General features: G+C 72.4%; 52 protein-coding genes and 2 tRNA genes (2 of these 54 running past the window's edge). 21 read left to right on the top strand and 33 right to left on the bottom strand.

The annotated features are described in order from the left end of the window. A protein-coding gene (locus ACZ6N8_RS20425) for an ABC transporter substrate-binding protein (protein WP_466011922.1) crosses the window boundary here: on the top strand, positions 1 to 717 show its 3' portion. The gene continues 606 nt to the left of window position 1, outside the view; the window shows 717 of its 1323 coding nt (coding positions 607-1323); its start codon lies beyond the left edge, outside the window; the stop codon is at positions 715 to 717. A gap of 14 nt (positions 718 to 731) precedes the next feature. Here the strand turns inward: ACZ6N8_RS20425 and ACZ6N8_RS20420 are convergent, their stop codons facing one another. From ACZ6N8_RS20420 to ACZ6N8_RS20390, 7 genes are all read right to left on the bottom strand, one after another. After that, a complete protein-coding gene (locus tag ACZ6N8_RS20420; protein WP_357984266.1) occupies positions 732 to 983 on the bottom strand; it encodes a hypothetical protein in 252 nt (83 codons plus the stop codon). Positions 984 to 1170: 187 nt separating this feature from the next. After that, a tRNA-Met gene (locus ACZ6N8_RS20415) sits at positions 1171 to 1244 on the bottom strand. A 124-nt stretch (positions 1245 to 1368) separates the two neighbouring features. After that, positions 1369 to 1442, bottom strand: a tRNA-Met gene (locus tag ACZ6N8_RS20410). A 58-nt stretch (positions 1443 to 1500) separates the two neighbouring features. Next, on the bottom strand, positions 1501 to 2436 hold the full coding sequence (locus ACZ6N8_RS20405; RefSeq protein WP_466011920.1) for a hypothetical protein: 936 nt from the start codon (positions 2434 to 2436) through the stop codon (positions 1501 to 1503). Continuing rightward, entirely contained in the window at positions 2426 to 2935 is a 510-nt protein-coding gene (locus tag ACZ6N8_RS20400; protein WP_466011918.1) for an RNA polymerase sigma factor, read from the bottom strand. The genes ACZ6N8_RS20405 and ACZ6N8_RS20400 overlap by 11 nt, the downstream gene beginning before the upstream one ends. A 189-nt stretch (positions 2936 to 3124) precedes the next feature. Continuing rightward, positions 3125 to 6112, bottom strand: a complete 2988-nt coding sequence (locus ACZ6N8_RS20395) for a UPF0182 family membrane protein (protein WP_466011917.1) — start codon at positions 6110 to 6112, stop codon at positions 3125 to 3127. Positions 6113 to 6208: 96 nt separating this feature from the next. Further along, positions 6209 to 7222 (bottom strand): YlbL family protein, encoded by a 1014-nt coding sequence (locus ACZ6N8_RS20390; protein ID WP_364376938.1) that lies wholly within the window; start codon positions 7220 to 7222, stop codon positions 6209 to 6211. A 115-nt stretch (positions 7223 to 7337) separates the two neighbouring features. Between ACZ6N8_RS20390 and ACZ6N8_RS20385 the strand changes: the two genes are divergently transcribed. After that, positions 7338 to 8627 carry a zinc-dependent metalloprotease gene (locus ACZ6N8_RS20385; protein ID WP_364376941.1) on the top strand — a complete coding sequence of 430 codons (1290 nt, stop codon included), beginning with the start codon at positions 7338 to 7340 and terminating at the stop codon, positions 8625 to 8627. Between the two features lie 47 nt (positions 8628 to 8674). On the opposite strand, the gene ACZ6N8_RS20380 is transcribed toward ACZ6N8_RS20385, so the two are convergent. Together ACZ6N8_RS20380 and ACZ6N8_RS20375 are read right to left on the bottom strand one after the other, a co-directional pair. Then, positions 8675 to 9283, bottom strand: coding sequence for a hypothetical protein (locus ACZ6N8_RS20380; protein WP_466011915.1), 609 nt, complete (start codon positions 9281 to 9283; stop codon positions 8675 to 8677). 64 nt (positions 9284 to 9347) lie between these two features. Beyond that, entirely contained in the window at positions 9348 to 9878 is a 531-nt protein-coding gene (locus tag ACZ6N8_RS20375) for a M48 metallopeptidase family protein (protein ID WP_139582267.1), read from the bottom strand. Between the two features lie 506 nt (positions 9879 to 10384). Between ACZ6N8_RS20375 and ACZ6N8_RS20370 the strand changes: the two genes are divergently transcribed. The 3 genes from ACZ6N8_RS20370 (at position 10385) to ACZ6N8_RS20360 (ending at position 13213) form a co-directional block, all read left to right on the top strand. Further along, on the top strand, positions 10385 to 10552 hold the full coding sequence (locus tag ACZ6N8_RS20370) for a DUF5679 domain-containing protein (protein ID WP_167517324.1): 168 nt from the start codon (positions 10385 to 10387) through the stop codon (positions 10550 to 10552). 205 nt (positions 10553 to 10757) lie between these two features. Continuing rightward, positions 10758 to 11870 (top strand): TOMM precursor leader peptide-binding protein, encoded by a 1113-nt coding sequence (locus ACZ6N8_RS20365; RefSeq protein WP_466011913.1) that lies wholly within the window; start codon positions 10758 to 10760, stop codon positions 11868 to 11870. Beyond that, positions 11867 to 13213 (top strand): ABC1 kinase family protein, encoded by a 1347-nt coding sequence (locus ACZ6N8_RS20360; RefSeq protein WP_387115944.1) that lies wholly within the window; start codon positions 11867 to 11869, stop codon positions 13211 to 13213. Before ACZ6N8_RS20365 ends, ACZ6N8_RS20360 begins: the two co-directional genes overlap by 4 nt. 291 nt (positions 13214 to 13504) lie before the next feature. On the opposite strand, the gene ACZ6N8_RS20355 is transcribed toward ACZ6N8_RS20360, so the two are convergent. From ACZ6N8_RS20355 to ACZ6N8_RS20345, 3 genes are all read right to left on the bottom strand, one after another. Then, positions 13505 to 13870 carry a WhiB family transcriptional regulator gene (locus tag ACZ6N8_RS20355; RefSeq protein WP_139582271.1) on the bottom strand — a complete coding sequence of 122 codons (366 nt, stop codon included), beginning with the start codon at positions 13868 to 13870 and terminating at the stop codon, positions 13505 to 13507. Positions 13871 to 14000: 130 nt separating this feature from the next. Then, positions 14001 to 14249 carry a hypothetical protein gene (locus ACZ6N8_RS20350; protein ID WP_466011910.1) on the bottom strand — a complete coding sequence of 83 codons (249 nt, stop codon included), beginning with the start codon at positions 14247 to 14249 and terminating at the stop codon, positions 14001 to 14003. A gap of 122 nt (positions 14250 to 14371) precedes the next feature. Continuing rightward, a complete protein-coding gene (locus ACZ6N8_RS20345; RefSeq protein WP_466011909.1) occupies positions 14372 to 16537 on the bottom strand; it encodes an ATP-dependent DNA helicase UvrD2 in 2166 nt (721 codons plus the stop codon). A 93-nt stretch (positions 16538 to 16630) separates the two neighbouring features. On the opposite strand from ACZ6N8_RS20345, the gene ACZ6N8_RS20340 reads away from it, so the two are divergent. Beyond that, positions 16631 to 16873: a mycoredoxin gene (locus tag ACZ6N8_RS20340; protein WP_466011908.1), complete on the top strand. Its 243-nt coding sequence runs from the start codon at positions 16631 to 16633 to the stop codon at positions 16871 to 16873. Positions 16874 to 16941: 68 nt separating this feature from the next. On the opposite strand, the gene ACZ6N8_RS20335 is transcribed toward ACZ6N8_RS20340, so the two are convergent. Beyond that, positions 16942 to 18321, bottom strand: coding sequence for an MFS transporter (locus tag ACZ6N8_RS20335; protein ID WP_466011906.1), 1380 nt, complete (start codon positions 18319 to 18321; stop codon positions 16942 to 16944). A 123-nt stretch (positions 18322 to 18444) separates the two neighbouring features. Here ACZ6N8_RS20335 and ACZ6N8_RS20330 point away from each other — a divergent pair, with 123 nt between their 5' ends. The 3 genes from ACZ6N8_RS20330 (at position 18445) to ACZ6N8_RS20320 (ending at position 20223) form a co-directional block, all read left to right on the top strand. After that, entirely contained in the window at positions 18445 to 19425 is a 981-nt protein-coding gene (locus ACZ6N8_RS20330; RefSeq protein ID WP_466011905.1) for a helix-turn-helix domain-containing protein, read from the top strand. A gap of 73 nt (positions 19426 to 19498) precedes the next feature. Beyond that, the gene (locus ACZ6N8_RS20325; protein WP_377597583.1) at positions 19499 to 19738 is read left to right on the top strand and encodes a DUF397 domain-containing protein; all 240 of its coding nucleotides are present in this window, start codon (positions 19499 to 19501) and stop codon (positions 19736 to 19738) included. Positions 19739 to 19947: 209 nt separating this feature from the next. Next, positions 19948 to 20223, top strand: a complete 276-nt coding sequence (locus ACZ6N8_RS20320; protein WP_466012174.1) for a hypothetical protein — start codon at positions 19948 to 19950, stop codon at positions 20221 to 20223. A gap of 123 nt (positions 20224 to 20346) precedes the next feature. Here the strand turns inward: ACZ6N8_RS20320 and nudC are convergent, their stop codons facing one another. The 3 genes from nudC to ACZ6N8_RS20305 are packed head-to-tail and all read right to left on the bottom strand — an operon-like array spanning position 20347 to position 23950. Then, positions 20347 to 21306 (bottom strand): NAD(+) diphosphatase, encoded by a 960-nt coding sequence (gene nudC / locus ACZ6N8_RS20315; protein WP_466011903.1) that lies wholly within the window; start codon positions 21304 to 21306, stop codon positions 20347 to 20349. Then, the gene (locus tag ACZ6N8_RS20310; RefSeq protein WP_466011901.1) at positions 21303 to 22643 is read right to left on the bottom strand and encodes a M16 family metallopeptidase; all 1341 of its coding nucleotides are present in this window, start codon (positions 22641 to 22643) and stop codon (positions 21303 to 21305) included. The genes nudC and ACZ6N8_RS20310 overlap by 4 nt, the downstream gene beginning before the upstream one ends. Then, complete coding sequence (locus ACZ6N8_RS20305) at positions 22640 to 23950, bottom strand: M16 family metallopeptidase (RefSeq protein ID WP_466011899.1); 1311 nt, start codon at positions 23948 to 23950, stop codon at positions 22640 to 22642. Before ACZ6N8_RS20305 ends, ACZ6N8_RS20310 begins: the two co-directional genes overlap by 4 nt. A gap of 119 nt (positions 23951 to 24069) precedes the next feature. Here ACZ6N8_RS20305 and ACZ6N8_RS20300 point away from each other — a divergent pair, with 119 nt between their 5' ends. Further along, positions 24070 to 24369 (top strand): hypothetical protein, encoded by a 300-nt coding sequence (locus ACZ6N8_RS20300; protein WP_466011897.1) that lies wholly within the window; start codon positions 24070 to 24072, stop codon positions 24367 to 24369. 28 nt (positions 24370 to 24397) lie between these two features. Here the strand turns inward: ACZ6N8_RS20300 and ACZ6N8_RS20295 are convergent, their stop codons facing one another. Next, entirely contained in the window at positions 24398 to 25519 is a 1122-nt protein-coding gene (locus ACZ6N8_RS20295; protein WP_466011895.1) for an LLM class flavin-dependent oxidoreductase, read from the bottom strand. A 141-nt stretch (positions 25520 to 25660) separates the two neighbouring features. Here ACZ6N8_RS20295 and ACZ6N8_RS20290 point away from each other — a divergent pair, with 141 nt between their 5' ends. Genes ACZ6N8_RS20290 through ACZ6N8_RS20275 form a run of 4 tightly spaced genes read left to right on the top strand, consistent with a single transcriptional unit; the run spans position 25661 to position 28867 of the window. After that, positions 25661 to 26725, top strand: a complete 1065-nt coding sequence (locus tag ACZ6N8_RS20290) for an ABC transporter substrate-binding protein (protein ID WP_466011893.1) — start codon at positions 25661 to 25663, stop codon at positions 26723 to 26725. After that, positions 26722 to 27501, top strand: a complete 780-nt coding sequence (locus ACZ6N8_RS20285) for an ABC transporter ATP-binding protein (RefSeq protein WP_466011891.1) — start codon at positions 26722 to 26724, stop codon at positions 27499 to 27501. Before ACZ6N8_RS20290 ends, ACZ6N8_RS20285 begins: the two co-directional genes overlap by 4 nt. Continuing rightward, positions 27491 to 28375 (top strand): ABC transporter permease, encoded by an 885-nt coding sequence (locus ACZ6N8_RS20280; RefSeq protein ID WP_466011889.1) that lies wholly within the window; start codon positions 27491 to 27493, stop codon positions 28373 to 28375. The genes ACZ6N8_RS20285 and ACZ6N8_RS20280 overlap by 11 nt, the downstream gene beginning before the upstream one ends. Positions 28376 to 28378: 3 nt before the next feature. After that, positions 28379 to 28867, top strand: coding sequence for an RrF2 family transcriptional regulator (locus ACZ6N8_RS20275; protein ID WP_466011887.1), 489 nt, complete (start codon positions 28379 to 28381; stop codon positions 28865 to 28867). Positions 28868 to 28982: 115 nt separating this feature from the next. Here the strand turns inward: ACZ6N8_RS20275 and ACZ6N8_RS20270 are convergent, their stop codons facing one another. The 7 genes from ACZ6N8_RS20270 to ACZ6N8_RS20240 all read right to left on the bottom strand — a co-directional run bounded on the left by ACZ6N8_RS20270 (position 28983) and on the right by ACZ6N8_RS20240 (position 39982). Further along, positions 28983 to 29183 carry a hypothetical protein gene (locus ACZ6N8_RS20270; protein WP_466011885.1) on the bottom strand — a complete coding sequence of 67 codons (201 nt, stop codon included), beginning with the start codon at positions 29181 to 29183 and terminating at the stop codon, positions 28983 to 28985. Positions 29184 to 29619: 436 nt separating this feature from the next. After that, positions 29620 to 30933: a DEAD/DEAH box helicase gene (locus ACZ6N8_RS20265; RefSeq protein ID WP_466011883.1), complete on the bottom strand. Its 1314-nt coding sequence runs from the start codon at positions 30931 to 30933 to the stop codon at positions 29620 to 29622. 222 nt (positions 30934 to 31155) lie between these two features. Then, positions 31156 to 31359, bottom strand: coding sequence for a transcription antiterminator/RNA stability regulator CspE (gene cspE, locus ACZ6N8_RS20260; protein WP_007464836.1), 204 nt, complete (start codon positions 31357 to 31359; stop codon positions 31156 to 31158). A gap of 226 nt (positions 31360 to 31585) precedes the next feature. After that, complete coding sequence (locus ACZ6N8_RS20255) at positions 31586 to 34981, bottom strand: ATP-dependent helicase (protein WP_466011881.1); 3396 nt, start codon at positions 34979 to 34981, stop codon at positions 31586 to 31588. A 27-nt stretch (positions 34982 to 35008) separates the two neighbouring features. Next, positions 35009 to 38431 carry an ATP-dependent helicase gene (locus ACZ6N8_RS20250; protein ID WP_466011879.1) on the bottom strand — a complete coding sequence of 1141 codons (3423 nt, stop codon included), beginning with the start codon at positions 38429 to 38431 and terminating at the stop codon, positions 35009 to 35011. A 142-nt stretch (positions 38432 to 38573) separates the two neighbouring features. Then, positions 38574 to 39119: an LOG family protein gene (locus ACZ6N8_RS20245; protein WP_357988040.1), complete on the bottom strand. Its 546-nt coding sequence runs from the start codon at positions 39117 to 39119 to the stop codon at positions 38574 to 38576. Then, positions 39119 to 39982 (bottom strand): LOG family protein, encoded by an 864-nt coding sequence (locus ACZ6N8_RS20240; RefSeq protein ID WP_466011877.1) that lies wholly within the window; start codon positions 39980 to 39982, stop codon positions 39119 to 39121. The genes ACZ6N8_RS20245 and ACZ6N8_RS20240 overlap by 1 nt, the downstream gene beginning before the upstream one ends. A gap of 155 nt (positions 39983 to 40137) precedes the next feature. Between ACZ6N8_RS20240 and ACZ6N8_RS20235 the strand changes: the two genes are divergently transcribed. After that, positions 40138 to 40308 carry a hypothetical protein gene (locus ACZ6N8_RS20235; RefSeq protein ID WP_466011875.1) on the top strand — a complete coding sequence of 57 codons (171 nt, stop codon included), beginning with the start codon at positions 40138 to 40140 and terminating at the stop codon, positions 40306 to 40308. Positions 40309 to 40366: 58 nt separating this feature from the next. Here the strand turns inward: ACZ6N8_RS20235 and dapE are convergent, their stop codons facing one another. Then, complete coding sequence (gene dapE, locus ACZ6N8_RS20230; protein WP_466011873.1) at positions 40367 to 41440, bottom strand: succinyl-diaminopimelate desuccinylase; 1074 nt, start codon at positions 41438 to 41440, stop codon at positions 40367 to 40369. A gap of 78 nt (positions 41441 to 41518) precedes the next feature. On the opposite strand from dapE, the gene dapD reads away from it, so the two are divergent. Beyond that, on the top strand, positions 41519 to 42478 hold the full coding sequence (dapD, locus tag ACZ6N8_RS20225; RefSeq protein WP_466011872.1) for a 2,3,4,5-tetrahydropyridine-2,6-dicarboxylate N-succinyltransferase: 960 nt from the start codon (positions 41519 to 41521) through the stop codon (positions 42476 to 42478). 51 nt (positions 42479 to 42529) lie between these two features. Here the strand turns inward: dapD and ACZ6N8_RS20220 are convergent, their stop codons facing one another. Further along, positions 42530 to 45823, bottom strand: a complete 3294-nt coding sequence (locus ACZ6N8_RS20220) for a S8 family serine peptidase (RefSeq protein WP_466012173.1) — start codon at positions 45821 to 45823, stop codon at positions 42530 to 42532. 158 nt (positions 45824 to 45981) lie between these two features. On the opposite strand from ACZ6N8_RS20220, the gene ACZ6N8_RS20215 reads away from it, so the two are divergent. Both ACZ6N8_RS20215 and ACZ6N8_RS20210 read left to right on the top strand, forming a co-directional pair. Further along, positions 45982 to 46539: a sugar O-acetyltransferase gene (locus tag ACZ6N8_RS20215; RefSeq protein ID WP_466011871.1), complete on the top strand. Its 558-nt coding sequence runs from the start codon at positions 45982 to 45984 to the stop codon at positions 46537 to 46539. Between the two features lie 57 nt (positions 46540 to 46596). Continuing rightward, complete coding sequence (locus ACZ6N8_RS20210; protein ID WP_466011869.1) at positions 46597 to 47109, top strand: DinB family protein; 513 nt, start codon at positions 46597 to 46599, stop codon at positions 47107 to 47109. A gap of 14 nt (positions 47110 to 47123) precedes the next feature. Here ACZ6N8_RS20210 and ACZ6N8_RS20205 read toward each other — a convergent pair. Then, a protein-coding gene (locus ACZ6N8_RS20205) for an IS5 family transposase (protein WP_466012171.1) occupies positions 47124 to 47989 on the bottom strand; the annotation gives its coding sequence in 2 pieces (ribosomal slippage) (positions 47124 to 47621 and positions 47624 to 47989; 864 coding nt in all). Between the two features lie 63 nt (positions 47990 to 48052). Here ACZ6N8_RS20205 and ACZ6N8_RS20200 point away from each other — a divergent pair. After that, a complete protein-coding gene (locus ACZ6N8_RS20200) occupies positions 48053 to 48691 on the top strand; it encodes a dihydrofolate reductase family protein (RefSeq protein WP_466011867.1) in 639 nt (212 codons plus the stop codon). 19 nt (positions 48692 to 48710) lie between these two features. Here the strand turns inward: ACZ6N8_RS20200 and ACZ6N8_RS20195 are convergent, their stop codons facing one another. The 4 genes from ACZ6N8_RS20195 to ACZ6N8_RS20180 form a co-directional block, all read right to left on the bottom strand. Beyond that, positions 48711 to 49358: a nucleoside/nucleotide kinase family protein gene (locus tag ACZ6N8_RS20195; RefSeq protein ID WP_466011865.1), complete on the bottom strand. Its 648-nt coding sequence runs from the start codon at positions 49356 to 49358 to the stop codon at positions 48711 to 48713. Continuing rightward, a complete protein-coding gene (locus ACZ6N8_RS20190; RefSeq protein ID WP_466011864.1) occupies positions 49358 to 49996 on the bottom strand; it encodes an SIMPL domain-containing protein in 639 nt (212 codons plus the stop codon). The genes ACZ6N8_RS20195 and ACZ6N8_RS20190 overlap by 1 nt, the downstream gene beginning before the upstream one ends. A gap of 9 nt (positions 49997 to 50005) precedes the next feature. Then, complete coding sequence (locus tag ACZ6N8_RS20185; protein WP_466011862.1) at positions 50006 to 51025, bottom strand: prephenate dehydrogenase; 1020 nt, start codon at positions 51023 to 51025, stop codon at positions 50006 to 50008. 94 nt (positions 51026 to 51119) lie between these two features. Next, complete coding sequence (locus ACZ6N8_RS20180; protein ID WP_466011860.1) at positions 51120 to 52061, bottom strand: DUF4034 domain-containing protein; 942 nt, start codon at positions 52059 to 52061, stop codon at positions 51120 to 51122. Positions 52062 to 52242: 181 nt separating this feature from the next. Between ACZ6N8_RS20180 and ACZ6N8_RS20175 the strand changes: the two genes are divergently transcribed. Next, positions 52243 to 54084 carry a M48 family metallopeptidase gene (locus ACZ6N8_RS20175; RefSeq protein WP_466011858.1) on the top strand — a complete coding sequence of 614 codons (1842 nt, stop codon included), beginning with the start codon at positions 52243 to 52245 and terminating at the stop codon, positions 54082 to 54084. 48 nt (positions 54085 to 54132) lie between these two features. Here ACZ6N8_RS20175 and dapC read toward each other — a convergent pair whose 3' ends face one another. Beyond that, entirely contained in the window at positions 54133 to 55242 is a 1110-nt protein-coding gene (dapC, locus tag ACZ6N8_RS20170) for a succinyldiaminopimelate transaminase (protein ID WP_466012170.1), read from the bottom strand. Beyond that, positions 55239 to 55565, bottom strand: a complete 327-nt coding sequence (gene fdxA / locus ACZ6N8_RS20165; protein WP_007464872.1) for a ferredoxin — start codon at positions 55563 to 55565, stop codon at positions 55239 to 55241. Before fdxA ends, dapC begins: the two co-directional genes overlap by 4 nt. Positions 55566 to 55643: 78 nt before the next feature. Here fdxA and ACZ6N8_RS20160 point away from each other — a divergent pair, with 78 nt between their 5' ends. Then, positions 55644 to 55936, top strand: partial view of a GNAT family N-acetyltransferase gene (locus ACZ6N8_RS20160; RefSeq protein WP_466011857.1) — the start only. Its footprint extends 652 nt past the window's final position; the window shows 293 of its 945 coding nt (coding positions 1-293); it begins with the start codon at positions 55644 to 55646; the stop codon falls past the right edge of the window.

The raw sequence follows: 55936 nt of genomic DNA, 5'->3' as shown, positions 1-55936 counted from the left end.
GGCCGGGTGGCCGGCACCATGGACGGGTCCGGCGACTACCGCGCGCTCTGGCTGTGGCTGCGTTCGCAGGGCGGCGAGTTCTACCGGGGGCAGCAGTTGGGCTTCGGCGCGGACGAGCTGATCAGCTGGTTCGAGCTCTGGCAGCGAGCCCGCGCCGACCGGGCGACGCCCGGCGCGGCGCTGATCGAGCAGGCCGACAGTGGCGAGCCGGCCCGGCAGCTGGTCGTGACCGGCCTGACCGCCGCGTCCTTCGCCTGGTCGCACCAGCTACCGGAGATGCAACGACTCACCGGGGCCGAGTTGGGTGTGGTCGGCTTCCCCGGCCCGTCCGGGGCGCAGTGGGCGCGGGCGTCGATGTACTGGGCGGCGTTCCGGGGCACCCGCCACCCGGACACGGTCGCCGACGTCATCAACTTCCTGACCACGAACGGCGAGGCCGGCACGGTCCTCGGCCACGAGCGTGGCCTGAACCCCAGCCTCGCCGTCCGCCGCTACGCCGAGGGCAGCGTCACCGACCCCGTCCAGCGACGGGCCGCCGCGTTCGGCGCCAGCATCGCCGACCAGCTCGGCCCGGCGCCGGCGCCACCGCCCAAGGGGCACGCCAGGGTACGGACCCTGCTGGTCACCGCCGCCGAGCGCATCCGCGTCAAGCGGGACGGCACCCGTGAGGCCACCGCGCGCTTCCTGTCCCAGGCCATCGCGGCGCTCGCGGGCTGAGCACCGGCGGCCGGTCAGCGCGGCGGGCCGCCCCGACGGTTACGGGTCAGGCGAAGCACCAGGAACACGATGACCGCCACCACCACCAGGCAGCAGAGCAGCCCGAGGAAGCCGAAGCCGCCGCCGCGGGACCGCCGCCGCGCCGCCTCCACCACCAGCTCGCCGGTGCCCGTCGACGCCCAGGCCGCCACCGGCACGAAGACCGCCAGCACGACCGTACCGAGGACCGCGCCGAGCCGGCCCCACCACCTACCGAATGAAGACATGTGCCCATCCTCGCCGAAGGGCGCAACCTCGGCACGTCGGTTCCATGCCGAATTCACGGGACCGGGGCTGGCCGGGCGCAACGATCCCGGACATCCGCGAGGGGTCGGTGCCGGCCGGGCACGCGGGATGGCGGCGGAAAAGCGGAAAGCCCGCCTCCGGCGAACCGGAGACGGGCTTTCCTTCTTGTAGCGGGGACAGGATTTGAACCTGCGACCTCTGGGTTATGAGCCCAGCGAGCTACCGAGCTGCTCCACCCCGCGTCGACTGGTTAACCCTAACCCATCCCTTTTGACGATGATCGGCGGGGTCGACCCGGCCGGACGCCGCACCTCCGCAATGTCGAAAGCCCGCCTCCGGCGAACCGGAAACGGGCTTTCTCTCTCGTAGCGGGGACAGGATTTGAACCTGCGACCTCTGGGTTATGAGCCCAGCGAGCTACCGAGCTGCTCCACCCCGCGTCGGTTCGCTAACCGTAGCGCACCGACCCGGGACACCGCAAAGCGACTCCGATTCCTGTCAGTCGAGCCAGTTCTGGATCGCCGCCACCGCCCGCCGGCTGTCGGCGTCGACCTGCGCGCGCTCGGCGGAGGTGGACTCCCAACCCTGCTCCCAGAGCACCGTCACCACGTCACCGACCCGGACCGCCCGGACCAGCCGCACCTCGTCCGCCCCCGGCTCGCCCATCCCGTCCGGGTACGGAGACCGCATCTCGAACAGCACCGACTCGTCGCCGTACTCCCCCGAGGTCAACAGCCGCTGCCGCCACGTCCTGGCGTCGTCGGGCTGCTTCTGGGTGGGGCAGTCGCGAACGGCCTGCCGCAGCTCCCGCAGCGCGTCGTCGGCGCGGCCGGAGCGGTAGATGGTGATGGTGTGCCGGTAGCTGCCATCCGGCACGCTCTCTGCCGGCTGCTCCGGCTTCTTGTAGGCCAGGAACCGGCCGCGACGCTGGACCACAGCCGAGTCGCTGGGGTAGCCGGCCCCGCAGAGCGGAGGCAGCATCGCCGACGTCGCCCACGACTCCAGGCCTCTCTCGTTGGCCGCCGCCAGCCTGAAGAAGGCCCGATCGGGGATCGAGGTGGGCTGCCGGGACACTGCCGAGCCGGTTGCCGAAGCCCGCGGTCTGCCGACCGACGTGCTGGTCGCCGGTGTGGACGACTGTGACGTCGACAGCGTCGGCGAGACCGACGGCGACGGGCGGGGCGTCGAGGAGGTCGGCGGCGGCCCGGGGGTGTCCGCGGGTGGGGGCAACGGCGCCGAGCCGTCCGCCGACAACGCGAGCCGTCCACCGACTGCCACCCCGCCGAGCAGCACCGCCACCGCGACCGCGGTGCCGGCGACCCGGATCCGGGCCCGCCGGTCGGCACGCCGCCGGACCAGCTCAGGGTGGGCCACCTCCATGCCGTCGGCGACGACGGTGAGCGACCGGTACAGGTCGGAGATTTCAGCTGACATCGTTCGCCTCCAGCTTCTCGACGGCGAGGTCGGGTAGCAGCGCGGCCAGTCGGGACCGCCCCCGGGACAGCCACGACTTGACGGTGCCGACCGGGACACCGGTCTCCCGGGCGATCTCCTCCACCGACATGTCGAAGAGGTAGTGCAGGGCCAACGCCTGCCGGTGGGTGGGCGGCAGTTGGCGCAGCGCGCGAACCAGGAGCACCCCGTCCTCGCTCGGCGGTGGCGCGTCCGGCGGCGGCCCGGTACGACTGAGCACCGACCGCCAGCGGTGCAGGCGCCGCCAGCGGTCGGTCGCCAGCCGGGCCACCACGAGACGCAGCCACGCCTCCGGCGCCGGATGCTCCGACAGCCGCCCCCACTGCCGCCAGGCCCGGGTGAAAGCTTCCTGCACCAGGTCCTGCGCCTCGGTGTGGTCACCGGCCACCGCGTAGGCGTACCGCATGGTCCGCCGGGCGGTGCAGCGATAGAACTCGTCGAAGCTCTGCGCATCCCTCACGACTGACCCCCTCCTCCGCGCCCCGTTGCATGGAGGACGGCGGGCCGCCACCGTGGGTTGCGGGTCAGCGGGACAGACGGTGTCGGACAGGCGACAGGCCTGCGTGGCGTCCACACACGGCGGAGCCCCCGCCGTCCGGACCTGTGTGGTCGGACGACGGGGGCTCCGAGGGATGCTCGGCGTTGCGGGTCAGCCGCCGGCGCTCGGCGTCGGCCCGCCGCTCGGCGCGCCCGCCGGGTTGGCGGTCTGCGCCTGCTGGAACGCGGTGAGCGCCTCGTCGAGCGCCTTGAGCGCGCGACCGTACCGCTCGAAGTCGCCGGAGGCCTGCGCGGCGCGGACCTCGGTGATGGCGGCCTGCACCCGGTCCGCGGCGGCGGCCAGCTCGCCGGTCGGCGCCGGGGTGGCGGTGCCACTCGGCGTCGGCGTGGGCGTCGGCGTGGCCGTAGGCGTCGGGGTGGTCGGGTTACCCCCGGTAGTCGGGGGCGGCGACGTGCCCTGTCCGGCCCGCTTACCCTGCTCGACAAGTTGCTTGATGCCGTCGTTGATGTTGTCGGCGAGCGCCACGAACGAACCGCCGTCGCCGTACGAGAGCAGCACCTTCTGCAACAGCGGGTACGCGTCCTGCTGGTTGCTCTTCACGTAGACCGGCTCGACGTAGAGCATGCCGTCGGCGAAGGGCAGCGAGAGCAGGTTGCCGTACTGCACCTGCGCCTGGTTGCTGGAGAGCAGGTTGAGCTGCTGGCGGATGTTCGCGTTGTTCGTCATCTGCTGGTGCACCTGCACCGGCCCGGAGATCCGGGTCTGATCCGGCAGCTCCAGTACCTCCAACCGGGGCTTTCCGTCGACGTACGACCCGGAGATCAGCGCGGCGAGGTTCTGCCTGCCGTTCGGGGTGACCGCGGAGGTGAGCTGGAAGCGCGGGCTCTCCTGCCCAGGGAACTGGGTGAACAGGTAGTACGGAGGCTGCTTCTGGCCGCTGTCCGGAGCGTCCGGCACGTTCGGCACCTGCCAGAAGTCCTGCGCGGAGTAGAAGTCGCCCGGGTTGGTCACGTGGAACTTGGTGAGCAGGTTGCGCTGCACCTTGAACATGTCCGCCGGGTAGCGGAAGTGCTCGTTCAACTCGACCGGGATCTCCGCCTTCGGCAGCACCAGGTCACCACCGAACGCCTTGTTCCACGCCTTGAGCACCGGGTCGGTGTCGTCGTACTCGTAGAGCTTCACCGTGCCGTCGTACGCGTCGACGGTGGCCTTCACCGAGTTGCGCATGTAGTTGACGTTCTCCCGGGCCAGCTGGAAGGTGCCCCGGTTGGTCAGCTCGTCGGTGGTCTCGGTCTGCAGGTTGACCCGCTCGGCGTACGGGTAGGTGGCCGCCGTGGTGTAGCCGTCGACGATCCACTGCACGCGGCCGTCGACCACCGCCGGGTACGGGTCGCCGTCCAGGGTGAGGAACGGCGCGACCTTCTCCACCCGGTCCCGCGGGTTACGCACGTACAGCAGCTTGGAGTCCTTGTTGACCGCCTCGGAGAGCAGGAAGTTCGACTCCTGCTCCTTGATGGCGTACAGCAGCCGCCGGGGGAACGAGCCGATCTCCACGCCGCCCTCACCGGTGTAGGTGTAGGACTCGCCGCCACCCTCACCGACCGGCCTGTCGAACTCGGCCTTCTTGTTCGGGTCGGACTGCCCGACGATCGCGTAGTCGTCGGCAGCCATCCGCTCGCCGTAGTAGATGCGCGGCTGCTTGGCCGGGATCTGCTCGGTCTGCGAGGAGCACGCCTCCTGGGTCTTCTCGCCGAGGAAGCCGGAGACGAAGAACGGCTGCCCGCCGCAGACCACCTGGTTGGCGGGGGCGGCCACCAGCCCGTACCCGTGGGTGTAGACGGTGTGCCTGTTGATCCAGGTGTTCTGCTGGTCGGTCAGCTCGCCGTAGTTGATCTCCCGGACGCCGACCACGTAGTCGGAGGTCTTGCCGTTCACCCCGTACCTGTCGATGTCCAGCTTGGGGCCGAAGTCGTAGAAGCCCCGCACCTGCTGGAGCTGGGTGTACGTCTCGCTCACCAACTGCGGGTCGAGCAGCCGCACGTTCGACACCACCGACGTGTCGGTGGCCAGGTTCGCCGGTGGGGTGAGGTTGTTCGCCGCGTACGGCGTGGTCTCGGTGACCGCCAACCCGAACGCCGCCCGCGTCGCGTCGATGCTGCGCTGGATGTACGGCGCCTCCTTGTCCTTGGCGCTCGGCTTGACCTCGAAGGTCTGCACCGCCCACGGGTAGATGCCGCCGATCGCCACCGCCGAGACACCGAGCAGGGCCAGCGAGATGCCCGGCCAGACGAGGTTCCGCATCCAGGCGTTGGAGAACACGATGATCGCGATGGCCACCACGATCGAGATGTACGCCAGGATCTCCTTCGCCGGCAGCAGCGCGTTGACGTCTGCGTAGCCCGCGCCGTACAGCTTGGCGCCCTCGTTGTACTCCAGCAGCATCGCCCGCCGGTCCAGCACGTACGCGATGGCCTTGAGCAGCACGAAGACCGCGACCAGGCTGCTCAGGTGGGCGCGGGCCGCGTTGCTCATCCGGTCCCCGACACCCTGCAGGCGGACCCCGCCGTACAGGTAGTGCACCGCCAGCGCGCCGATCACGGCCAGCACCACGGCGGTGAAGGCGACCCCGAGCAGGTAGCGCCAGAACGGCAGCTGGAAGACGTAGAAGCCGAGGTCGACACCGAACTCCGGGTCCTTGATCCCGAAGTCGCCGCCGTTACGGAAGAGCAGCCACTGGTTCCACCGGTTCTGCGCGGAGAGGCCGGCGAACAGCCCGATCACGGCGGCGGCCAGCGAGATCCAGGTGCCCAGGCGCGGGGTGAGCGCCATCCGGTAGCGCTCCAGGGTCGCCTGCTCGACCGAGTGCGGCCGCAACCGCGGACGCAGCCGGTACGCCAGCCACAGGTTGCCGCCGACGACCACCGCCATGCCGAGGCCGATGACCAGGAAGAGCAGCAGCCGGGTGAGCAGCACACCTGTGAAGACCTCGGTGTAGCGGACCTCCTCGAACCAGAGCCAGTCGGTCCAGGCCTGAACACCCCAGCCCAGCAGGGTGAAGAGCACGAACACCCCGACCAGGACAGCGATGGTGACGCGGCCGCGCCGACTCATCCTCGGTAGGGGGCTGCTGCTACGCATGACCACTGTTGGCTCCGCACGCTCGATGTGATCGGCTCCGACCAGGCACCCAGAGTACGGGGTCTTCCTGAACGTGTCGGGGCACGGTCACACCGGTCAGCAGCGGGTCGGCTGACCCCCCGAACGGAGGGTGTCAAGAGCCGTCAATGCCTCGTCCAACGAGCCCACCCGCAGCAGCGGCAGATCGGGCTGCGGATTGCGGACCGCCTCGGCGCAGTTGTCCGCCGGCACGAGGAAGACCTTCGCCCCGGCGCGCTTCGCGCCGACGAGCTTCTGGGCGATCCCGCCGATCGGGCCGACCGAGCCCTCGTCGTCGATCGTGCCGGTGCCCGCGATGACCTTGCCGCCGGTGAGGTCGGCAGGGGTCAGCTTGTCCACGATGCCCAGGGCGAACATCAGGCCGGCGCTCGGACCGCCGATGTCCTCCAACTCGATGTCGAGCGTGAACGGGTGCGGCTGCTGCTGGTCGATCTCGACGCCGATCCGCGGCCGGCCGTCCTGCTCGCGGCTGGTCACCGTCGCGGTGGCCGGCACGCCGTCACGGGTGTAGCCGATGGTCAACGCCGTACCGGCCGGCTTGGCCCGGATCAGCTCGGTGACCTTCGCGGCCACCGGCACCGGTTGACCGTCGACCGAGGTGACCACGTCGCCGGCCTTGAGCGCACCTGCCGAGGGCCCGTCCGCGGCGACGGTCTTGACCACCACCTGCACCGGAAAACCGAGCTCGCGGAGCGCGGCGGTCTCGGCGCTGGTCTGGGACACCTTGAAGTCCTCGGCGTTGCGCTGCTCGACCTGCTCCGTCGACTCACCGGGCGGGTAGACCAGCTCGCGCGGCACCACCGCCTCGTCGTCGGAGAACCACCCGGCGATCGCCGACCGCAGTCGCACCGTGGGCTGCACGCCCACCGTGGTCAACCGGAGCTGCCCCGCCGACGTGGACGTGTCCCGTCCGGAGACCTTGATGACCTCCTTGCCGTCGGCCGTGCCGAGCGTGTTCACCGTCGGGCCCGGCCCGAGCACCACGTACGGGATCGGCACCCGGAGCACCCCGATGCTCAGCAGGGCGGTGAACAGGGCACCGAGCAGGACCGTCAGGCCACGACGTCTCATGCGCCAGAGCGTACCGACCGGTCGACGCCCCACTGTCGGATGCGCCACGCGACTTCGCCCTCAGCGCAACGCCAGCGGCGACGACCTGGGGCGTGGCGCGCGTACCGTAGACGTCGTGCCTGATATTCCGTTCGGTTTCGCGCTCCCGGGTGGGCAACCACCAGACCCCAACGATCCCGCGCAGATGCAGCAGTTCATGTCGCAGCTGCAGCACCTGCTGTCCGCACCGGGCAGCGGGCCGGTGAACTGGGACCTGGCCCGTCAGGTGGCGGCCAGCCAGCTCGCGGCCGCCGGCGACCCGGCGGTGTCACCGTACGAGCGCCACGCGGTCGAGGAGGCGCTGCGCCTGGCCGACCTGTGGCTGGAGCCGGCCTCCGCGTGGCCGTCGGGCATCCAGACCCCTGTCGCCTGGAACCGCAACGAGTGGATCTACAAGACGCTCGACGTGTGGCGCAAGCTCTGCGACCCGGTGGCCAGCCGGATGGTCGGCGCGATGGGTGACCTGGTGCCACCGGAGGCGCGCGCCCAGCTCGGCCCGATGCAGTCGATGGTCGCCACCCTCGGCGGGGCTCTCTTCGGCGGCCAGCTCGGTCAGGCCCTCGGCTCGCTCGCCGCGGAGGTGCTCTCCGCCGGCGACATCGGCCTGCCGCTCGGCCCGGCCGGCACGGCCGCGCTGATCCCTGCCAACATCCGGGCGTACGGCGAGGGCCTGGAGCTGCCCGAGGACGAGGTACGCCTCTACGTCGCCCTGCGTGAGGCCGCCCACCAGCGGCTGTTCCAGCACGTCCCGTGGCTGCGTGGGCACGTGCTCAACGCGGTGGAGACGTACGCCTCGGGCATCCGGGTCAACCGGGAGGCGATCGAGGAGGCCATGGGCCGGGTCGACCCGACCGACCCGGAGTCGATGCAGGCCATCGCCCTGGAGGGCATCTTCACCCCGGAGGACACCCCGGCGCAGAAGGCCTCCCTGGCCCGTCTGGAGACCGCGTTGGCCCTGGTCGAGGGCTGGGTGTGCCACGTGGTGGACAGCGCCGCCAGCGACCGGTTGCCGAACGTGGTGCGGCTGGGTGAGGCGTTCCGCCGCCGCCGGGCCGCCGGCGGTCCCGCCGAGCAGACCTTCGCCGCGCTTGTCGGCCTCGAACTGCGCCCACGCCGGCTGCGCGAGGCCGCGGCGCTCTGGGCCGCGCTCACCACGCACCGGGGCATCGAGGGCCGCGACGCGGTCTGGGGTCACCCCGACCTGCTCCCGTCGGACGACGACTTCGCCGACCCGGTCGCCTTCGCGATGAACGACATGGACCTGAGCGAGCTGGACAACTTCGACTTCACCGCCCCCGGCGGGGTCGAGGAGAAGGCTCCCGGCCAGCCCGACGAGACCGACGACGAGGGCGACGCCAAGTCCTGACGCCTCTCCGGGTGCCCGCGCCGTCCGGCGCCGGGCACCCGGACCGGTCAGGCGGGACGGCCCGAGCCGGAGAGCAGGGCGCGGGTGGCCTCCCAGCCCTCGAAGGCCGGGTCGAGGGTCGTGAGGTCGGCGGGGCCGCGCATCCGTCGCCAGCCGGCCGTGACGGCGACGTCCCCCGGTCGGGGCGCACCCGAGCGCGCGTCGGCGGGCGTCGCCGTGTCCAGGTCCAGCGGGGGCAGCCACTCCGGCACGGGCAGCCGTACGGCCACCCCGAGCAGACCCGGGCCGCCGCCCTCGACCGGCGCCACCGCCACCGGCCTGGTGGTGAGCGGGCGCAGCAGCTTGCCGATGGTCAGCGCGGGCAGGTCCGGCACGTCGGCGGCGAGCACGGCCGCCTGGTCGTAGCCGTCCAACGCGGCGAACACCGCGTTCGGCGTCGGCTCGGCCACCTCGTAGACGGCGGTTCCCGGCCAGACCAGCGCGTCCGCGAGTGCGCGGTCGGCCGGGGTCACGGCGACCGCGACGTCCACCTCGTTGAGGGTGGCGATCAGGTCGACGACGTCCTCGGCGAGCGCGGCCCGCCAGTTCGCCCGGTCGACGCCGGGCGGCGACCACTGGACCGGCCCGAGCAACGCCACCACCACTCGCCGTGCCATGCCCCGACCCTAGCGCCCCACCGGACGCGAGGCACCGCGCCCATCCGGCCTCGTGGCGCGGGGGTCAGGTGGGTACGGGGGCGCAGGAGGCGGCGGCGACGCCTTCGAGGTAGCCGCGGGCGCGTTCCGCCTTGGGGTAGCGACCCACCAACGCCCAGAACCGTGCGTTGTGGCTCGGCACGATGAGGTGCGCCAGCTCGTGCAGCAGCACGTAGTCGATCACCCACTCGGGCATGTCCTGGACCCGGTGGGAGATCCGGATGCTGCGGTCGGCGGGTGTACAGGAGCCCCACCTGCCGTTCTGGTTGGTGACCCACCGCACGCTTGCGGGCACCGCACGCGCGCCGTACCCGCCGAGGTAGAGGTCGATGAGCCGGGTTGCCCGGGCCAGCAACTCGTCGTCGGAGCGGGCCAGCCGGCCCTCCCGGGCGGCGAGCCGGGCGAGCATCCGGTCGACCCACTCGCTCTCCTCGGCCCGGGAGAACTGGTCCGGAATGAGGACGACGACCCGCTCACCGTCGCGGTACGCGGACACCGTGCGTCGTCGGCGCTGACTGCGCCGTACCTCGACGACCGGCTTGCGCGTCCCCGCCATCACTGGCCCGCGCAGCCTCGGCTACGTGTCACGACAGAAAGCTAATGCGTACTGACCAGGGGTCCGCAAGAGTCAACCGCACGACACGCGCCCAGAAAATGGTGATTGGTCGCCCAGCGTCCTGAAAATTTCTTGACCAGGCATCGCCACGCGCTCTCGTCACCCTTCGTGAACACCGGGGCCGGAGCGCTTCGTCTCCAACTTAGGTGATCACCGCTGCGGACGCGCGTGGGGGCACCCGCAGGGGTGGCTGAGAGGGTTTGGTCGGCGTGTCCCCGCCAAACTGACTTATCCGACCTATTTCGCCATGCACACTCTCGACGTCGACTTGCTCACAGTGTCGATGCACAGCTGACATGGAACTGCCCAGACCTGGGTAGGGTCCGCGGACCAGCGGTCACGAAGGTGGCCGCGGAGTGAAACCCAGCGCCGGCGCCCCGTGTGGCCCGCCGCCGGGCAACCCGCCGGGACCGTATTGACCGGCGGACGAGACGAGGAGGGGCACCGTGGCCGACCAGGCCCAGAGCTACAACGGTTACTGCGTGAAGTGCAAGGAGAAGCGGGACTTCGAGGGGCACGTCGAGGTCTCGAAGACCGGAATGAACATGGCCAAGGGCAAGTGTCCGGTGTGCGGGACAACAGTGAACCGCATCCTGGGCAAGGCCAAGGTCTGACCCGTTCGGGTGCACGGGGGCGGGGTGGCCGGCGGCCACCCCGCCCCCGTCGCCGTTCGGGCCCGGACCAACTGTCAGCTCCCGGACATCACTACCGGCGGGTTGTGGATAACCCGCGAAATCCTGTGGACAACGCTGGATAGCAGCCTGGCCACCTGTGGACAACGATCCACCGAGAGCAGGGAAGCGGTCACGATTCGTCAACATGAGTCGTACCGCGTTGCCCCGGCCCACCCTGCTGCCCGGCCTGCACCGCCTCTGGCGTGACAGGCACACCCTGCAACTCGGCGTCGGTCCCGGGCCCGCCGTGCTGCTGGAGCTGGCCAATCCCCGGGCCGCAGGTCTGCTCGACCTGCTCGACGGCAGCCGTAGCGAGCGGCAGGTGCTTGCCCACGCGGCCAGCGCCCGGGTCACCGCCGACGATGCCCGTACCCTGCTGGCCACCCTGCGCGCCGCGGGCCTGCTGGTGCCCGCGCACAGCCTGCTCCCCCGCGACCTGGCCGGCCCGCTCAGAGCGCGGCTCGCCGCCGAGGCGGGAGCGCTGGCCCTGGCCGCGGCCCGACTGCCCGGCACGCCCGCCCAGGTGCTGCGACGCCGACGAACCGCCCGGGTGCTGCTCACCGGCCCCGGTGCGTTCGGCGCGGCACTGGCCGTGGCGCTTGCCCAGTCCGGTGTCGGGCAGGTGATCCCGCACCTCAGCGGCCCGGTACGCCCCGTCGACCTGGTCGGCACGGGCATCACGGCCGACGAACTGGGCGACCCGCTGGCCCCGGCGGTACGGGCCGCGATCGGCAGGGCGGCACCGGGCACCGGCACCCACCCGGGCCGGGCTGCCCGCGTCGACCTGGTGATCCAGCTCGGCACCGACCGTCCTCCGGCCCTGCTCGCCGCCGGTCTCGCCCAGCGTCGCCAGCCGCACCTGCTGGTCACCCTGCGCGAGGGCGTACCGGTCGTCGGGCCACTCGTCCGCCCACCCGCTGGTCCCTGCCTGCACTGCGTCGAGTTGCACAGGGCCGACCGCGACCCGGCGTGGCCCAGGCTCGCCGCCCAGCTCGCCGCCGCCGCGCCGGCCCCCGCCGGTGCGACAGGCACGCTGCTCGCGGCGACCGGGTACGCGCTCGCCGAGGCGCTCACGCAGCTCGACGGCGGCAGTCCGGAGACCCTCGGCGGCGCGATGGAGATCGTCGGTGCCGGCAGGTTCCGCCGTCGGGGGTGGCCACCACATCCGGCGTGCGGGTGCTCGGAACGCCGGGTGAGTGCACCAGCCCGGCCGCACGGCAGCAGCGGAGCCCTCCGGTCGGTAACAATGACCGGGTGACCGACATCCCGCGCCGGGCCGTGTCCCGGACCGCCAAGCTCGCCGCTCTGCCGCTCGGCTTCGCCGGCCGGACCGTCCTCGGCATGGGAAAGCGTGTCACCGGGCTCGCCTCCGACGTGATCTCCGCGGAGATCCAGCAACGCACCGCCGAGCAGTTGTTCAGCGTCCTGGGCCAGCTCAAGGGCGGTGCGATGAAGTTCGGCCAGGCGCTGTCGGTGTTCGAGGCTGCCCTTCCCGAGGAGATCGCGGCACCGTACCGCCAGGCGTTGACCAAACTCCAGGAGGCGGCGCCGCCGCTTCCGGCGGCCAGCGTGCACAAGGTGCTGGCCGAGCAGCTCGGCCCCGACTGGCGGGACCGGTTCGTCGAGTTCGACGACACCCCGGCCGCCGCAGCCAGCATCGGCCAGGTGCACCGGGCGCGGTGGCGGGAACCGGGCTACGACGCATCGGGTGCGCCGCACGGCCGCGACGTGGCCGTCAAGATCCAGTATCCGGGTGCCGGCGACGCGCTCCTCGCCGACCTCAAGCAGCTCTCCCGGCTGGGCGGGATGTTCCGGGCCATCCAGCCCGGCCTGGACGTGAAGCCGCTCCTGGTCGAGCTCCGCGAACGGATCACCGAGGAGTTGGACTACGAGCTGGAGGCCGAGTCGCAGCGCGCCTTCGCCGCCGCGTACGCCGACGACCCGGAGATCTACATCCCGGCAGTGGTCCACGCGGCGCCCCGGGTGCTGGTCACCGAATGGGTGACGGGCACCCCGCTTGCCGACATCATCCGGGAGGGCACCGAGGAGCAGCGGGACGAGGCGGGCCGGCTGATGGCCACCCTGCACCTCTCCGCGCCGCAGCGGGCCGGGCTCCTGCACGCCGACCCGCACCCGGGCAACTTCCGGCTGCTGCCCGACGGCCGGCTCGGGGTGATCGACTTCGGCGCGGTGGCCCGGATGCCGGAGGGCACGCCGGAGCCGATCGGCCGCATCGCAGCGCTGGCCCTGCGCAACGACGCCGCAGGGGTGGTGCAGGGGCTGCGGTCCGAGGGCTTCATCGGCGCCACCGACGACATCGACGCCGAGGGGGTTCTCGAGTTCATCCGGCCGATGCTGGAGCCCATCGCCACCGACGGGTTCCGCTTCACCCGGGCGTGGCTGCGCGGCGAGGCTGCCCGTCTGGCCAGCCCCCGCTCCCCCACGTACCAGCTGAGCCGGCAGCTCAACCTGCCTCCGTCGTACCTGCTCATCCACCGGGTGACCCTCGGGTCCATCGGGGTGCTCTGCCAGTTGGAGGCGAAGGCCCCGTACCGGGGCATCCTGGAACGCTGGCTGCCCGGCTTCGCCCCGGTGGCCTGAACGTCACGAAGGGCGGGTGCCGGTCGGCACCCGCCCTTCCTCGTGGAGTGGTACTAGAGAACGCCCAGGTCGCGCGCCGACTGGTTACGGCTGTTCATGGCGACGGTACGGGCGGATCGGGTTGCCTCAGTGCTCGTGGTGGTACGACCGGCCTGAGGCCGGCGCATTCGAGCCCGGGACAACGCTTCGTGGAGTAGTTGCATCTCGAAGGCTCCAGTCGGGACGTTCAACATCGTCTTCTCACTAACTGCCGGTGTGCCACCGGCGTCGTTGGTACGGAACGGGAACATGTCAGGCTGCCAGCCGGACCGCGCCACGCACCTCGGACAGCCCACTGGCTGCCAGGCGCGCCTCGGCCTCGACCCGGAGCGCGGCGTCACGGGCGACGTCCTCCTTGCGCGGGCGGCCACGGGGCCGCTTGCGCGGGACGACCGCGCCACGCTCGAAGATCTCGCCGCCCCAGACGCCCCACGGCTCCGCTCGCTCCACCGCCCCGGCCAGGCACTCGACGCGCAGCGGGCAGTCCCCGCAGAGCGACTTGGCCAGCTCGAGCTCGGCAGGCGAGTCGGAGAACCACAGGTCGGGGTCGAACTTCCGGCAGGGCAGGTTCGCCTCCAGCTCGACGCTCACATCGAGGGGGGCCAACGCCAGACTCATCTCCCGGTCACCTCTCTCTCACTTCGATCTCGTGGATCGCATTCCGACGTACTTCGGCGGGGCAAAAAACTGAGGCCGCGGATCCCGGTAAGCGGGTTCCGCGGCCTCGAGGTGAGCCGGTGTCTGATGATCAGACCGGTTTACCTCGAGGTGGAACGCCGCGGACATCCGTGCGCTTCTTGACGCCATTGATGTCCATGCCCGTGATGCCACTGGTCCCGTTGACTCCGGTGGGCGCGACGGCCAGGGTCAGCTCGGCCTGAACCTGGTGCGCCTGCGGAACCGACGGTCGTGCGGCCGCGAGGGCCACCCGGACAGCCGACAGCGGAGCGTGGACAGACGGCATCGCCGTCAGACGCTCATAGGTGAAGATCTCCACGGTGGCCACCTCCCTCACGTTCCTCGAATCGACTGGACCGACCCCCGTGAGCAGCCGGAATGGCGCCGCTCGCGTGGTGTGTTCTGAGGCTATTCCTCGCCTGGGGGCGAGGGCAAACGAATTTACGACTGGATTTCGAAAGTTTTCTCCGGGCAGACGTCGTCCACCCCGGCGCCTCCCACGAGCGCCAGCACCGACTCCCCGTACAGCCCCAACTTGCGTGGGCCGATACCAGCGATGGCGATCAACTCCTCCGGCCGGCCGGGACGCCGCTCGGCCAGCGCGGTGAGCGTGGCGTCGGTGAAGACCACGTACGCCGGGACCTTCTGCGCCCCGGCCACCCGCTGCCGCCACTCGCGAAGCCGTTCGTGCAGCTCATCGTCGATGTCGGAGGGACAGGTGGGGCATCGGCCCAGTTTGCGGTCGGGGCCGGCGAGCAGGGTGGCGCCGCAGATCCGGCAGGACACGATCTGCGTCCGGCGCCGTTCGGGGCGGCGGGCCGGACCGGTGCCGGCGGCCGCCCGCTCGGTGCCGCCGGAGCGGTCCAACTGGGGCAGGAACCGCGACGGCCGCCGGGCCCGCCCACCCGGCGTGCGCGCGGCGGCGTACGACAGCCACAGCCACTGCCGGGCCCGGGTGATCCCCACGTAGAGCAGCCGGCGTTCCTCCTCGACCTGCTCGACGGTCTTGGCGTACGTGGTGGGGAGGGTGCCCTCGGCGAGACCGACCAGGAAGACCGCGTCCCACTCCAGCCCCTTGGCCGAGTGCAGCGACGCAAGCGTCACCCCGTCCAGGGTCGGCACGTGTTGCTGGGCGGCGCGGTTGGCCAGTTCCTCGGTGAAGTCGGTGAGGGTGACCTGGCGCTCCACGGAGGCGGCCTCGCCGATCGGCACCACCTCGGGGGTGGCCGCGTACTCCTCGGCGAGCTGGACCAGCGCGGCCAGCGCCTCCCAGCGTTCGCGGGCCGCACCGCCGGCCGGGGGTGCGTCCGGGGACCATCCGACTGCGGTGAGCGCCTCGACGACGGCGGTCGTCAGCGGCGTCTCCCCAGGGATCGAGCGGGTGGCGGAGCGCAGCGCGACCATCGCCTGGCGCACCTCGGCCCGCTCGAAGAAGCGCTCCGCGCCCTGCACCACGTACGGCACCTCGGCCTCGGTGAGCGCCTTCTCGTACGCCTCGGACTGCGCGTTGACCCGGAACAGCACGGCGATCTCCTTCGCCGGCGTGCCCGCGTCGATCAGGGACCGGCAGCGCGCGGCCACGGCGTTCGCCTCGGCCGGCTCGTCGGTGAAGATCCGCAGGTCCGGTTCCGGTCCCGGCGGGCGCTGGCCGCTCAACTCCAGGCGCAGCCGCGCCTCGGTGCCCCGGGCCTGGGAGATCACCGCGTTGGCCAGCCCCACCACCTGGGGCGTGGAGCGGTAGTCGCGGACCAGCCGGACCACTGTGGCGTTGCGGTGCCGGCGCGGGAAGTCGACCAGGTACGACGAGGTCGCCCCGGTGAACGAGTAGATGGTCTGGCTGGCGTCGCCGACCACTGTGAGGTCGTTGCGGCCGCCCAGCCAGGCGTCGAGCAACCGCTGCTGGAGCGGGTTGACGTCCTGGTACTCGTCGACCACGAAGTGCCGGTACTGGCCCCGGACCTGCTCGGCGACGTCCGGGTGCTCCTCGACGCCCCACACGGCGGCGCGCAGCATGTCCTCGAAGTCGATCACGCCGTTGGAGCGTTTGAGCTGCTCGTACGCGGTGAAGACGTCGGCCACCTTGGCCGGCTCGTGCGGCGTGTCGCGCAGTGCCCGGGCCGCCGCCACGACGTACTCCCCCGGTTCGACGAGCGACGACTTGGCCCACTCGATCTCACCGGCGAGGTCCCGGGCGGCGGCCCGGTCGGTACGCAGACCGACCCGGGCGGCGGCGAGGGTGACCAGCCGCACCTTGCTGTCCAGCAGCTCGGGCATGGCGCGGCCGGCCAGCAGCCGGGGGGCGAAGTACCGCACCTGGCGCAGCGCGGCGGCGTGGAACGTGCGCGCCTGCACGCCCCGGACCCCGAGCAGCGAGATCCGGTGTCGCATCTCGGCGGCGGCCCGGGCGGTGAAGGTGACCGCGAGCACGTGCCGGGGGGAGATCTCGCCGGAGAGCGCCCGGTGGGCGATCCGGGAGGTGATCGCGCGGGTCTTGCCGGTGCCGGCGCCGGCAAGGATGCAGACCGGGCCGGCGGGTGCGGTCACCGCGGCGCGCTGCTCCGGGTCCAGCCCGGCGAGCACCTGTTCCGACGCTGAGTGAACCACCACAACCAGGAATCATCTCAGCTCCTCCGGACGTTGCAGCGAACAGCCTCGGCTTGATCCGCAAGCCGGCGGTCAGAGGAGTTGGAGGATCCGACCATGCTGACGATGTATTCCACCCCCTGGTGCGGCTACTGCCACCGGTTGAAGTCGCAGCTCGACCGGGAGGGCATCGGGTACGAGGTGGTCGACATCGAGCAGGACCCGAAGGCCGCGGAGTTCGTGATGAGCGTCAACGGGGGCAACCAGACGGTGCCGACGCTGCGCTTCGCCGACGGCAGCGCCCTGACCAACCCCTCGATCATCCAGGTCAAGCAGCACCTGGAGACCCTCACCGCCTGACCGGCCGGTTAATCCTCGACGAGCGGCCGCCCCCACCCGGGGCGGCCGCTCGTCGTGTCCGGCGCCGGTCAGGGCGGGGGCGTCCGGCGAAGGCCGGTGGCCACCGGCGTGTCGGCGTCCTCGGCGGGGCGTCGGGGCGCGGGCAGGGTCGGCGGTGTGGGCGGGCGGGCACCCGTCGGGGTGCTCAGGTGCCGGCCCCGCCACAGGTAGCCGCCTGCGGCGAGGGTGGCCACCCCGATCAGCGCGAACAGCATCCGGTAGTCCAGGAGGCCGACGAGCAGGGCGCCCGCTCCGATGGAGAACGCCTGCGGCCCGCTGATCACCGCCTCGGTGGCGGCGGCGACCCGACCGACCAGCCCGGGTGGGGTACGCCGCTGGATCAGCGTGTGCAGACCCACCATGGTCAGCGGTAGCGACACGCCTGCCAGCAGCACCGCCACGAACCCGAGGCGGAGGTCGGGGTACGCGAGCGCGAGCGCGGCCGGCCCGAAGATCGCGACCCCTGTGGCGAGCGTGCCGACCTCACCGAGTCGACGGACCACCGCCGGTGAGCAGAGCCCGCCCAGCAGGCCACCCACTCCCTGCACGGTGACCAGCACGCCTACGAACGCGGCGTCACGGCCCAGCCCCTGGTCGACGTAGGCGAAGATGAGCGACTCGCTGAAACCCATCGCCAGCGATCCCAGCCCGTACCCGAACAGGGCCCGGCGCAGGGCCGGCTCACCGGCCAGGTGCCGCAGCCCGGCGCCCAGCTCGGCCGGCCAGCGCAGGCGCACCGTCGGCGGCGGGGGCTGCGGGGTGGGCAGCGCGCTCACCACCGCGGCAGCGGTCAGGAAGCCGACCATGCCGATCGCGGCCAGCGCCCAGCCGCCGATCGCCGCGTAGAGCGCCGCCCCGGCCAGCGGACCGATCAGCCGCAGACCCTGGCGTACGGTCTGGAGCACCCCGTTCGCCTCGGCCAGCAGTTCCACCGGGACCAGTTGCCGGATCAGCCCGCTGAGCGCCGCGCTGAGCGTGATGTACGACAGGCCGTACAGCGCGGCCACCAGGTAGACGACCCAGACGTCACCGGCGTCCCGGACGGTGAACAGCGGGGTGAGCAGCACCGCGGTGACCAGGTTCGCGGCCACGAAGAACTGTCGGCGCGGGTAGCGGTCGACGAACCAGCCGACCAGGGGCGCCAGCGTCATGGGCGCGATGACGGCGAAGATCGTGGCGCCGGCGAGCCCGTCGGAGCCGGTGAGGTCCTTGACCCAGATGGCGAGCGCGAGCAGCAGGATCGACTCGGCGGTCATGCTGGCCAGCAGGCCGACGAAGAGCAGGCGGAAGTCGGGTCGGCGCAGGACGGTGCGCATGGAGTCCCTCCGGCGGGATGGCGCGCCCGGGGTGGGCGGGGTCGACGGACTGCGACCGGGGGTCCGTCGTGCTCCGGCGTACCCGTGGTCCATTTTTCGCGAGACACGCCCCCGCCGGAACCTCCGACGCCGGTCGCGCCGTCCATACTGACCGTGGGGGGCGAATTTCATACAGTTACCGTCGCGTCTGCGTCGGTCGACGGGAAAGAGGACACCGTGCCTCCTGCCGCACCCAGCCCGATCCTGCGTCGTCGCCGGTTGGGCGTCGAGTTACGCCGCCTGCGCGAGACCGCGGGCCTCACCGGTGACCAGGTCATCGAGCGGATCGGTTGGGCCTCCGCGTCCAAACTGTCCCGACTGGAGAACGGTCGCAGTCGTCCGGACCCGCAGGATGTGGGCGTCCTTCTCGACCTCTACGGTGCCGACGCGGCGCTGCGCGAGGAGCTGCTCGGGATCACCGGCGAGGCCGGCGACATGCGGGGCTGGTTGAAGAACTTCCCGGTGATGACCCTGCAACAGCGCAGCTGGGCGGAGCTGGAGGCGGGCTGCGCGGAGATCTCCGAGTACAACCCCGTGCTGGTGCCCGGGCTGTTGCAGACGCCGGGGTACGCCCAGGTGCGGATCGTCTCGGCCCGCCGGGTCGGCGCCGGGGCGGGCGAACCGGAGCCCGGCGACGAGCCCGAGACCGAGGTGCAGGCGAGGTTGGCCCGCCAGTCGCTGCTGACCCGGGAGCCCGACGCTCCGCGCTACACCGCGGTGCTGGAGGAGGCGGCCCTCGGTCGCCGCGCGGGGCCGCCCGAGGTGCTGCACGAGCAGCTGCTCCAGCTCTGCGATCTGGCCCTCCTGCCCAACGTGACGCTGCACGTGCTGCTGCGGGACACCCAGATCGGCGATTGGTACCTTCCGCCGACCGCGTTCTCCCTCTATCGGTTCGCCGATCCGCTCGATCCGGAGACGCTGGCCATCGAAGGGGGCTTCACCGACGTCATGTCGTCCGACGCAATCGCTCTAAATCGCTATAAAGTGGTGTTCGAGTGGTTATGCACGGCGGCACTTAACGAATCGGACACCCTCTCCTGGCTGATCGAGGCGACGGGACGGCTGACCGAGGCGGCGCCCCCATCCACAGTGGCGTTCGGCCCGGCAACGGCGCCGGCCCAACGCCGCCGGGCTGCGGGGCGGCTGACGGATCGGTGATCCACGGGGGACCTCCGTCGGGGCGTGCGGCACCACTCGTCCCATCGGATCGGTTCACACCAGGAGCAGAACCATGAACGACATCCGCAACACGCCGTCCGTCTCCGCGCACTCGTTGGCGGACGCCCCGTGGCGTACCAGCACACGTAGCCAGACCTCCAACTGCGTCGAGGTCGCCCCGCTGGGCACCGGCCCGTCGGCGGTCGCGCTGCGCGACAGCAAGGACCGGGGTGGTCCGGTGCTGCTGTTCAACCGGGCAGGCTGGCTCGGCTTCATCACCGGAGCCAAGAAGGGCCAGTTCGATTTGAGCTGATCCGGTGACCGCAGCGGGGCCGTCGGCGAATCGCCGGCGGCCCCGCTGTCGTACGCGAGGCCAACCCCGCTGAGCAGCCATCGGTTGATCGGACGAGGCTCGAAACCAATAGGCGCGTTTCAGTTGCTGAGATGAATACGCGGCGTAACATGGCCCTCGGGTACGTGGAACTTCCACACTGGCTCATCGCGGTTCATCCGGAGACCCTCATGCGGTTCCTGATCGTTCGCACCGACATCCGCGCCGTCGCCGACGGGGACATCGCCGCCGCCTGGGCGGACGGCCACCGCCTCCGCGACGAGACGACCCAGCCTGAGCCGCGCCGGCAGATCGTGCACGCCGAGGACCGGGACGCGGCGTTACTGCTGGCCCGCGCGCTCGCCACCGTCGGTGCGGTCCGCGCCGGCCGGCAACGCGTCAAGGTCCTGCCGCTCAGCGAGCCCCGCACCGCCTTCCGACACAGACCGGGCCGCACCGGCCCCTGACCCACCAGACGTCCGTCGTGGTCGGATCGGCTCCCCCGCCGTGTTCCTTGCCTTCGACCACGACGGCCCGTGTTCCCGGCCCGTGACCGCCGCGGCAACGGCGGCCACGGGTCGGGACCGTGCTCACCGGTCGCCGTCCACCCAGCCGTCCAGCCAGCGGTGGATGAGGAACAACGCGATCGACGACGCAGGCGGCAGGATCAGCCGGGCCCCGTCGCCGACGTCAACGGTCCGCCCGGCCAGCGCCGCCCCGATCTCCCGGCGGGAGAACCACCGGGCGTACGCGATCTCCGACGGGTCGACCCGGACCGGGTCCTCCGGGTCGGCGGTGGCCAGGAAACCCAACATCAGCGAGCCGGGGAACGGCCACGCCTGGCTGCCCACGTACCCGATCCGCTCGACGGCGATGCCCACCTCCTCGCGGACCTCGCGCAGCACTGCCGCCTCCGCCGACTCCCCCGGCTCCACGTAGCCGGCCAGGCAGGAGTAACGCCGACCACCAGGGGTGCCCGGCCAGCCGGCGTTGTTGCCGAGCAGGCAACGACCGTCGGGCCCGTCGACCCCGTCGTGCACCAGCACGATCATCGCCGGGTCGGTACGCGGCCAGATCCGCCCGCCGTTGCGGTCCACCCGGGACCAACCAGCCTCGTCCATCGCCGTCGGAGCGCCGGTGCTCGCCGAGTAGCCGTGCCTGGTGTGCCAGTTCACCAGCGCCAGGGCGGTGGTGAAGATGCCCGCCTCCCGGTCGGCGAGCAGGTGCCCCACCTCGCGCAGGTTCACCGCCCGGGTGCCCGGCAACGCCGGCAGCGGCGCGTCGACCGCGAAGACCGGCACCCCGTCCGGCTCGACGCCGAGGAACATCGCCATCGCCTCGGACCCGGCCGGCACGTCCGCCGCGCCGAACAGCACGAGCGTCGGAGGCGACGCGTCGGTACGGGCCAGCGTCCGCCCCTCGTTGGTCGAGTCGAGCAGCAGGATCCGCCCCCGCAACCACGCCTCGGTCAGCCACTGCGAGTCGCCCCGCCGGTGCGCGGCCCGGTCCAGTGTCGACCGGGCCAATGGTGGCGCCGCCTCCCCGCTCACGGCAGCGACTCGGTACGGATCGTGGTCAGCGCGGACAGCCCCGGGGTGACCCGCTCGGCGTCACCCAGCACCACGAGCGCGGCCCGGGACGGCGCCAGGTAGCGGGCCGCCGCCTCCGCGACATCGTCGATGCTCGCCTTGGCCAACCTCGACGCGTACTCGGCGAGGAAGTCCAGGCGCAGCCCGTTTCCGGCGTACGCGCTGGTCAGCGCGGCGAGCCCGGCCTGGGTGGACATGCCGAGCTGGAGGGTGCCGAGGGCGTACTGGCGGGCCTGCTCCAGCTCCTCGGGCTTCGGCGGCAGCGACGCCAACCGGCCCAGCTCGTACGTCGTCTCCAGCAACGCCGGACCGGTGACCTCGGTGGCCACGTCGGCGCCGGCGACCAGCACCGACCCGGCCACCGAGTGCTCGATCACCGAGTGCGGCCCGTACGTGTAGCCCTTGTCCTCGCGGATGTTCTCCACCCAGCGGGAGGAGAAGTAGCCGCCGAAGATCAGGTTGGCCAGTTGCAGCGGGGCGTGGTCGGGATCGGTGCGCGACACGGCCGGCAGCGCGACACGCAGCGAGGACTGCACCGAGCCGGGCCTGTCGACAAGCAGCAGCGGCCCCGGCTCCAGCGGCGGTGTCGGCGGCAGCTCGGCCGTACGCCCGGCACCGGTCCACCCGGCAAGCGCCCGCTCGGCCGCGTCCAGGGCCTTCTCCGGCTGCACGTCGCCGACGAGCACCAACTGCGCGCCGGTCGGGTGCACCCGCTCGGCGTGCAGGGTACGCAGCGCGGCCGGCCGGACCGCGCGGATCTGGCCGGGCTCGGGGGTCTGCGTCGCGTACGGGTGCCGGCCGTAGATCCGCTTCAGCAGCGCCTCGCGGGCCAGGTGCGCCGGCTGGCTCTGCGCCACCTGGATCCGGTCGACCAGCCGGTCCCGTTCGGTGGTCACCTCGTCGGTCGGGTAACTCGCGCCAGTCAACACCTCGGCCAGCAGCTCCAGCATCCGGTCCAGGCCGGTGACCAGGCCGGCGCCGGAGAGCATCAGCCGGTCCGGGTCGACGCCCGCGGAGAGCCCGCCGCCCACCTTCTGCAACTCGGCGGCGATCTGCACGCTTGTCATCGAACCGGTGCCGGAGAGCATGGTCTGCGACAGCATCGCACCGCGGGCCAGGTTCGCCCGGCCGAACGGGATCCAGAGGCGCAGCTCGACAAGGGGTACGGCGGGCCGGCGTACCGCGATCACGGTGAGGCCGTTGCGCAGCATGCGTTCGGCCTGCTTCGGCACCTTGAGCTTGCGGTTGGGGCCGAGCGCGGGCAGCGTACGCGGAGCGGTGGTGGTCGTCGCGCTCATCGGGCACCTCCGGGGATGACCTCGACCACGGCGCGGCGCTCCGGTCGCAGGGCGGCGGCGGCGATCTGGACCTGTTCCTCGGTGACCTCACCGACCAGCTTCGGCAGGTCGTTGAGCAGGCCGGGCTCGCCGCGTTGCTGTTCCAGTACGGCCATCCGCAACGCCCGGCCGAGCACCGCGTCGGTGTCGCGCAGCAGGTGGGTGGCCATCCGGGCCTGGGTACGGGCCAGCTCGCCGTCGGTCAGGCCGTCGGTGGCCAGCCGTTCCAGTTCCTCGTCGACGGTGCGCAGCACCTTGTCCACGTCGCCGCCGGGCGGCAGGTGCGCCTGGAGCAGCAGCGCGGTGGGGTCCCGCACGTCGAACGGGTCACCCATGAAGCCGAGGTAACCGCCGAGGCTTGTCACCGAGCGGTCGCGTTGGACGAGCCGCTCGACGAGCCGCGACGCGTCACCGTCGGTGAGCACCTCGGCGAGCACCACGTACGGCAGGTACCCGGCGAAGTCGGTGATCGGGTCGGGCACCCGCCAGGCCCCGGCGACCGCCGGCAGCGGTGCCAGCTTGTCGGTGTACGAGGTGCGCCGCTCGGCGGTCAGGTCGGGCTCGGTGAAGTCGGGTCGTTTCGGCGCGGGGCGGGCCGGCACGTCGCCGAAGTGTCGGGTGACAAGTTCGGTGGCCTCGGCCACGTCGATGTCACCGCTGACGGCGAGGACGGCGTTGCCGCTGGCGTAGTAGTGGCGGAAGAAGTCCGCGGCGTCGGCGACAGTCGCCGACTCCAGGTCGTCGAAGGAGCCGTACCCGTCGTGCGCGTTGGGGAACGTGTCGAACATGACAGGCGGCAGGGTCAGCCAGGGAAATCCGCCGTACGGGCGGTTGAGCACGTTGACCCGGATCTCCTCCTTGACCACGTCGACCTGGTTGCGCAGGGTCTCCTCGGTCAGTCGGGGCCCGCGCATCCGGTCGGCCTCCAGGAACAGCGCGCGTTCCAGCGCGTTGCTCGGCAGCGTCTCGAAGTAGTCGGTGTAGTCCAGGTGGGTGGAGCCGTTGAAGGTGCCGCCGGCGCCCTGCACGTGCCGGAAGTGGGCGAGCTTCTCCAGGTTCTCCGAGCCCTGGAACATCAGGTGCTCGAAGAGGTGGGCGAAGCCGGTACGCCCCTCCGGCTCGGAACGGATGCCGACGTCGTAGACGACCGCCACCCCGATGACCGGAGCGCTGCGATCGGGGGTGAGAACCACCCGCAGGCCGTTGTCGAGGGTGAACCGCTCGACCGGGTACTTCGTCGCTGGAATTCTGGATCTCCGCGCCGCCACGGGACTGACCCTAGCGCGTCGGAACTCGCGCCACCGGCGACCTCCACGGAGCCGCCGCCACCGCGGTGGATTGGCGTCCGCGACCGGCGGGAAGCCGGCGGTACGGGGACAATGGGCGGATGAAGCGAGAGGTACGCCTGATGCGGTTGACCGGGGCGCGCGCGAACGGCGCGGCGGCGACAGGTGCGGCGGCGACGGGCGCCCGGGCCGCGGGCGCGGAGGCTGTCGGCGCGCGGGCTGCGGGCGCGGCGTCGCTCGGTGCGCTCGCCGTGGGGGCGCTTGCCTTCGGGGCCGTCGCCGTCGGGGCGCTGGCCATCGGGCGGCTGGCGATCCGCCAGGCGATCGTGCGGGAGCTGCGCGTCGGCCGGTTGGAGATCGACGAACTGGTGGTGCACAACCGATCCACCACCGAGGAATGACCCCGGACCACCTAGGCGGGTCGGCTCGTCACCTGAGGCGTACTGCGCCTGCGCGATCTCCCGCAGGCTCGCGCCGGGCGTGGACGAGGGGCAGCACCTCGGCGCCGACCCGCTCCGCCTCCTCCCGGTGCGGCCAGCCCGAGAGGATGAACTCGTCGACGCCGAGCGCGGCGTACTCGTCGATCCGGGCCGCGACCTCGGCGTAGCTGCCGACAAGCGCGGTGCCGGCGCCCTCGCGGACCAGGCCGACCCCGGCCCAGAGGTTCGGTGCGACGGTGAGCCCGTCGTTGCGGCCGGCGTTCAGCGCGGCCATCCGGGCCTGCCCGACCGAGTCCATCCGGCGGAACCGGGCCTGCGCGGCGGCGATCCGCTCCGGGCTCATCCCGGCCAGCAGCCGATCGGTCTCCGCCCACGCGTCGGCGCTTGTCGGCCGGGCGATGACGTGCAGCCGCAGGCCGGTACGCAGGGTGCGGCCCTGCTCGGCGGCGAGTGCCCGGATGCGGGTGACCCGGGCCGCGATCGCCGCCGGCGGCTCGCCCCACATCAGGTACGTGTCGGCGTGCCGGGCGGCCACCGCCTCGGCGGCCGGGGACGCGCCGCCGAAGTAGACGGGCGGCGGGTCGACAAGCGGGGTGGCCAGCCCTCCGCCGTCGACTCGGTAGTGCGGGCCGGCGTGGTCGAAGGGTCGGCCCGCCCAGGCACGCCGGAGCACCTCGATGAACTCCCCGGTGCGCGCGTAGCGCTCGTCGTGCCCCAGGAAGTCGCCGTACGCGCGCTGCTCGGCCGGGTCGCCGCCGGTCACGATGTTGAGCGACAGTCGGCCACCGGAGACGGCCTGGAACGCCTCGGCCTGCTGGGCGATCAGGGTGGGCAGCGCGAAGCCGGCCCGGACCGCCACCAGCATGCCGAGCCGCTCGGTGTGCTGGGCGACAGCCGCGCAGACGATCCACGGGTCGGGGCAGCCGGCGCCGACGGGGGTGAGCACGGCGGCGAAGCCGTTGGCCTCGGCGGCGCGGCCGACCTCGGTCAGATAGGCGACCGTGGCGGCCCGTTCGTGCCGGGCGGCGCCGGCGGTGACGGTGGCGGCGCCTACCTGGTCGCCGTCGCCGGAGGTGGGCAGGAACCAGTGGAAGCTCATCGATCCGGTCACCCGCCTACCCTAGCGAACAGGTAGGAAATGCCGACATATCTGAGACGCGCCTTCCCGGCATGTGGATGAGTCTTGACGCTGACCCTGGCCTGGCCCACTCTTCCTACCAACTAAGTAGGAATACTGCGGATTGGATGGACGATGAGACGGCTTCCCTTGCGCCGGCTGGTCACCCTGGCCACCCTCGCCGCCCTCGGCGCGGCGACCCTGGGCAGCACCGCCGCGTGCGGCGACGACAGCGAGGGCGCGGGCGGCAGCTCCGGCCCGGTCACGCTGCGCCTCGGATACTTCCCCAACATCACCCACGCCCCGGCGGTCGTCGGCGTCGAGAAGGGCATCTTCGCCGAGAAGCTCGGCGCCAACGTGAAGCTCGACCCGAAGACCTTCAACGCCGGCCCGGCCGCCATCGAGGCCGTCTTCTCCGGCGCGCTCGACGCCACCTACATCGGTCCGAACCCGACGGTCAACGCGTTCTCCAAGTCCAGGGGCGAGGCCGTCCGGGTGATCTCCGGCGCGGCGTCCGGTGGCGTGGCCCTGGTGGTCAAGTCGGGCATCACCGGCCCCCAGGACCTGAAGGGCAAGAAGATCGCTACCCCGCAGCTGGGCAACACCCAGGACGTGGCGATCCGCTACTGGCTCAAGCAGCAGGGGCTCACCACCACCAAGGAGGGCGGCGGCGACGTCAAGATCGTCCCGCAGGAGAACGCCCAGACTGTGGAGACGTTCAACAGCGGCGCGATCGACGGCGCCTGGGTGCCCGAGCCGTTCGTGTCCCGCCTGGTCAACGCCGGCGGCAAGGTGCTCGTCGACGAGCGCGACCTGTGGCCGGACAAGAAGTTCGTCATCACCAACCTGCTGGTCAGCACCAAGTTCCTCAAGGCGCACCCGGACGTCGTGCAGAAGCTTGTCGACGGTCAGGTCGCCGCGAACGAGTTCGTCAACAGCAAGCCCGACGAGGCCCAGCAGGCGATCTCCGACGCCATCGGCAAGATCACCGGTAAGCCGCTCGACCTGAAGCTGATCAAGCAGGCGTGGCCGACGCTGGAGTTCACCAACGACCCGATCGCCACCTCGCTCAAGGCCGGCCTCGACCACGCCGTCGAGGTGGGACTCACCGAACCGGTCGACCTCAAGGGCCTGTACGACCTGAAGTACCTCAACACCGCGCTCAAGGCGGCCGGCAAGCCCGAGGTCACCCAGCCATGACGTCGACCACGACAATGCCGCCGAGCGCGACCACCGCGGTCGCGCTCTCCGGCGTGACAAAGGTGTACGGACGCGGGGCGAACGCCGTACTGGCCCTCGACGGGGTGTCCCTGGACGTCGCGCCGGGCGAGTTCGTCTGCCTGGTCGGCGCCTCCGGCTGCGGCAAGAGCACACTGCTCAACCTGGTCGCCGGGCTGGATCGGCCCAGCGGCGGACAGATCGGCCTGGCCGGCGGCGCCAACCCCGGGCTGATGTTCCAGGAGCCGGCGCTGTTCCCCTGGCTGACCGTCGACGGCAACGTGGAGGTGCCCCTCAAGCTGCGCGGGATGCCCCGGGCCGAACGACGCGAGCGGATCGCCGAACTGCTGCGCACCGTGCACCTCGGCGACTTCGGCCGCAAACGCCCGCACGAGCTGTCCGGTGGCATGCGGCAACGTGTCGCGCTCGCCCGCACCCTGGCCCTGGACACCCCGGTGCTGCTGATGGACGAGCCGTTCGGCGCACTGGACGCGATGACCCGGGACATCCTGCACGACGAGCTGGAACGGATCTGGTCCGAGCGGAACCTCTCGGTGCTGTTCGTGACGCACAACGTCCGCGAGGCGGCCCGGCTGGCCGACCGGATCATCCTGCTTTCCAGTCGCCCCGGACGGATCATCTACTCCACCGAGGTGAACATCCCCCGCCCGCGACGGATCGACTCCCCCGAGGTCGCCGCCATCGCCGCCGAGGTCACCGAACGGCTCCGTACGGAGGTGGGCCGCCATGGCCAGTGACACCCTCACCAGCTCGGCGCGTACCGACGCGCAGATCTCCGGCCTCGACGCCCTGGAGATCGCCGGACGGGACAAGGAGATCTCCCGGGGCGCCCGGATCTGGGCGGCCACCTGGCCCAAGATCGCCGCGCTGACCATCGCCATCGGGATCTGGCAGATCGTTGTCTGGACCGGCTGGAAGGACCCCTGGGCCCTGCCGGGCCCGGGACCCGTGTTCGGCGACCTCGCCGACTACGCCCTGAGCTCCGCACTCTGGGACGGGGTGGCCACCACCGCACGCCGGGCGGTGGTGGGCTTCGCCGCCGCGGTGGCCGTCGGGCTGCTCCTCGGCCTCGGCGTCTCCCGATCAAAGGTGCTCCGTGCGGCCATCGGCTCGATGATCACGGCATTGCAGACGATGCCGTCGATCGCCTGGTTCCCGCTGGCCATCCTCCTGTTCGAGCTCAGCGAGCAGGCGATCTTCTTCGTGGTGGTGCTCGGTGCCGCGCCATCGATCGCCAACGGTGTCATCCACGGCGTGGACTACGTGCCACCGTTGCTGGTGCGCGCCGGCCGCAACCTGGGTGCCCGACGGCTCAACCTCTACCGGTACGTTATCGCCCCGGCCGCGCTGCCGGCGATCGTGGCCGGATTGAAGCAGGGCTGGGCCTTCGCCTGGCGCAGCCTGATGGCCGGCGAACTGCTTGTGGTGATCGCCTCCCGGACCTCGATCGGCGCTCAGCTCACCTACGCCCGTGACTTCTCGGACGCGGAGCGGCTGATGGCCATCATGATCGTGATCCTGGTCATCGGCCTGGCTGTGGACTCCGCGTTCGGCGCCGCGGACAAGGCGATCCGGCGGCGCTGGGGCGTACTCGACCAGGCGGGCAACTGACCGGTGTACGTCTCCGCGCGCAGCGACTATGCGCTCCGAGCGATGCTCGCCGTCGCCGCTGCAAGCAGCGGCGACGGCGGGGGCGAGCTGGTGAAGGCGGCCAGCCTGGCCGAGGTGCAGGACATCCCGCTCAGCTTTCTGCAGGGCATCCTGCTCGACCTGCGCCGGGCCGGCCTGCTGCACAGCCACCGCGGCGCCGAGGGCGGGTACGCGCTGACGCGACCACCTGCGGAGGTCACCGTCGGGGACGTGCTGCGTGCGGTTGGCGGCTCACTCACCACGGTGCGCGGCCTGCCCGCCGAGCGCGCCGGCTATCACGGGGTGGCCGCCGGCCTCACCGACGTCTGGCTGGCGGTGCACGGGGCGATAGCCACAGTGGTCGACAGCACGAGTCTGGCCGACCTGCTCACCCGTGACCCGACCGGCCACGCCCGCAGCTCGCCTCAACAGACCGCGAGAGAACGCCACCACTCCACGCTCGATCATGGGTGAGGCGACGACGGGCGGAGGCGGTGTGGTCGGGCCGGTGCCCCGCCGGCCCGACCACACCTCGTACCGATCCTGACCGGGCCTGCCCCTCCGCCGGCACCGGTCGGCCGGTCGCTGCTCAGCCCCGGTGTGTGACGGTCGGGCCGGAGCCCGGGGCGTCGGGGCTGCGCAGCTCCACCAGACCGGCGGGAGCGTTACCCGCCGGGGTGGCATGCCAGGGTGTGAAGGCCGCGACCATGGCGAGCAACAACCCGGCGAGCGCGACGGCGACCACCAGGATCAGTTCGCGCAGCGCCCCCGAGCCGGCTTCGCCCGCCATGGTCACCCCTCCCGTGCCGGGTCCCCCGCCCGGCTGCCCCCGTTGGCCAGCCTCGACCACGCGCGGCCGGGGCACAGTCGGCCAGCCGACCGAGCCGAGGCCGATTACCGACTCGGACGTGCAGTCGGGCAGTTTGACCGACCGGCCACAGCGTCGTCTCCGCACCCCGATTCATGGCTCCTGGCGACAGACCGGGACCAGGGTCGGCGCCGCCACCCTGCCCGTCGCCTTTGCTCTGCTTCAACGGACGCAACACCGCCCGTCCGCTATCCGGACAGTGCCCGTTGCCTGGGTTGAAGCAGAGCAAAGGGAGTCACGAGGGGTCGGTTGCCCGCGCACGGCCCGGCCGCCTGTGCGACCGCCGCCGCGTCCCAGACAGACAGACGAAACCGACCCGCCCCGCCGAAGCGGAACGGGTCGGTCGAAGTGCGGGAGCTCAGACGGTACGGGGGCGGCGCGGACGGCGGGACCGACCCGACGCGCGGTGCGCGGGACGGGCGGCACCGTCGGTGGTCGAGCCACCTGAGGCGCGTACCCGGGCAGCCGACACCGGCGGCGCGGCGATGACCACAGGCACACCGGACGGCTCGCGGGCACCCGTCACCCGGGCCAACGCCCCGTCGCCCGGGCGCACCTGGACCGACTCCGGCCGGATGCCGGCGACGGCCATCAGCCGGGACACGTCCCGGCGCTGCTCGGGCAGGACCAGGGTGACCACGCTGCCGGACTCGCCGGCCCGGGCGGTACGCCCACCCCGGTGCAGGTAGTCCTTCGCCTCGGTCGGCGGGTCCACGTTCACCACCATGTCCAGGCCGTCCACGTGGATGCCCCGGGCCGCCACGTCGGTGGCGACCAGGGCCGTCACCTGGCCGTTGCGGAACTGCTCGAGGATGCGGGTGCGCTGCGGCTGGGACTTGCCGCCGTGCAGTGCGGCCGCGCGTACACCCTTGGAGAGCAACTGGCGCGCGAGCCGGTCGGCGCGGTGCTTGGTGCCCATGAACAGGATGGTGCGGCCCTCGCGGGCGGCGATCCGGGTCAGCGCGTCGGGCTTGTCGATCGCGTCGACGTGCAGCACGTGGTGGGTCATCGCGGTGACCGTTGCGGTGCCCGGGTCGACCGAGTGGGTGACCGGGTTGCTCAGGAAGCGGCGGACCAGCCGGTCCACGCCACCGTCGAGGGTGGCGGAGAAGAGCATCCGCTGCCCCTGCGGCGCGACCTGCTCCAGCAGCTTGGTCACCTGCGGCAGGAAGCCCATGTCGGCCATCTGGTCGGCCTCGTCCAGCACGGTGATCTCGACCTGGTCGAGCCGGGCGTCGCCACGGTTGATCAGGTCGTGCAGCCGGCCGGGGGTCGCCACGACGACCTCGGCGCCGGCGCGCAGCGCGTCCGCCTGGCGCTGCAACGACAGCCCGCCGACGACTGTGGCGCAGCGCAGCCCGACGGCGCGGGCGTACGGGGCGAGCGCGGTGGTGACCTGCTGGGCCAGCTCACGGGTAGGCACCAGCACCAGGGCCAGCGGACGGCCCGGGCGGGCCTTGCGGCCGGCGGTGCGGGAGAGCAGCGGAAGCCCGAAGGCGAGTGTCTTGCCGGAGCCGGTGCGGCCCCGGCCGAGCACGTCACGGCCGGCGAGCGAGTCGGGCAGCGTCGCCGACTGGATCGGGAACGGCTCGGTGATGCCCTGCGCGGTCAGCGCGGTGAGCAGCGCCGGTGCCAGCCCGGTATGAGCGAAAGAAGGAATAACTGTGGTCATGCGGAAGCCTTCCTCGACGCGGCACGTGTCGAGGGAGGGCGCCGAGATCGGCGCTGTCACCGGCGGCCAGAGGCAGCCAGGACTCACAAGCACGAACCGATTGGAGTACAGGCCGGCCCGCCGCCGGGCCGCCGCCTGCGGAGGCAGGCGGCGGCGGGGCGGGCCGGTCCCGTCACCGTCACACCCGGAGGGTGCGACAGGTAATGCTGACCGATCCGAAGATCAGAGCGGGCGGATGTTCTCCGCCTGCGGGCCCTTCTGGCCCTGGGTCACCTCGAACTCGACCCGCTGGTTCTCGTCCAGGCTCCGGTAGCCGGAGGACTGGATCGCCGAGAAGTGGGCGAAGACGTCAGCGCCGCCGCCGTCCGGGGTGATGAAGCCGAAGCCCTTGTCAGCGTTGAACCACTTCACGGTGCCAATAGCCATGTGTTTCGTCTCCTTGACGGAACGTCGGACGCGCACTTGTTGCGCGCCCGAAGAGGAGCGCTCCGCGCGGGAATGCGCGAATCGCCTGTCGCTTCTGGTCGCCCCGCCCGGAGAACTCCGGACACAACAAAGAGCGCCTGGGGCCACAATCCCGCCAGGCGCACACAGAGTCTCTGGTAACCAAAACTGCAACCCGATCAACCTACCACGGTTTTCCCGCCAGCGGTCAAGCTTGGCCGGAATCTTCGGGCAACTGGGCGATCATGGCGGTGAGCCCGGCCACATCCAGCAGGTCCGTGGGGCGCACCGTCACCCCGTCGCGGACGTAATGGAACGCCGCGCCCACCCGGTCGACAGGCACCCCGGCCAGCTCCGCCCAGGCCAGTCGGTACACGGCCAACTGCACCGCCGCCACCTGCGCCGCCGGGCCGGTGGGCTGCCGACCCGTCTTCCAGTCGACCACGTCGAACCGACCACCAGGCCTGGCGAAGACCGCGTCCATCCGGCCCCGGACCACCACCCCGGCGATCACCGTGGCGAACGGCACCTCCACCTCCACCGGCGCCCGGTCGGCCCACTCGCTGGCCAGGAAGCGCTCCTGAAGCTCCACGAGCGCCTCGTCCGGTGCCGCGTCCGCGTCCGCCGCGCCGGGCAGCTCGTCCAGATCGAGCAGCCGGTCGGCACCGAAGCGCTGCTCCAGCCACGCGTGGAAGGCGGTGCCCCGACGGGCGTACGGGTTGGGCTCGGCGGGCACCGGACGGCGCAGCGTACGCGCCAGGGCCGCCGGGTCGTTACGCAACGCGACGAGCTGGGTGACGCTCAACTGCCCCGGCAGGGCCACCTCGACCGCGCCGGAGAGCCGGGTCAGCTCGGCCCGCTCGGCGAGCAGCAGATCAGCTTCGCGCCGCCAGCGCGCCACCTCCGGATCGGGCTCCGGCCCGGCCGTCGCGGCGACCACCGGCCCGACCGGCCCGACAGCCACCGAAGCCGGACCGTCGGTCATCAGGCGGCGGACCAGCCCGGCCGCCTCGGCCAGCGCCGGCCGTCGACCGCCCAACGGGTCGGCCGGCCACTCCGCGCGGAGCACCACCTCGGCCGTCGGATTGGTGGCGTCCGGGGTGGGCTCGGGCGCCCACACGTCGACCAGGTGCCCCGGGCCGCCGTCCAGGCAGGCGTCGTACACCTCGCGCAGGAAGACCGACGGGCCGCGCGGCCGCTTCGTGCCCTCCCCCCACCAGTAGCCCGAGCAGAGCAGCAGCCGGCGCGGGCGGGTGACCGCCACGTACGTCAGCCGGCGTTCCTCCCGCTCGTCGTGCGCCCGCCAGGCGTCGGTGAAGTCGGTGACCGCCCGGGCCACGGCCCGCTGGTCCCCCGCCTCGTCGAGCATCAGCTCCGGCAGGCCGTCGGCGTCGCCGCGCAGCGGGAACGGCAGCACACCCAGCCCGCCCAGCCAGTGATCGGAGTTGCGTGCCGGCCCCGGCCACGACCCGCGGCACAGCCCGGCGACCGCCACCACGTCCCATTCCAGGCCCTTCGCGGCGTGCGCGGTGACCACCTGGACCGCGCCCTCGACCACCTCGACCTCGCCGGGGGTCAGGCCGCGTTCCTCGTCCTCGGCGGCGGCCAGGTAGGACAGGAAGCCGGACAGGGTGGCGCCCGGCGTCTCGCCGCTGAAGCGGGCCGCCACGTCACCGAGGGCGTCCAGGTGGCCCCGGGCCAGGCCGGCGTCACCCGCGCCGTCCCGGCCGGCCCGCACCGCCACCTCCACGTCCAGGCCGATGGTCCGCTCGATGTCCGCGATCAGGTCCGGTAGCGCCTGGTCCAGCCGGTAGCGCAGCAGCGCCAGCTCCATGCCGTACGCGCGCAGCCGCGCGAACCCCTCCGCGGAGTACGCCTGCGCCGGGCCGAGGTCGGCCAGCGCCTCCACCAGGGTGGCCTCGTCCAACAGGTCGGGGGTGATCTCCGGGGTCTCGTCGGCGGCCACCTGCCGGCGGGCGTTGGCGATGGCCCGGGCCCGCCGGTGCAGCGCCACCAGATCCCGTGGCCCGATCCGCCAACGGGCGCCGGTGAGCAGCCGCAGCAGCGCGGCGCCGTCGGTCGGGTCGGCCAACACCCGCAGCGTGCACACCACGTCGCGGACCTCGGGAGTGTCCAGCAGGCCGCCCAACCCGACGACCTCCACGGGCAGGCCCCGCTCCCGCAGCGCCGATTCGATCGCCGGGATCTGGCTGCGGACCCGGACCAGCACGGCAGTCGTCGGGCGCTGCGCCACCGGGATGTGCTCGGGCGCCGCGCCGGGCATCCGGGCCGCGCCGCGCCAGGCCGCGAGCACGCTGTCGGCGATCCAGGCCGCCTCGTCGGCGTACGTGGGCAGCAGCGCGCAGTGCACAGTGCCGCCCGCCGCCCCGCCGGGGCTGCGGTGCGGGATCGGGTCCAGGACGGTGAGCGCCGAGCGCAGCTCCGGCACCCGGGCTCCGGCCGCGCGCAACGGGGTGGACAGCGCGTTCGCCACCCGGAGGATCTCCGGGCGGTTACGCCAGCTCGTGGTGAGCCCCAGCGCCCGCGCCGGCTGGCCGTCGGACCGCGCGAACTCGGTGGGGAACCGGTCCAGTGTGCCCGCGCTGGCCCCCCGCCAGCCGTAGATGGACTGGCACGGATCACCCACCGCCGTCACCGGGTGCCCGCCACCGAACAACGCGTTGAGCAGCACCACCTGGGCGTGGCTGGTGTCCTGGTACTCGTCGAGCAGCACCACCCGGAAGCGGTCCCGCTCGATCTCGCCAACCGCCGGATGGTCCCGGGCCACCCGCGCCGCCCGGGCGAGCTGATCGGCGAAGTCCATCGCCTCGAAGTCCAGTTTGCGCCTGGCGTACGCCCGGACCAGCGGCAGGAGACGCAGCCGGGTCTGTTGCAGGGCGAGTGCCTTGCGCACGTCGGCGTACACCCGCCCCGGGCGCGACTGCACCTCGGCGAAGAACCGACCCGTCCACGCCGCCAGCTCGTCCGGGGCGACCAGGTGCTCGTCCAACTCCCCGGCGAGCGCCAGCACCGCGTCGGTGATGGTGCTCGGCATCCGGTCCACCTCGGACATGTCACCGTCGTAGTTGCGCACCAGCAGGTCGACCAACTGCCAGCGGGACGCCTCGGTGAGCAGCCGGGTGGACGGTTCGTAGCCGGCCCGCAACCCGTGCTCGGTGACGATCCGCCCGGCGTACGAGTGGTAGGTGGAGACGGTGGGCTCGCCGGCGAGACGGTCGCCAAGCGGGTCGCGGCCCTGCCGGCCGAGTCGGCGGATCAGCTGGTCGAGCCGTGTACGCACCCGGTGGGCCAGCTCACCGGCGGCCTTACGGGTGAAGGTCAGGCCGAGGATCTGCTCCGGCCGCACGTACGAGTTGGCGACCAGCCAGACCACCCGTGCGGCCATCGTCTCGGTCTTGCCGGAGCCGGCACCGGCCACTACCAGCAGCGGCTCCACCGGGGCGGCGATGATCGCGGCCTGCTCCCGGGTGGGCGCCGGCAGCCGCAGGAGTTTCGCCAGCTCGACAGGGGTGTACCGGGGGCCGGAGTCGGCGAGCCGGGGCGTCGGCGCGGGGCCGGCGCCGAACAGGGTGGGCTGGGTCACGGTGTCGCCTCGACTCCTGACACCGGCTCACTCCTCGCCCTCGGTGGCGCGTCGGACGGTCGGCGGCTCGACGACCTGGCGCCCCTGCCCGGAGACCGGGCAGCTGGTGCGCACCGGGCAGACCCGGCACTTCGAATTGGCCACCGCGGCGAAGGTGGCAGCGGCCATCGTATCGGCGGTGCGCCGGACCAGCGCGGTCGCCCAGCCGGCCGCCGGGCCCTCGCCAGCCGCCGGCTGGTTCTGCTCCCGGGCGTCCTTCGCGGACGTGCCGAGCTGCACCAGCGCCGCGCCTCCGGACTCGTCACCGAACTCGGCGAACGCCCCCGCCTCCACCGCCGCCTGGTAGGCGCCGAGCTGCGGGTGCTCGGCCAGCTCGCTGCCGGTGACCGCCGTGGACTTGCCGGTCTTCAGGTCGATCACCACGAGCCGGCCGGCCTCGTCGACCTCCAGCCGGTCGACGCGCCCGGTCAGGTCGACCGGGCGGTGCGGGTCGTCCAGCCGGACGGCGAACTCGTGCTCGATGGCGAGCAGCCGGCGCGGGTTGGTGGCCAGCCAGCGCAGCAGCTTGTCGACCATCGCCTCGGCGCGTTCCCGTTCAGGCCCGGCCATCCAGCGGGCGGCCAACTCGATCGCGTCGAAGCGGGCGGCCACGTAGTCGAGCAACGCGCCCCGGTCGGCGCTGGCGTCCTCGGCGAGCATCGCGGCGGCGTGCACCAGGTTGCCCACGCCCTGCGCGGTGCTGGTCGGGCCGCTGCCGCCGTGCCGCTCCAGCAGCCAGCGCAGGCTGCACCGCAGCGCGCTCTCCATCGCCGACGGGGTGACGCGTACCGCCTCGCCGTCGTCGACGAGGGGCCTGTCGTCGGAGAGCGCCCGCAGCCCCCACCAGTCGTCCGGGTGCGCGCCGGGCACCCCGGCGGCGGCGAGGCGGGCCAGTTCGGTCGCCGCCGCGCGCCGCCGGCTCGCCGGCACTGCCGGGTCGGTGATGGCGGTACGCAGTTCGGCGACAAGCGCCGGCAGGGTGAGCGCCCGGGGTGGTCGGGTCACCGGCAGCGCGCCGGGGCTGTCCGGCTCCTCGTCGCCGTCCTCGCCCGCCGCCACGCCCTCGCCGGACGAGGGACCGTCGAGCGGGTCACCGGAGGGCGGGCCGGGCGGAGGGACGGCCGGCGGAGCGGGTGGCGCGGCAGGAGCCAGCTCGTGCAGGAACCGGCTCGGCTGCTCCTCGTGGTCGTCGCCGCCTACCGCCGCCGACGCCACCGCGCTGACCAGCAGGCGGTGCCGCGCCCGGCTGACGGCGACGTGGAAGAGGCGGCGTTCCTCGTCCAGCAACGCCGAGGTCTGACCCACCACGTTCGCCGCTGCCGCCCCGCCCACGGACCGGCCGGTCAGCACGTCGACCAGCCGCTCCGAGCCGAGCAGGCTGCCGCGCAGCCGCAGGTCCGGCCAGATGCCCTCCTGCACGCCGGCCACCGCGACGAGGTCCCATTCCAGACCCTTCGCCGCGTGCGCGGTGAGCAGCCGCACCGCCGCACCCCGGTCGGCGGTCGGGGCGATGGTGTCGGCCGGCAGGTCCTGGGCGAGCACGTGGTCGAGGAAGACCTCGGTACGGGCACCGGGCAGCCGGTCGGTGAAGCGCGCCGCCGCGTCGAAGAGCACGAGCACCGCGTCCAGGTCCCGGTCGGCCGCCTCGGCGCGCCTGCGCCGGGCCAGGTCCCCCTCGCCTGCCGCCGGTCGCCCCTGGGCGATCGCGCCGGCCCAGCGTTCGGCGAGGCCACTGGCGTCCCAGACCTCCCAGAGCACCGTCTCGGCTGTCGCGCCGGGCTGGGCGGCCGCGTCCCGGGCCGTGGCGAGCAGCCCGGCGACCGCCTGCGCGGGCTCCGCCCACCGCCTGTCGATGCCGGCCAGCTCCGTCGGGTCGCGCAGCGCCTCGACGATCAGCTCACCGGAGGGGCGCCGGTCACCGCCGGCCAGCGCCAGGGCGCGCAGGCCCTGCCGCAGCCGCCGCTCGGCGAGCGGGTCAGCACCGCCGAGCGGCGAGTGCAGCAACGCGACGGCCGCCTCCTCGTCCAGGTGCTCCGGCTCCAGGGCGCAGCGCAGCAGGAGCAGCAGCGGCGCCACCGCCGGTTGCAGGTGCAGCGGCAGGTCCTCGCCGTGCACCACTGTGGGTACGCCGGCAGCGTGCAAGGCCCGTTGCAGGGTGGGCAGCTGCAACGCGGTGGACCGCACCAGCACCGCCATCCGCGACCAGGGCACACCGTCGAGCAGGTGGGCGGAGCGCAGCGCGTGGGCAAGCCAGGCAGCCTCGCTCGTCGCCGAGCGGAACGTGTGCACCTCGACCACACCTGGCGGCGCGTCCGGCAGCGGGTGCAGCCGGCGGTGCGCCGCCGGGCCGCGCAGCCGGCGACCCAGCCGGGCGATCGCGGCGAGCAACTCCGGCCCGGCCCGGTACGACGTGCTGAGCAGCACCTGCGCCGCCGGCGCACCGGACGCGGTCCGGAACCGGTGCGGGAAACTGCCCACCGCCGCCGGGTCGGCGCCCCGGAACGCGTACGTGGACGAATCGGGGTCGGCGAAGGCGACAAGCGAGGTGCCCCCGCCGGCGATCACCGAGAGCAGCTCCAGTTGGGCGGGGTCGGTGTCGGCCAGCTCGTCGACGTACACGTGGGCGAGGCGGCGGCGCTCGGCGGCCAGCAGCTCCTCGTCGTCGCGCAGCAGACCGGTGGCCGCCCGGACCAGCTCGGCCGGGTCGTACGCGATCGAGCCCCGGTTGCTGACGTCGCGCAGCGCGAGCACTGCCACGTACTCCCGCAGGAAGCGGGCGGCGGCCGGCCAGTCGTCGCGGCCGAGTTTCTCGCCCAGCCGGGCCAGGTCGACCGGGCCGACGCCGCGTTCGGCGGCCCGCATGAGCAGGTCGCGCAACTGGCCGGCGAAGGCCCGGGTGCGCAGGGCCGGGCGCAGGTCGTCCGGCCAGCCGACCGGGTCGTCGTCGGGCTCCTCGCCCACCACGTCCAGCAGCTCCCGGATGATCAGATCCTGCTCGGGGCCGGTGAGCAGGCGCGGCGACGGCTCGCCCCGCTCGGCGGCGGCCCGGCGGAGCAGCCCGAAGGCGTACGCCGGGAAGGTGCGCACGAGCGGCTCCCGCAGCACCCGGTGGCCGTCCTGCGCCACCCGGGCCTCGATGCGTTGGCGCAGGGCGGTGGCGCCCCGGCGGCCGAAGGTCAGCACCAGGACGCGTTCGGGGTCGACGCCCTCGCGGACCCGGGCGGCGACGGCCTCGACCAGGGTGCTCGTCTTGCCGGTGCCGGGGCCGCCGAGCACCAGCATCGGCCCGTCCGTGTGGCCGATCACCTCGGCCTGCACGGGGTCGGCCCGCCAACCTGCGGGACCGGTCCCGGAAGACGCGCCGCTGCCGGCGGCCACTACGGGCCGCCGCACCAACCGGTACGCCTGCATCAGCTCATCCCATCAAACCGGTACGACACTCACCCACCCCAACCCCACCGCATCCAGCTCTGTCGACCATGACGTTGGCGGCGCGACACGCCGGCGCGGTGCCGTCAACCTCATGATCGACGGGGAGGACGCAGGCCCGTGGTCAGGTGAGGGCGGACTCCAGCGCGTCCAGGGCCGCCGGGACGGACGGTGCCACGGTCAGGAGGCCGAGGCCCGCGGGTTTGAGGAAGTGCTCGTCGGTGAGGGTGGCGAGCCAGTCCAGCAGCGGGCGGTAGAAGCCGTCGGCGTCGACGAGCACCATCGGCTTGCGGTGCAGGGTGAGGGTGGCGGTGGTCCACACCTCGAACAGCTCGTCGAGCGTGCCCAGCCCGCCGGGCAGGGTGAGGAACGCGTCCGACTTCTCGATCATCAACGTCTTGCGGCTGGCCATCGAGTCGGTGACCAACAGTTCGTCCGAGGCGAGGTCGGCGACCTCCAGGTCGACGAGCGACTGCGGGATCACGCCCAGGGTGCGCCCACCGGCGGCCCGGGCGCCGTCCGCGAGCGCGCCCATCATGCCGACGCAGCCACCGCCGCTCACCAGCGTGTGACCGCGTCGGGCCAGCTCCGCGCCGGTCTCGGTGGCCAGATCCAGGAAACGCTGGTCGAGGGTACGGGAGGACGCGCAGAAGACGCAGATCGCCGCCATCAGCTCTCCCGTGGCTGGTCGGCGGTCTGCTCGGCGGCGGCCTGCTGGTCTGCCCCGGTGCGGGCGACCGCCTCGTCACGGACCGCGTCCTGCTCGACGGAGAGCGCCGCCTCGGACTCGACGATGTGCCGGACGGCCGCGTTGACGTCGTCGGTGAGGCAGATCAGGTCCAGGTCGACCGGGCCGATCTTGCCGTCGGCGGCCATCGTGTCGCGCAGCCAGTCGAGCAGCCCCTGCCAGTACGCGACACCCATCAGCACGACCGGGAACCGGGTCACCTTGCCGGTCTGCACCAGCGTGAGCGCCTCGAACAGTTCGTCCATGGTGCCGAAGCCGCCGGGCAGCACGACGAACGCCTGCGCGTACTTGACGAACATCGTCTTGCGGGCGAAGAAGTAGCGGAAGTCGATGGCCAGGTCGACCCAGTCGTTGATGCCCTGCTCGAATGGCAGCTCGATGCCGAGCCCGACGGAGAGCCCGCCGGCCTCGGTGGCGCCCCGGTTGGCGGCCTCCATCACGCCCGGCCCACCCCCGGTGATCACGGCGTAGCCGGCCCGGGCCAGTGCCCCGCCCACCTGCTCGGCGAGTCGGCACTCGGCGGTGTCGGGGCCGCTGCGGGCGGAGCCGAAGACACTGACCGCCGGCGGCAGGTCGGCGAGGGTGTCGAAGCCCTCGACGAACTCGGAGAGGATGCGTAGCGCCCGCCAGGCGTCCCTGGTCTTCCAGTCGCCGCGTCCCCGCGAATCCAGCAGTCGCTGGTCGGCGGTGCTGCTCGGGATCGCCCCTCGACGCAGTGTCACCGCGCCCCGGTGCCGCTCCTTCGCTGGGCCGCGGCTGGCCTCCCGCCCGTTGCTGTCGCTCATGGAGCAACCGTAGTGCTCCACCAGGTGCTTGCCGGGTCGGGTCGCGGACGCTGAGAAATAAGTCCCGATCAAGGGCAACTATTCGGCTCGCTCGTACGTCTTACTATTCACATACCGGGTATGCCCCGGCGCGCGCCTTCGGGGGAGGAGACAGCGTGATCAGCAACAGCGAGATGATCCGGATCCGTCGCCAGATGCAGCGACGGATCCGAGATGTGGTGGCCGAACGCCGCCGCACCCGTCAGCAGGACCCGATCCCCCTGCTCGCCCCTCCCCCATCCGGAGCCGATCAAGAGGTTTGCGTCGCCGACAACGGGCCCGGCTGACGCAAACCTCTTGATCACCGGCGCGAGCGGGCGGCCGGGGGTGCGGGCGGGGTGGGGGTTAGGCCGGGGCCAGCCAGCGGTGCAGGGTTGCCGCGCCGTCGCGGATCTTGCTGATCTCCACGTGCTCGTCCGGGTGGTGGGCCAGGTTGGGGTCGCCCGGGCCGAAGTTCAGCGCGGGGATGCCCATGGCCGCGAATCGGGCCACGTCCGTCCAGCCGAGCTTTCCGATCGGCGCCGCGCCGACCGCCGCCAGGAACTCCTTCGCCGGGGCCGCCTCCAGCCCGGGCGGGGCACCGGCCACCGAATCCGTCACCACCACCTCGAAACCGGCGAACACCTCGCGCAGGTGCGCCTCCGCCTGGGCGGGCGTGCGGTCCGGGGCGAACCGGTAGTTGACCTCGACCTCACAGCGGTCCGGGACCACGTTGCCGGCGACCCCGCCGTTGATCCGCACCGCGTTCATGCCCTCGCGGTAGTCGCAGCCGTCGATGGTGACCCGACGGGCCTCGTACGTCTGGAGGCGCCGCAGCACCTCACCTGCCGCGTGGATGGCGTTCACGCCGTGCCAGGAGCGCGCCGAGTGGGCCCGTACCCCGGTCGTGGTGACCACCGAACGCATGGTGCCCTGGCAACCCGCCTCGACGATGCCGTACGTCGGCTCCAGCAGCACCGCGAAGTCCGCCTCCAGCCACTCCGGGAACGCCTGGGCGACCAGGTTCAACCCGTTGTACCGCGACTCGATCTCCTCCGCCTCGTAGAAGAAGTACGTCACGTCGTACCGCGGGTTCGGCAGGGTCACCGCCAGGTGCAGGGCGTACGCGGTGCCCGACTTCATGTCCGAGGTGCCGCAGCCGTACATCAGGTCGCCGCGCATGGTCGACGGGAAGTTGTTGTTGAGCGGCACGGTGTCCAGGTGCCCGGCCAGCACGACGCGCTGCGACCGACCGAGGTCGGTACGCGCCATCACCGTGTTGCCGTGCCGGTAGGTGCTCAGGTGCGGTACACCGCGCAGGACCTCCTCGACACAGTCGGCGATCGCCTTCTCGTTGAGGGACACGGACTCTATGTCGACGAGAGCGCGGGTCAGCGCCACCGGATCGGCGAGGACCTCGGGGGTCAGCGGGTTCTCCATGGTTCGCACGGTACCTTCAGGTCTGTCAGCGCGAGGAGTGAGCCGAGGCCGGCCTGGCCGCGACCGAGAGGTGCAACAGTGACGTCCGCAGATTCCGCCTGGGGCATCGGCCTGGCCACCGTGACGGCAGACGGACAGGTGCTCGACACCTGGTATCCGACAGGCAAGCTGGGCCTGGGTGAGCTGCCCCTGGTCGCCGGTGAGGGTGAGTCGGACGTGCTCGACCTGCCGCCGGGCGCGCTCGGCGGCCGGGCGCTGCCCGGTCTGCGTACCGTCCAGGTGGTCACCGTGATCGGCTCGCTGGACGACCCGATCAAGGACGCCCCCGACGCGTACCTCCGGTTGCACCTGCTCTCGCACCGCCTGGTCCGGCCCAACCAGCTCAACCTGGACGGCATCTTCGGCAAGCTCGCCAACGTGGCCTGGACGTCGGCCGGGCCGTGCCCGCCGGAGCGGGTGGACGAGCTGCGGGTGATCGAGCGCGCGGCCGGCCGGCACCTGGCGGTGTACGGGGTGGACAAGTTCCCCCGGATGACCGACTACGTGGTGCCCTCAGGCGTGCGGATCGCCGACGCGGACCGGGTGCGCCTCGGCGCCCACCTGGCCGCCGGCACCACTGTGATGCACGAGGGCTTCGTGAACTTCAACGCCGGCACCAGCGGCACCTCGATGGTCGAGGGGCGCATCGTGCAGGGCGTGCTTGTCGGCGACGGCTCCGACGTCGGCGGCGGCGCCTCGATCATGGGCACGCTCTCCGGTGGCGGCACCGAGAAGGTGAGCATCGGCGAGCGCAGCCTGATCGGTGCGAACGCGGGTGTCGGCATCTCCCTCGGCGACGACTGCGTGGTCGAGGCGGGCTGCTACATCACCGCCGCCTCGAAGATCACCCTGCCGGACGGCCGGGTCGTCAAGGCCCGGGAGTTGTCCGGCGTCGACGGCCTGCTGTTCTGGCGCAACTCGGTCACCGGCGCGCTGGAGGCGAAGCCGCGTACCGGCCGGGGCATCGAACTGAACGCCGCCCTGCACGCCAACGACTGACGTCCCCGCCGGGTCCGCGGCGCTCGGCCGCGGACCCGGACGGGGTACGCCTCAGCGCAACCGGTACGCCTGGATGATCCGTTGGGTCACCGTGTTGCCGGCGGCGTCCCGGGCGGTGGCCCGCAGCGACGCGTAGCCGGCGCCCGACGGATGCCTGACGGTGGCCGTCCAGCCGTGCCCACCGTGCCGGACCCGGGCGGGTTGCCAGCTCCGGCCGCCGTCGTAGGAGACGTCCACGGTCAGCCCGGTCAGGCGCGACCCGGGGGCCCCGGGCTGTCGCTGCACCTGCACCGGGATGACCAGGCTCCGGCCGGCCGGGGCCGTGTTGTCCCGGCCGAGCGGTGGAGTGAAGGAGATCGCCGACACCGGCAGCCGCCGGTAGTCCTCACCGGGTACGTGCCCGGACCGGAACGTCCACGCCGCGTCGACCTCGGTGCTGAGGTCGGTGAAGCTCCGCTTCGCCGACACCTCCAGCCGGTACTTCGCGGCACCGGGCGGCACCGTGAACTGGCCGTACCCCGGGTAGGTCAGCTCGTCGACCAGGACGCCGTCACGGTAGAGGGCGGTCCGGGCCGTGTCCGCGATCGACCCGCCGGCGTGGCCGTCGGCGTCACCGTGCATCGGAACGTCCACCACGATCTCGTCACCGAGACGGGTGACCCCCTGCCCCGGCCAGCGCGGCGTCGGGAACGACGGCCCGTACGGCGCGCTGTTCCAGCTCTCCCGCGTGTGCCGGCCGGCCCGGTACGCCTTCGGTTCGGCGACCAGCACCGCCTTCGTGTCGAGCCACCCCTCCTCGGTGGGCACGCCGAACGTCAGCTCCGAGGACCAGCGCAGCCCGTCGGTGTTGTAGTGCTCGACCCGCTTCCCCGGCACCGTCGTGGGCAGGACGACCGCCCAGCCACCCAGGTCCGGTTCGAGGTGCGGGAAGACCACCCGCTCGGCGGACAGCCCCGGGTAGCCGCCCCGGAACTCGTGGGTGACGGTGGCCAGGTCCCGGGCGCGGTAGGTCCTGTCGAAGCCGGTCGGCATCCGGCCGGGGATCTTCTCACTGAGCGCGTACAGGTAGGGGCTGTCGGCAACGTCCGGCTTCCTCCACTGGCTGCTCACCGTGGCGAGGAACCGTTCGCCGGAGACCGCCCGACCGAGGTGCCCGGTGGCCAGCCCGGTGAAGTCGAGCCCGAGCAGACCGAATCCGTACGAGCCGCCGTCCTCGCCGAGGAAGATGGCGCTGATGTCCACCAGGTCCGGGACGGCAGTCGGCTCCGGGATGCTCGTGCGCACCGGCCGTGCCCTGCGGGCGTCGACAGTGACAGTCGTGTCGGCGGTCACCGCCAGCTCGGGCTGCGCCAGTTGGGCGGCGCCGGTGTCCCCGCTGAAGACGATGCTTGCCAGCCCGTAGCGGCCCTTCGGCACGCGGAGCTCGTCGGTGCCGTCCGGGTCGTACAGGTTGTAGCTGTCCAGGGTGTCGAGCCGGATCAGCGTGGTGATGTGGTCCGTGGCGGCGGCACCGGTGGCGTCGAGGTGCCGGACGGTGAGCTGGTAGCTCTCCACCTCCCGGTTCACCGCCACCGGGGTGACAGCCACGGCCGTACCGGAGCTGGCCACGATGCGGCCGGTCCAGTAGCCGTCCGTACCGATCCGGGTGTCCACGGTGACAGTGGTGCCTGCGGTGCCGCCCGGCGGCACGGTGACCTGGCCCGCGCCCAGGGCGAACATGCCGGCCGGTGCCGGCTGGCCGTCCGGGCCGGTCACCTCGAGGGCGAGGTCCAGGGTGAGCGGGTCCGGGCCGTCGTTACGCCAGTCGACGTTCCTGGTGATCGGCGTGTCGTCGTCGTGCGGCCAGGTCGGTCGACCGAAGGAGACGCTCACCGGGTCGCTCGTCACCCGCTGGGTGATCGCCCGGGCCACGTCGACCCGGCCGGCGCCCTGCTGGAACGCGGTCTGCTCCGGGTGCGGTTTCGCCGACGCCATCAGTGTGGCCTTGAGCTGCGTCGCCGTCCAGCCGCTGTGCTGCTGGGCGAGCAGCGCCACCGCTCCGGTGACGTGCGGCGCGGCCATCGAGGTGCCGGAGAGCGCGACGTACCCGTCCCCCACCGGCGTACCGATCTCCGTGCCGTCGGCGCGGGCGGCCACGATCTCCACCCCGGGCGCGGTGATGTCCGGCTTCAACCCGCCGTCGCCCACCCGGGGGCCCCGGCTGGAGAAGTCGGCAAGGGCGTCGTCCCGGTCCACCGCGCCGACCGTGAGCGCCGCGTCGGCGCTGCCCGGCGAGCCGACCGAGCCGTCGGTGCCGTCGTTGCCAGCGGAGAGGACGAAGAGGGCACCGGTCTGCGCGGTGAGCGAGTCGACTGCCGCCTCCAGCGGGTCGACGTCCGGTGTGTCACCGCCGCCCAGGCTCATGTTGATCACATCGGCGTGCTGGTCGGCGGCTGCCCACTGCATGCCGGCGAGGATCGCCGACTCCATGCAGCCGCCCTCCTCGCAGACCTTGCCGTTGAGGAGCGTGGCGTCCGGGGCCACACCGTGGTACTTGCCGCCGGAGGCCGCGCCGCTGCCCGCGATGATCGAGGCGACGTGCGTGCCGTGGCCGACCGTGTCACCGGCGTCTGCGGCCTCGGTGAAGTTGTGCGCCTCGGCGACCCGGCCGGTCAGGTCGGGGTGGCCGGCGTCGATGCCGGTGTCCAGCACCGCGACGCGTACGCCCTGACCGGTGAGGCCGGCCTGGTAGGCGGCCGGGGCGCCGATCTGCGGCACGCTGTGGTCGAGGGTGAGCTGTCGGCGGCCGTCGAGCCAGATGCGGTCGGCGCCCCCCGCCGTGCCGACCCGGGCGCCGGCGCCGGTGAGCGCCGCCCAGACGTTTGCGGCCTGCCGCTTGTCGGCAGTGGCGGCGACCCCGCCGATGGCCGGAAGTTGGGTGGTGACGGTCAGCCCGGCCGGCGTCGCGGCCCGCTGCCGCGCGCCCGCGTTGCCGGCGACCAGCACCGGCAGGTCGCCCCGACGGGCGTCGTCGTAGCCGGCGTCGACCAGCCCGGTCACGTCGAAGAGCCGCCTGTCGACCCGGCCGTCGCGGACCAGCGGCAGGGCGTCCTGCGGCAGCACGATGAGGTGACCGCGGTCGCGGGTGGTGAGGAAACGCAGGTGGGTACGCCCCGGGCCGGGACGGATCGCGGCGGACCCGGACGGGGTGACGGTGACCCGGTCGCCGGTGAGCAGGGTGACGGTGGTCGTGGTGGTGGACGCGCGACGCGGGCTGGCGTCGGCAGTGGTGCTTGTGGGTGGGCTTGCCGCGGCGGTCACCGGAGTGCCGAGCACGAGGGCCAGGGCTGCGGTGGCGGCGGTCATTCTGCTGCGTCGACGCAACGGATCCTCCTTGGTGGAGCGTTGAAATCGGTGGAGACGCATTGACCGCCGCCAGTATTACATACCGGGTATGCAAAAAAGACGGCCAAAATATGACGGACCTGCCAACTCGCGGCGTGCCGGCCGGCATCATCGACCTGGTGACCTCCATGAAGGACAAGATGCTCGCCGGTCAGCCCTACCTCGCCGACGATCCCGAGATCATCGCTGACCAGGACCGGGCCGCCCGCCTGATGGAACGCTTCAACACCAGCCCGGCAGCCGATCCGCGGGCTCGACTCGCCGCACTGCGGGACCTCCTCGGCGAGCTGGGCGAGGACACCTGGATCCGCCCGCCGTTCTACTGCGACTACGGCTGGCAGATCCGCATCGGCCCGCGCACCTTCGTCAACTACAACGCCGTCTTCCTCGACGTCGCCCGGATCACCCTCGGCGCGGACGTCCAGGTCGGCCCGAACGTACAGCTGCTCACCCCGACGCACCCGGTGGAACCCGCGCCTCGGCGCGACAAGTGGGAGGCCGCCAAACCGATCACCATCGGCGACAATGTGTGGCTCGGCGGCGGCGCGATCGTGCTGGCGGGAGTGACGATCGGCGCGAACACCGTCGTCGGCGCCGGAGCGGTGGTCACCCGCGACCTACCCGCAAACGTGGTCGCGGTCGGCAACCCGGCCCGACCGGTCCGCGAACTCGACTAGGGCGTGTCCTGCCGATCTTGGTGGGGCGAGACGGAACCTCACTGTTAGCGTGTCGATGTGACGACTGCCCGGCCGCTCGACAGCGAGGAACTCGCGAGCACGGCTCCGGAACGCGAGCTTCTGGAAGCCTTCATCGACGCGTACCGCGATGTCATCATCGCCAAGCTCCGAGGGCTGTCGGAGGATGACGCCCGCCGGAGCCTGGTGCCCTCGCTCACCACGCTCATCGGTCTCGTCAAACACGCCGCCGCTGTTGAGCGGAACTGGTTTCAGCACTGCCTGGGACAGCAGCCGCGTGAACAGATCAGCGGTAACTCGTTCGGTGACGACGCCAGTTGGCAGGTCGGCTCGGGCGAGACGGTCGCAGACGTCATCGCGGAGTACGCCGCGGTCTGTGATCGATCGAGGCAGATCGCAGCCGGGTTCGCCCTCGACGACACTGTGCCTCATCCCCGGCTGGGCAGGGTGTCGCTGCGCTACGTCTACGTGCACATGATCCGCGAGTTGGCACGGCACTGCGGCCAAGCCGACATTCTCCGGGAACAGATCGACGGCATGACCGGCGACTAACGTGCATCTGCTGATCATGGAAGCCAGATGACAGCGGCGATGAGGACCAGGCTGGACCGGTAGAGGGATGCGCGTTTGGCGTAGCGGGTGGCCAGGTCACGCCACTGCTTGAGCCGGTTGAAACAGCGTTCCACGACGTTGCGCTTGCGGTAGACCTGCTTGTCGAAAGCTGGTGGTCGTCCGCCGGTGCTGCCCTTGGCGGCGCGGCGGACGATCTGGTCGGAACGTTCGGGTATGACGTGCCGGATCCCGCGTTGCCGCAGTGCTCGGCGGGTGGAGTCGTGGGCGTAGCCCTTGTCGGCGATCAGCACGTCAGGGCGTTTGCGGGGCCGTCCGGGGCCCGGCTCGTTGACGCGGATCGCGTCAAGCAGGGCGAGGATCTGGGGGTTGTCGCCGGCCTGCCCGGGGGTAAGCAGGATCGACAGCGGCCGGCCGCGTCCGTCGACGGCGAGGTGGATCTTCGTGCTCAGCCCGCCTCGGGAGCGGCCGATGGCCTCACCATCTTGCGCACCAGGCGTCGCCGAACTTGTCGGGGAGCCCCCTTTTTGCGGGCGCCAGCGGCATGCTGATGCGCCCGCACGATCGATGAGTCAATGCTGATCGTCCATTGCACCGGTGTGCCGTCGTCATACACCTGGGCCGCCGCGAGGATCCGATCCCATGTCCCGTCGGCGGTCCACCGACGCAGGCGTTCGTGGCACGTCTTCCACGGCCCGAAGCGTTCCGGCAGGTCACGCCACGGCGCACCCGTTCGCAGCTTCCACAAGATCCCGTTGATCACCTGACGGTGATCCCGCCACCGCCCCCGCGCACCGCCCGGCTCGGGAAGCAGCGGCGCGATCACCGCCCACGCCTCATCGGTCAACTCACCACGACGCACCACCGGCACATCGTCAACGACCTACCGCTACAAGATCGGCAGGACACGCCCTAGGAGGACAGCATGGGCACCATCCACATCGACCTGTTCGCGACACTCGACCTGGTCGCCCAGGCACCGGGCGGCCCGCAGGAGGACCCGGAAGGCTTCCCGTACGGAGGTTGGCAGGCGCCCCTGTTCGACGAGACGGGCGGCCGACAGGTCGAACAGGGCATGCGGGGCATGGACGCGCTGCTCCTGGGCCGCAGAACCTACGACATCTTCGCCGGATACTGGCCGCAACAGGTCGACGGCGTCGACGGCGGCATAGCCACCCTGTTCAACAGCATCCCCAAGTACGTCGCGTCGCGCGGCAACCCGGACCTGGACTGGGCCGGCTCGACGCAACTCGGACCCGACCTGGTGAGCGCCGTGGCCGCCCTGCGGGACCGGCACGAGCACATCCATGTGATCGGCAGCCTGAACCTGGTGCAGACCCTCCTGCACGAGCGCCTCTTCGACCGGCTCAACCTGTGGATCTTTCCCATCCTGCTCGGCGTCGGCAAGAAGGTGTTCGACGGCGGCGCGGTGCCGAGCAACCTGACCCTCCTCGAACCACCCGCCACCTCGGGCAAGGGTGCGGTGCTCCTGCGGTACGGGCTCGCCGAGGGAACGCCCGCCACCGGGGACATGAGTCGCGAGGACCGGGGCGTCACGGGGTGAAACCGCAGCGTCGGCCGGGTCAGGGCGCTGGCGGCTCGGAGAGGCGCAGCACCAGGTCGGCACGGTCGGCGGTGGGGGTGATCAGGGCGGCGTTCGACTCGTCGCTGCCCAACGCCCAGGCCCGCGCCTGCTCCGGTGACCGCCCGAACGCCTCGTGCCGGGCCGCCAGCCGCCGCTGACGCACCTCGGCGTCCAGGTCGAGGAACCACGCCTCGTGCAGCAGCGGCCGGATCTCCTGCCAGGGGAAGTCCGGAAGCAGCAGGTAGTTGCCCTCGGTCACCACCAGCCGGACCGACGGCGGCACCTCGATCGCCCCGGCCACCGGATCCTCCAGCTCCCGCCGGAACTCCGGCGCGTACACCGAGGTGGGCTCCAGACGGCGCAGCCGGCGCAGCAGAGAGACGTACCCGTTGGCGTCGAAGGTGTCCACCGCGCCCTTGCGGTCCGCGCGGCCCAGCCGGACCAGCTGCGACTGCGCCAGGTGGAAGCCGTCCATCGGCACCAGCCGGGCGGCCGGCCCCACCTCGGCCACGATCAGCTCGGCGAGGGTGGACTTCCCGGCACCAGGCGCGCCGGCGATGCCGAGCAGTTGTCGCGGACCGGCCTCGGCCAGCGCCGACGCCCGCGCCACCGCCTCGTCGACGGACAGCACCCGGGCCGGCGGCATCAGCCCAGGACCGGGGTGCTGATGGTGAAGCGCGCCTGCACGGCCGCCTGCACGGTCTGCGGCTGCGGATCCAACTCCAGCTCCGGCGTGGCGTCACCCCCGGCGAACGCCGCGCGGGCGAACATCGGCCGGTCGGCGGGGCCGGCGTCGGCCAGCTCGATCAGTGCCGTGACCTGGGCGCCGAGCGCCTCGGCGTACTCCCGGGCCCGCAGCAGGGCGTCGCCGATCGCGGCGTGCCGTGCCTCGCGGTGCGCGGGGCTGTCCGGATGCAGCTCCCACCACGGACCGGCCACCTCGACCTGATCCTGGTCGGCCAGCCGGAGCATCAGCTCGCCGAGCGCGGTGAAGTCGGTGACGGTGACGGTGGTGGTGACGCTGCCGTGCCAGGCGACCACCCGCTCCCCCGAGCGCCGGGTCTCCGGGCGCACCCGCAGGTCACCCGTCTCCCGCCGGACCACCGCCGGCCCGGCGCCCTCCAGCAGCACCCGCACGGCGGCGGCCCGCTCGGCCAGCCGGGTCAACGTGACCTCCCGGTCCCGATCACGAGCCGTCGCGGTGACCGCGAAGCGCGCCAGCTCGGGCGGCACCTCCCGGTACGCCTCGCCGCGCACCTGCACCACCGGGCCGTCCACCGCCATGCCCTCAGCCTAGTCAGCAGTCGGGCGTCGCGCCGCGTAGGAGACGGTGTCGGCACCGACGCGCAGCCCGGTCAGGTGACCGCCGGCCACCCCCAGACCGCACAGCCAGGACACCTCGGCGGCGTGGTCACCGTCGAGGGGGAACCGCCGCTCGTACGCGTCGAACCGGCGGTCGCGCAGCGCCATCCGGGAGGCCCGCGCCTCGTCGTACCGCGCCGTGAGCGCCGGCCCGTCACCGGCGTGCAGCGCGGCGGCCAGGTCGTCCAGGAACGCGGTGACCTCGGTCAGCTCCCGCAGCACCCGCTGCCGGTTGCCGAGCAGCATGTTCGCGGTCCGGTCGGCCGGAGTCCCGGCGACCCGGGTGCCGTCGGAGAAGCTGCCCGCGGCGAGCGCCAGTATCGCGTCGCGCAGCGGTGCGCGCTGCACGGCGCCGGCCAGCGCGCCGGCGAGCAGGTGCGGCACGTGTGAGGCGAGTGCGGCGGCCGAGTCGTGCTCCGCCGGGGACATCGGCACCACCCGGGCCTCGAAGAGGTCCACCAGCAGCCCGGCCAGCCAGCGGAACGCGGCAGTGGCCGGCCCGGGCGCGGGACAGAGCACCCAGGCGGCGCCGGTCAGCAGATCCGGCCCCGCGGCCGTCAGGCCCGCCCGGTCGGTGCCGGCCATCGGGTGCCCCGGCACGAACCGGTCCGTCAGGCCGCGTGTGGCGGCGAACGCCGCCACCTCCTCCTTGGTGCTGCCGACGTCGGTCAGCACGCAACGCCCACCGGTCATCGCGGCCACCTCGACAAGTGTGGCCGGCAGGGTGGGCAACGGCCCGCACAGGAACACCACGTCCCGGTCGGCCACCGCCTCGACAAGCAGATCCGGAACGGGTACGCCCATCAGGCGGGCCCGTCGCCTGGTGTCCTCGTCCGGATCCCACCCGGTCACGTCGACGCCCGCGGCGTGCATCCGGAGCAGCACCGAACCACCGATCAGGCCGGTGCCGACCACCGCCGCCCGTACCCGCGCACCGGTCCCGTCCACCATCCGCACACCTCGACGTTCCTGCTGGGGTGCGGGGCCGGCGGCCCCGACCAGGTCCGGCGCCGAGGATATCCCCCGGTGCCGGCCCGGACGCCTGTCAGTCCTCGACGGCCATCGCGTCGTCGCGCCACGCGACGAACGGGATCACCGGGTCGTTGTTGATGTACTGCCAGGGCCAGTTGGTCACCTGGTCGCCGATCACCTCGAACTGGCCGGCGGCGGAGCGCAGGTCCCCCACCTTGGAAAAGCCCATGGCGAAGGTGTTGTGCACGCTCGCCCAGCCCGGCCGGCGCCGGTAGTCGGGGTGGCGTACCGAGTGGTCGGCCGCGGCGTTCATCTCCGCCCGGAGGGCGTCGTCGTCCAGGTACTCCTCGTCCTCGCCGACGGGCAGGTCCAGCCACTTCTCCAGGTGGGCGACGACGACCAGGTGCCCCAGCGGCGAGCCGGCCGGCGACTTCGCCACCGCCTCCCGGGCGAAGTCGAACATCTCCTCGTGGCTGCCGAACCACTTGTGGCAGCGGTACTGGAGCACCTGCTCGTGCGCGATCCGGTGCCACGGGTGCCGGGCGACGACGTCGGCGAAGCGCCGGTCCGCCTCATCCCGGTCCACCTGCCGCCCCCGCGCCGAGGTGACGAGGAAGGTACGCGCGGTGGTGTCGTCCGGGTCGCGGTCGGCCACCTCGTCCAGGGAGTTCTCGGCGAGCCGCAGCCGTCGCCGGAACTCCTTGAACTGATCCTGGCTCACCTGCGAGGCGCGGGCGCTGCTGCGGGCCTCCCAGGCCCAGTAGACCGCGTGCGCCCCCCGCACCAGCACCGGCAGTGTCGACCGGGGTTCGGCCTCGACCCACTCGCCGATCCAGTCCTGCAGGCCGTCGGTGTTGGCGAGCACCGAGACGTGGAAGGCGTGCTCGTCCGGGTCGGTCACCGGGGTCAGGAGATCACGGATGGTGCCCCAGTCCCGGCGCTCAACGGCCTCCCGCAGCGCCCGCGCGGTCGGGTCGCCCTCCGCCGGATCCACGATCAACGTGGGAACGGCCACCTGCCTGTTGTTACGCCGGAACGGCCACATGCCGCGTTTCCTCTCAGCCCGTCGAAGACCCGGCAGATCGTAGATCTTGAGAAGGCCGGTCCGGAAGGGGGTTGTCCACTACTGATCATCGTCGTACGGTCCGCTCCGCTGCCCGCCATCTGGATGCGGGCTAACAGCGGGAGGAAATGAAATGTCCGCGACATACCGGGCCCTGGCCTCGGTGGTCATGTTGATCGGCTTCTACGTCGTCGCGCTCCTACAGCTCGCCGCCGTCGTCGCGCTCGGGGTCTGGCTGTACGGCCACACCAACGGGCTCGTCACCGGGAAGCTGCTGCTGCCCCTGGTCGTCGCGTTGGGCGCGGTCGCCGCCGGGCTGTGGCGCGCGATCCGTACGAAGAACGAGCCGGCGCCCGGCCTGGTCCTCACCGAGCGCGAGGCGCCGGATCTGTGGGCCACCGTGCGGGAGCTGGCCACCGCGGTCGGCACCCGCGCCCCGGACGAGATCCGGCTGGTGCCCGAGGTGAACGCGGCGGTCGCCGAGCAGAGCCGGTTCCTCGGCCTGGTCGGCGGGCGCCGCACCCTGTATGTCGGACTGCCGCTGCTCCAGGCGATGCGGATGGACCAGCTGCGTTCGGTGCTCGCCCACGAGCTGGGCCACTACTCCGGCAAGCACACCCGCCTCGGCGGTGTGGCGTACCGGGGTCGGCTGGCCATCGCGGAGACGCTGGACCGGATCAGCCCGCGCAACCCGATCGGCTGGGTCTTCAAGGGGTACTCGAAGCTCTACCTGAGGGTTGACAACGCCGCATCGCGGCGGCAGGAGCTGGAGGCCGACCGCTCCTCGGTGCTGCTGGCCGGGCACGACGCCGCCACCTCCGCCCTGCGGACGCTGCCGGCGCTCGGCGCCGCCTGGGGCTTCTACATGCGCCGGTACGTCGAGCCGGGCTGGTCCGCCGGGCTCGCGCCGGACGACCTCTTCGGCGGCTTCGGCCAGTTGCTGCGGGCCCGCCGCGACGAGTTGGCCGAGCTGCGGGAGAACGCCCCCGACCGGGAGCCGTCGCCGTGGGACACCCACCCACCGATCGGCGTCCGGGTCGCCGCGATGGCGGACCTGCCGGCGGGGACCGTCGCCTCGGACGAACGACCTGCGGCGCTGCTGCTCGCCGACATCGACGGCGCCGGCCGACAGTTGCAGGGCGTCGTGGTCGAGCACGGCAGCCGCCAGGTGCTGCCCTGGCCTCAGTTCACCGCCTCGTCCGTGGCGGCGATGGTGCAGCAGCAGGCGGACGGCGTCTACCGGGCCGCGGGGCGGTTCACGGGTGTCGCCAGGCCGGGCCTCACGACAGTGCTGGAGCTGGTCAGCTCCGGCCGGCTCGGTGAGTTCGCCGAGCAGTTCTTCGGCGACGCGACCCGCAAGGAGGCGGCCGCCCGGTTCGCCGGGCCGATGGAGACGCTGCTGGACAACGCGGCAGTCCGCTCCGGTCGGGCCCACTGGCAGCTCTCCTGGTCCGGCCCGGCCCGGCTCGTCGGCCCGGACGGGCAGCCGTGGGACCTCGCCGAGATCGCCAAGCTGGCCGTCGCGCCGCAGACCCTTGACGTGGCGCTGGCCCGCCTGGCCGAGTTGGGCGTCGATCCGTCCGGCGCGACGGTGGTGGAGGAGCGGGTCTCCGGGCGGGACGCCGACCTGATCGGCGCGCTGGCCAACATCAAGATCGACGGCAGGGAGCACGACGTGCTCATCCTCGACCGGGGGCTGGTCCTGATCGCCGACCCCGGCAAGGCGAGCCAGGGCGAGAAGCGGCTGCGCGCGCTTGTCGACTCGGTGCCGATCGCTGAGCTGGCGACCGCACACACGTTCCTGCCGTACGAGGAGGTCGCCTCCGTGAACGTCAAACGGGAGGTGCCGTTGAAGGCGGAACTGACCCTGCACGACGGCCGGGTGATCGCCGTGCAGGAGCTGATGTCCAGCGAACTGCTGGAGAAGCAGAGCCGGAACACCCTGCTGCGGGTCTTCGCCCGGATCAGCGACTGACGCCGGCCGGGCGGTCGACCCCCACGGGTCGGCCGCCCGGAAGGGCGGTCAGATCTCGGCGAGGCGGGCCGCGACCGCGGCGACGTGTGCGTCGGACTCGGTGAGCGCGACCCGGACGTGCCGGCCGGCGGTGGGGCCGTAGAAGACGCCGGCGGCGACCAGGATGCCCCGTCGGGCCAGCCAGTCGACCGTCTCCCAGCAGTCCTCGTCGCGGGTGAGCCAGAGGTAGAGACCGGCCTCCGAGTGCTCGACCGTGAACCCGGCGCCGGTGAACGCGGCCGTCAGCACCTCACGGCGGGCCCGGTAACGCTCCCGCTGCTCGTCGGCGTGTCGCTCGTCCCGCAGGGCGGCCACCATCGCCGCCTGCACCGGGGCGGGCACGATCATGCCGGCGTGCTTGCGGACCTTCAGCAGCTCGGCCACGAGCGCCGGGTCGCCGGCCACGAACCCGGCCCGGTAGCCGGCCAGGTTGGACCGCTTGGACAGCGAGTGCACGGCGAGCACCCCGTCGTACGAGCCGCCGCAGACCTGCGGGGACAGCACCGACACCGGCTCGGCCGACCAGCCCAGCGGCAGGTAGCACTCGTCGCTGGCGACGACCGCACCCCGTTCCCGGGCCCAGTCGACCACCTTGCGCAGGTGCGCCGCGGGCAGCACCCGACCCGTCGGGTTGCCCGGCGAGTTGACCCAGACCAGGCGTACCCGGGAGGTCGGCCCGACCGCGGTGAGCGAGTCGGCGCGGACGACCGTGGCGCCGGCCAGCCGCGCCCCGTCCTCGTACGTGGGGTACGCGACCGACGGCACGACGACCACGTCACCGGGGCCGATGCCGAGCAGCGTCGGCAGCCAGGCCACCAGCTCCTTCGAGCCGATTGTCGGCAGCACACCGAGACCGTCGACGCCGGCGCCGCAGGCACGGGCGACCCAGGCGGCGATCGCGTCGCGCAGCACCGGGGTGCCGGCGGTCAGCGGATAGCCGGGAGCGTCGGACGCGTCAGCGAGCGCCTGGCGGATCACCTCGGGCACCGGGTCGACAGGCGTACCCATGGAGAGGTTGATCAGGCCCCCCGGATGCGCCGCGGCCAGAGCGGCCGCGGCGTCCAGGGAGTCCCAGGTGAACTCGGGCAGCCGCGACGAGACCGGCGCGGACCGGGTCAGTGGCCCTCGCCGCGCGGCGGCTGCGCGGCGACGAAGGTCGCGTCCTTCTCGACCTTGCCGATCTTCGAGGCGCCCCCGGGCGAGCCCAGGTCCTCGAAGAACTCGTAGTTGGCGCCGGTGTAGTCCTTCCACTGCTCGGGGACGTCGTCCTCGTAGAAGATCGCCTCCACCGGGCAGACGGGCTCACAGGCACCACAGTCGACGCACTCGTCGGGGTGGATGTAGAGCATCCGGTTGCCCTCGTAAATGCAGTCGACCGGGCACTCCTCGATGCATGCCTTGTCGAGCACATCCACGCACGGCTCGGCGATGATGTAGGTCACCGGTCTTCTCCTCCGCAAGACACGCCGCGATCACCGCGACGGTAAGAGCCTAGTATCTCGCCGGGGAGGGGGTCGATCGTGCTCCGACAGCAGGATGTGGGCCACCGAATCGTGGTCCGCCGGATTGTGGGGATTCGCGAAGGCCGCCCGCTGTTCTCCGACGCCCTCGGCGAGCTGGTGGAGCTGAGCGAGACTCATCTCACGTTGGCCACGGCGCAGGGTCCGCTACGGGTTCCGGTGGCGCAGGTGCACCGGGCCAAACGGGTACCGCCGACCCGCCGGCCGACCGCCGCCGCCGTGATGGCGCTGGAACGCGCCGCCGACGAGGCCTGGCCGGCGCCCACCCGCGGCCGCCTCGGCGACTGGCTGCT

It is taken from the genome of Micromonospora sp. NPDC047521, assembly GCF_055587305.1.
The sequence above is the reverse complement of the archived record's forward strand: the minus strand, read 5'-3'. Positions and strand labels throughout refer to the sequence as shown.

Coding starts and splice junctions, on each gene's coding strand:
- ACZ6N8_RS20420 (WP_357984266.1), bottom strand. CDS start 983: ATGTCTTCATTCGGTAGGTGGTGGGGCCGGCTCGGCGCGGTCCTCGGT.
- ACZ6N8_RS20405 (WP_466011920.1), bottom strand. CDS start 2,436: ATGTCAGCTGAAATCTCCGACCTGTACCGGTCGCTCACCGTCGTCGCC.
- ACZ6N8_RS20395 (WP_466011917.1), bottom strand. CDS start 6,112: ATGCGTAGCAGCAGCCCCCTACCGAGGATGAGTCGGCGCGGCCGCGTC.
- ACZ6N8_RS20390 (WP_364376938.1), bottom strand. CDS start 7,222: ATGAGACGTCGTGGCCTGACGGTCCTGCTCGGTGCCCTGTTCACCGCC.
- ACZ6N8_RS20380 (WP_466011915.1), bottom strand. CDS start 9,283: ATGGCACGGCGAGTGGTGGTGGCGTTGCTCGGGCCGGTCCAGTGGTCG.
- ACZ6N8_RS20375 (WP_139582267.1), bottom strand. CDS start 9,878: ATGGCGGGGACGCGCAAGCCGGTCGTCGAGGTACGGCGCAGTCAGCGC.
- ACZ6N8_RS20365 (WP_466011913.1), top strand. CDS start 10,758: ATGAGTCGTACCGCGTTGCCCCGGCCCACCCTGCTGCCCGGCCTGCAC.
- ACZ6N8_RS20355 (WP_139582271.1), bottom strand. CDS start 13,870: ATGAGTCTGGCGTTGGCCCCCCTCGATGTGAGCGTCGAGCTGGAGGCG.
- ACZ6N8_RS20340 (WP_466011908.1), top strand. CDS start 16,631: ATGCTGACGATGTATTCCACCCCCTGGTGCGGCTACTGCCACCGGTTG.
- ACZ6N8_RS20335 (WP_466011906.1), bottom strand. CDS start 18,321: ATGGACCACGGGTACGCCGGAGCACGACGGACCCCCGGTCGCAGTCCG.
- ACZ6N8_RS20325 (WP_377597583.1), top strand. CDS start 19,499: ATGAACGACATCCGCAACACGCCGTCCGTCTCCGCGCACTCGTTGGCG.
- ACZ6N8_RS20320 (WP_466012174.1), top strand. CDS start 19,948: ATGCGGTTCCTGATCGTTCGCACCGACATCCGCGCCGTCGCCGACGGG.
- ACZ6N8_RS20310 (WP_466011901.1), bottom strand. CDS start 22,643: ATGAGCGCGACGACCACCACCGCTCCGCGTACGCTGCCCGCGCTCGGC.
- ACZ6N8_RS20300 (WP_466011897.1), top strand. CDS start 24,070: ATGAAGCGAGAGGTACGCCTGATGCGGTTGACCGGGGCGCGCGCGAAC.
- ACZ6N8_RS20290 (WP_466011893.1), top strand. CDS start 25,661: ATGAGACGGCTTCCCTTGCGCCGGCTGGTCACCCTGGCCACCCTCGCC.
- ACZ6N8_RS20285 (WP_466011891.1), top strand. CDS start 26,722: ATGACGTCGACCACGACAATGCCGCCGAGCGCGACCACCGCGGTCGCG.
- ACZ6N8_RS20280 (WP_466011889.1), top strand. CDS start 27,491: ATGGCCAGTGACACCCTCACCAGCTCGGCGCGTACCGACGCGCAGATC.
- ACZ6N8_RS20270 (WP_466011885.1), bottom strand. CDS start 29,183: ATGGCGGGCGAAGCCGGCTCGGGGGCGCTGCGCGAACTGATCCTGGTG.
- ACZ6N8_RS20265 (WP_466011883.1), bottom strand. CDS start 30,933: ATGACCACAGTTATTCCTTCTTTCGCTCATACCGGGCTGGCACCGGCG.
- cspE (WP_007464836.1), bottom strand. CDS start 31,359: ATGGCTATTGGCACCGTGAAGTGGTTCAACGCTGACAAGGGCTTCGGC.
- ACZ6N8_RS20250 (WP_466011879.1), bottom strand. CDS start 38,431: ATGCAGGCGTACCGGTTGGTGCGGCGGCCCGTAGTGGCCGCCGGCAGC.
- ACZ6N8_RS20245 (WP_357988040.1), bottom strand. CDS start 39,119: ATGGCGGCGATCTGCGTCTTCTGCGCGTCCTCCCGTACCCTCGACCAG.
- ACZ6N8_RS20240 (WP_466011877.1), bottom strand. CDS start 39,982: ATGAGCGACAGCAACGGGCGGGAGGCCAGCCGCGGCCCAGCGAAGGAG.
- dapE (WP_466011873.1), bottom strand. CDS start 41,440: ATGGAGAACCCGCTGACCCCCGAGGTCCTCGCCGATCCGGTGGCGCTG.
- ACZ6N8_RS20220 (WP_466012173.1), bottom strand. CDS start 45,823: ATGACCGCCGCCACCGCAGCCCTGGCCCTCGTGCTCGGCACTCCGGTG.
- ACZ6N8_RS20200 (WP_466011867.1), top strand. CDS start 48,053: ATGGGCACCATCCACATCGACCTGTTCGCGACACTCGACCTGGTCGCC.
- ACZ6N8_RS20195 (WP_466011865.1), bottom strand. CDS start 49,358: ATGCCGCCGGCCCGGGTGCTGTCCGTCGACGAGGCGGTGGCGCGGGCG.
- ACZ6N8_RS20190 (WP_466011864.1), bottom strand. CDS start 49,996: ATGGCGGTGGACGGCCCGGTGGTGCAGGTGCGCGGCGAGGCGTACCGG.
- ACZ6N8_RS20185 (WP_466011862.1), bottom strand. CDS start 51,025: ATGGTGGACGGGACCGGTGCGCGGGTACGGGCGGCGGTGGTCGGCACC.
- ACZ6N8_RS20175 (WP_466011858.1), top strand. CDS start 52,243: ATGTCCGCGACATACCGGGCCCTGGCCTCGGTGGTCATGTTGATCGGC.